We start from the raw sequence: 56,739 nt of genomic DNA, 5'->3' as shown, positions 1-56,739 counted from the left end.
TGTACCTGCAACCGCACCCGGAAAAACTCAGCCTGCGAAACGCCATCTAATGAAAAGTGCCATTGACAGCAGTGCCGGCGAAGACCTCGGCGCCGACTTCAAAAAAGCCCTCGACGAGGGCTGGCTGCCGATTCGCGAAGTCGCCCGGCAGACCGGGGTCAACGCCATCACGCTGCGCGCCTGGGAGCGTCGCTATGGCCTGATCGTGCCGCAACGCACACCCAAGGGGCATCGGCTGTTCAATGCCGAGCACGTGCAACGCATCCTGACGATTCTCACCTGGCTCAATCGCGGCGTGGCCGTCAGCCAGGTCAAGCATTTGCTCGACACGCCCCAGACGACCAGCGTCCCGGTGGAGAACGACTGGCAGGTGCTGCGCAATACCCTGTTGCAGGCAATCATGCAGTTGAACGAGCGCAGCCTGGATGACACCGTCAATCAGGCCATCGCGTTGTACCCGCCGCAAACCCTGTGCGAACACCTGCTGATGCCGTTGCTGGCCGACCTGGAACAGCGCTGGCAAGGGCAGTTCGGCGCGCAGATGGAGCGGGTGTTCGTTCATTCCTGGCTGCGCAGCAAGTTCGGCGCGCGGGTTTACCACAACAACCGCCAGTTGCGCAGCACACCGCTGCTGTTGATCAATCATTCGGACCGGCCCTTGGAACCGGGCCTGTGGTTGACCGCGTGGCTGATCAGCAGCGCCGATTGTGCGGTGGAGGTGTTCGACTGGCCGCTGCCGGCGGGCGAACTGGCGCTGGCCGTCGATCACCTGCAAGCCCGAGGCGTCCTGTTGTATTCCAGCATGGCGATCAACCTGTCGCAGTTGCCGAAACTGTTGAATGGCGTCAATTGCCCAAAAATGATCGCCGGGCCCACGGTGTGCATCCATCACACCGAGCTGTCCGCAAAAACCTCCGAGATCGCTGATTTGTCCCTGGCCGAAGACCCGTTATCGGCGCATCGGCAATGGGTTCAGCGTGGGCTTTTCTAAGATGAGCGCAGACACCACCATGCAACTGATCTGGCTGCGCAGTGACTTGCGCCTACATGACAACACCGCCCTCTCGGCCGCCGCCGCACGCGGTCCGTGTGTCGCGGTCTATCTGCTGAGCCCTGAGCAATGGCTGACCCATGACGACGCGCCTTGCAAGGTGGATTTCTGGCTGCGCAACCTCGGCGAGTTGAGCAAGGCCCTTGGCGAACTCAACATTCCATTGCTGATCCGCACGGCCGCTCGCTGGGATGAAGCGCCGCAGGTCGTGCTCGATCTGTGCCGCCAGTTGGGCATCCAGACGGTGCACGTCAACGAGGAATACGGCATCAACGAAAGTCGTCGCGACGCGGCAGTGGCCGACCTGCTGCAACGTCACGGCATCGGTTTGCAAAGCTATCTCGACCAATTGCTCTTCAAGCCTGGCACCGTGCTGACCAAAACCGGCACCTACTTTCAAGTGTTCAGTCAGTTCCGCAAGGTGTGTTACGAGCGCCTGCACCGTTCGCTGCCCAACCGTGTGACCGCGCCGATGGCGCAATCGAAGTTGAACATCGACAGCGATGACATTCCCGCCGCCGTGGAAGGTTTCGAGACACCCGGCGAGACCCTGCGCGCCCTGTGGCCCGCCGGTGAGCACGAAGCCCAGCGGCGCCTCGACACCTTCGTCGATGCACAGATCGACTACTACCAGAGCGAGCGTGACTTTCCGGCCAAGCCCGGCACCAGCCAGCTTTCGGCCTACCTCGCGGCGGGTGTCATTTCCCCGCGCCAATGCCTGCACGGCGCCTTGCAAAGTAACCAGGGCGAGTTCGAAAGCGGCAAGGTCGGTGCAGTCACCTGGATCAACGAACTGCTGTGGCGCGAGTTCTACAAACACATTCTGGTGGGTTATCCGCGTGTCTCGCGACACCGCGCCTTCCGCCCGGAAACCGAGGCACTGGCCTGGCGCAAGGCGCCGCAGGAGCTGCTGGCCTGGCAACAAGCGCGCACCGGACTGCCGATCATCGACGCGGCGATGCGCCAACTGCTGGAAACCGGTTGGATGCACAACCGCTTACGCATGGTCGTGGCGATGTTCCTGACCAAGAACCTGCTGATCGACTGGCGCGAAGGCGAACGTTTTTTCATGCGGCACCTGATCGATGGCGACCTCGCAGCGAACAATGGCGGCTGGCAATGGAGTGCCTCCACCGGCACCGATTCGGCGCCCTACTTCAGGATATTCAACCCGCTCAGCCAATCGGAAAAATTCGACCGCGAAGGCCTGTTCATCAAGCACTGGCTCCCGGAGCTGGCGGGCCTGGGTCGAAAGGACGTGCACAACCCGGCCAACCTCGGCGGCCTGTTCGGGGTGGCGGACTACCCTTCGCCGATCGTCGACCTCGGCGCCTCCCGCGCCCGTGCATTGGCCGCGTTCAAGAACCTGCCGTCACGGCAGCACGCCGGAGATGGGTATGAGTGATTTTCTGCGGCGTTTTGCCCGGCAGTTCGCCGACCTGAACAAGGACAACCTGCAGCGCCTGGACGAGCTGTACAGCGCCGATGTGCATTTCACCGACCCCCTGCATGACGTGCAGGGGCTTGGGGACTTGCGGCGCTATTTCAATGATCTCTACGCCAATGTCAGTGAACTGCGTTTCGACTTCCATGGCTTTGACCAGGTCGCCGAGGGCGAAGGCTACCTGCGCTGGGTCATGAGCTATCGCCATCCGCGCCTGGCCGGTGGCCGGCTGATTCGGGTCGACGGCTGCTCCCACCTGCGCTGGCGCGACAAGGTCTATCGGCACCGGGATTACTTCGATGCCGGCGCCCTGCTTTATGAGCATTTACCCGTACTGGGCAGGGCCATTGCCTGGCTGAAAAGGAGAATGGGATGAGTCGTACAGCTCCGAGACGCTATTGGTTGACCGGTGCCAGCAGCGGGATTGGCGCCGCGCTGGCCGAAGAGATCCTGAAAACCGGCGCTCACCTGGCCGCCAGCGCGCGCTCGGTCGCACCGCTGAAAATCCTCTCGCAACGCTATCCGGGACAAGTGCTGGTGGTGCCCGGCGACCTGACCAACAGCCAGACCGTCCGCGAAATCGGCGAGCAGATAGCCGACGCCTGGGGCACGCTGGATACCGTGATTCTCAACGCAGGGACCTGCGAATACGTCGACGCTCGCCAGTTCGACGCGTCGATCATCGAGCACGTGGTGCGTACCAACCTGCTGGCCAGCAGTTACTGCATCGAAGCGGCCTTGCCTCTGTTGCGCAAAGGTGTCGCGCCTCACCTGGTGGGGGTCGCCAGTTCAGTGACCTATCTGCCGCTGCCCCGTGCCGAAGCCTACGGCGCCTCGAAAGCCGGGCTGCGCTACCTGTTCGAGTCCCTGCGCCTGGACCTGGCGCCGGAAGGCATCGAGGTCACCGTGGTCAGCCCGGGTTTCGTCGACACCCCCCTGACGGCCAAAAACGACTTTCCCATGCCGCTCAGTTGGCCAGTGGGCAAAGCCGCGCGCCACATCTTCAACAAGCTGAAGGATCGTCCCCTGGAGATCGCGTTCCCCGCCCTGTTCATGGCAGCGCTCTGGCCCCTGTCGAAAATGCCCAACGGGGTGAAATTCGCCATCGGCAAACGCATGGTGCGCAGCAGCCCGCCGATCAAGGATCCGACATGAACATCGCCATCATCGGCAGCGGCATCTCGGGGCTGACCAGTGCTTACCTGCTCAATCGAAACCACGAGATCACCCTGTTCGAGGCCGATGCTCGCCTCGGCGGCCATACCCATACCGTGGAGGTAGCCGTCGATGGCCGGACCTACTGCGTGGACACCGGCTTCATTGTGTTCAACGACTGGACCTACCCGAACTTCATTCGATTGCTGGGCCAGATCGGCGTGGGCTTCAAGCCGACGCAGATGAGCTTCTCGGTCACCGACCCCGAGACGGGCCTGGAATACAACGGCAACACCCTCAACAGCCTGTTCGCGCAACGCCGCAACCTGTTCTCGCCCGGGTTCCTGGGCATGCTGCGAGACATTTTGCGCTTCAACAAGCAAGCCCCGCGCGACCTTGCCGAAGGCCGCATCGCCGCCCATACCAAGCTGGGCGATTACCTGGCCGCCAACGGCTACGGCGAGCGCTTCACCCTGCATTACATCGTGCCGATGGGCGCCGCGATCTGGTCCATGTCGATGGCCGACATGCTCGGTTTTCCGCTGCAATTCTTTGTCCGTTTCTTCAAGAATCACGGCTTGCTGTCGGTCAGCAATCGCCCTCAATGGTGCGTGATCGAGGGTGGATCAAGCGCCTACATCGATCCCTTGACCCGCTCGTTCAAAGACCGGATACGCCTCGATTGCCCGGTGACACGGGTCGAGCGCTCCGCCGATGGCGTGGTGATCCACAGTGCCGCCGGCAGCGAGCATTTCGACAAGGTGGTGTTCGCCTGCCACAGCGTTGAAGCGTTGAACCTGCTGGCCGCCCCGAGTGCCGCCGAGCAGTCGATCCTCGGTGCCCTGCCCTACGCCAACAACGAAGTGGTGCTGCACACCGACACGCGTTTGCTGCCTTCGAGGAAACTGGCCTGGGCGAGCTGGAATTACCGCCTCGGCGGCAGCGGTCATACCCGGGCCGCCGTGACCTACAACATGAACATTCTCCAGGGTATTCAGAGCGACACGACGTTCTGCGTCAGCCTCAACCAGAGCGCCGGCATCACCCCATCGAAGGTGCTGCACAGATTCACCTACGCCCATCCGCAATACAGCGTGACAGCGGTGGCCGCACAGCAACGCTGGGAAGAACTGAACGGCGCACTGCACACCTACTATTGCGGGGCCTATTGGGCCAACGGTTTTCATGAAGATGGCGTGGTCAGTGCCTTGCGCGTGGCCAGCTCATTGGGGCAGACCTTGTGAACAGCGCCCTCTACAGCGGCTGGATCCGCCATCGGCGATTCGCCCCCCGACAGCATCAATTCCGTTACCGGATCGGCCTGCTGTACCTCGATCTCGACGAGCAGGACGCCGTGCTCGGGCTGTCGCCACTGGCCGGCAACCAGCGCTTTTCACCTTTTTCATTCCGTGAAAGCGACTACCTCAAGGCCTTTACCGGCAACGGCATGCGCCTGATAGATGCGGTGCGCGAACAGGTCCGCCAGGCGATTGGCCATGCACCGCAAGGTTCGATCTGCCTGTTGACCCAACCGCGTAGCTGGGGTTTGTCGTTCAACCCGGTGAGTTTTTTCTACTGCCATGAAGTGGATGGCCAACTGGCGGCGATCCTCGCCGAGGTCACCAACACCCCCTGGCGCGAGCGCTATCACTACGTCTTGCCGGCCAGGGTTCCTGAACACCTGCACGATTTTCACCAGCACTTTGCCGTGGCGAAGTCCTTCCATGTGTCGCCCTTTCTGCCGCGTGATCTTGAGCACCACATGAGCTTCAGCCCCGTTGCGCGAAAACTCGGCGTGCACATGGCCGACTGGCAGGGTGAGCTGAAACTGTTCGACGCCACGCTCAGCCTCAAACGCGAAGCGCTGGACCGCGCCAACCTGCACCGTTATTTGAGGCGCTTCCCGTGGATGACCGCGAAAACCGGTCTGGCGATCTATTGGCAAGCGATGCGCCTGCTGTTCAAACGCGTACCGATCTTTTCCCATCAGGCTGCCGATGGCAGTTTCCAGACCGCCACCGTTGCGCCCAAGGATCATCGTCATGAAGTCCATTAGCATTTCGGCCAAAACCAACCTGCTCGCCCTCAACGGTTTGAGCGGTTCGCTGCTGCGCCGCTGCGTCCTGCGCCAACTGGCGCACCTCAAGCATGGGCAACTGGTGGTCGTCGAGGACGGTGAGCGCCTGGTGTTCGGCAGCACCGGCCATTCCTTGCTGGGTGAAATCCAGATCCTCGACCCTGCCGCGTGGGGGCTGGTGGCGAGCAACGGCTCGATCGGCGCCGGGGAGGCGTTCATCCATGGTTACTGGAGCTCACCGGACCTGACCGCCGTGGTCCGGGTATTCGTCAGCAACCTTGAGGTGCTGGACGCCCTGGAAGGTGGCCTGGCCACGCTGGGCCGGCCGCTGGTTCAAGGGTTGCACTGGCTCAACCGCAATACCCGCGAGGGCTCGCGAAAAAACATTGCCGCTCATTACGACCTGGGCAATGACCTGTTCGAACAGTTTCTCGACCCAACCATGATGTACTCGGCCGCGCAATTTCGCAGCCCCGAGGACAGCCTCGAACAGGCGCAGTTGAACAAGCTGGAACGGATCTGCCAGAAGCTCGACCTGAAGCCGAGCGACCACCTGCTGGAAATCGGCACCGGCTGGGGCAGCATGGCGCTGTACGCGGCCCAGCATTATGGCTGTAACGTCACCACCACCACACTCTCCAAAGAGCAGTACGCCTATACCGCCCGACGCATCGAGGCGCTGGGGCTGCAGGACCAGGTGACGCTGTTGCTCAAGGACTATCGCGACCTCACCGGGCAATACGACAAGCTGGTGTCGATCGAGATGATCGAAGCCGTGGGTCATCGGTTCCTGCCCGTTTACTTCAAGCAATGCGCGCACCTGCTCAAGAGCAACGGCCTGATGCTGTTGCAGGCCATCACCATTCGCGAACAGCGTTACGAACAGGCCAGGAACAACGTGGATTTCATTCAGCGCTACATTTTCCCCGGCGGAGCCCTGCCCTGCGTGCAGAAGATGCTGGAAATCGTCAGCCGCGACACCGACATGAACCTGCTGCACATGGAGGATTTTGGCCTGCACTACGCGCGAACCCTGCGCCTGTGGCATGAGAATTTTCGCCGTGCCCAGGGGCGTCTGAGCGAGTTGGGCTACGACGACGGCTTCCTGCGGCTGTGGGAGTTTTACCTGTGCTACTGCGAAGGTGGTTTTCTGGAGCGCACCATCGGGACCGCCCAGTTGCTGCTGGCCAAACCCGCGGCGATGCCTGCGCCGTTGCTCGGCCGCTTCGATGCCTGAGCGTCTGGCCAACGCCCTGCTGTTCCAGCTCGGCTGGTTTGCCTGCGTGATCGGAGGCAACAGTTTGTGGTTACTGGTGGCGCTGGCGATCGTGGTGGTTCATCTGCTGTGGATCAGTCGATGGGCGGATGAAGGCCGCCTGATCCTCAGCGTGGTCCTGCTGGGTACCGCCGTCGACAGTGCATTACGCTGGCTGGGAGTGTTCGAATTCAACGATGTCGCGCCGCTGATCCCCCTGTGGCTGATGCTGTTGTGGGCACTTCTGGCCACCACCTTGCGTCATTGCCTGCAGTGGACCGCCCGCCCGTGGTGGCTGGGGAGCTTGCTGGGCGCCGTGGCGGGCCCGTTGTCGTATTACGCCGGAGGGCAACTGGCCGGCGTGCAATTTCCCTATGGACCATGGCCGACCCTGATCGGCCTGGGCCTGCTCTGGTCGCTGCTGCTTCCCACCCTGCATCTCATGGCCCTCCGGCTGGCACCCCGCCCGGCATCCCGCTAAGCGTCCGTCAGACCTTTCACACAGCGATGATCGACTGACTTACACTGCGCCCCATGAAAACCATCCCCCACACGCAAATCGTCGAGCCGGCGATCACCTGCTCGACGTGCGCAGCCTGCTGCTGCCAGCTCGAAGTCATGCTGATCACCGACACGGGCGTGCCCGAACGTTTTATCGACACCGATGATTGGGGCGGGGAAGTCATGCGGCGCCTGGACGACGGCTGGTGCGCCGCGCTGGACCGCAACAGCATGATGTGCACGATCTACGAGCAACGCCCGCTGATCTGCCGGGAGTTCGAAATGGGTGCACCGGAGTGCATCGATGAGCGCCAGGGGATTACCACGGCGTATCGCTGAAAGCCGAAATTGAACGTGTGGGAGCGAGCCGGCTCGCGATGACGGAGCATCAGTCAACATCTCCATGACTGAAATGACGTCATCGCGAGCAGGCTCGCTCCTACCGTTTTTAGAGGGGCATCGTGTAGTGCAGCGCGTAACTTTCGACGCCGTCGTTGTTGCTGCTCAGACCGGCGTTGGAATAGTGAGTCGCGCGAATGCCCACTTCATGTCCGCCCGCGAAGCGCAGACCGAATCCCAGACGATCTTCGAACTGGAAAGACTGGCCGATGTTGTTGTCTTCGAGTTTGGTGTCGGAGAAAAACGCGACGCCGATCCCCGCCTCGATATACGGCTTGACGTTCTGGCCGGCGAACTCATAAACGAACACCGGGGAGAACGACAGGCTGTTGTTGCTGGAGGTCTTGTCGCCTTCCCAATAGGTGTAGGCGCCACTCCAGTAACCGGTCAGGCGACCGACATCACTTTGCAGCCAGCTCTGGTCCCAGTCGAATTGCATGCCCAGTCGATAGGTCATGGTCGAGTCGCTCGTCTGGCCGACCGAAAACTCCACGCCTGCCGCCTGTGCAGTAAAGCTTTGCCCCATCAGTGCGGCCGCAATCGCGGCCAAGCAGAATAGTCTCTTCACTAGAAACATCCCTATTCGATCATTACGTTAAGTTTTATTTGAAGCCCAACCGTCAAGCTATAGAAGTCGGCGCTTATTCAGAAGTTCAGCCCGGATAAACGTTATTTCACATTTTTTTTACAAACTGAAGCTTCGCACAATCCCGGTCGAATTCCACAGCACGGGCAACACATTCTTAAAATGAAGCGGATCGGCGCTTGTCCAGAATTGCGCCGCCCCGGCCGGGCCATTGGCAAGCAGATCGCGCTCGGACAACAGACGTTGCAGTTGGCGTGCCACCGCAGCGCCGGTGTCGATCAGGCTGATGTCCTCGGGGATCATCTGCCGCAGCAACGGCTTGAGAAAGGGGTAATGGGTGCAGCCGAGAATGATCGTGTCGCAACCGGCAGCCAGCAGCGGCCTGACATAGCTGGCCAGCAGCTCGCGCAGGGCGAGACTGTGCAGGTCACCGTTTTCAATCAGTTCGACCAGTCCCGGACACGGCTGGGTAATCACTTGCACATCCGTGGCGAAACGGTCGAGCAGCGCGGCGAACCTGGCGCTTTGCAAGGTGCCGGTGGTGGCGAGCACGCCGACCACGCCGCTGCGGGTGGCGGCAGCGGCCGGCTTGACTGCAGGCTCCATGCCAACGATGGGCCATTGGGGATAATCGCGACGCAGGTCGGCAACGCCGGCGACCGTCGCCGTGTTACAGGCCAGCACCAGGGCCTTGGCGCCCTGCTCCTGGAAGAATCCAGCCATCACGCTGCAACGTTGACGGATGAACGCCGGGGTCTTCTCGCCGTAGGGAACATTGCCGCAGTCGGCGACGTACAGCAGCGTTTCATTGGGCAGCAGTCGCTGGATCTCGGCCAGCACCGACAGCCCTCCGACGCCGGAGTCGAAAACGCCGATCGGCGCTTCACGCATGTTTCGGCCCACAGACGCGACAGGCCGGATCACGCTTGACCCGCAGCTCACGGAAGCGCGAGCCCAGCGCGTCGATCAACAACAACCTTCCTACCAGCGGCTCGCCGAAGCCGGCCAGCAGCTTCATCGCTTCCAGTGCCTGCAGGCTGCCCACCAGGCCCACCAGCGGCCCGATTACCCCGGCTTCGCTGCACGTCAGCTCGGCTTCGCTGCCGTGACCGTATAAACAGTGGTAGCACGGGCTGTCCGGCCGCCGTGGATCGAACACCGACAATTGCCCTTCAAGGCGGATCGCCGCACCGCTGACCAAGGGTTTTTCGGCAGCCACGCACGCGGCATTGACCGCCTCGCGGGTGGAAAAGTTGTCGGAGCAGTCGAGCACCAGATCCACCGCCGCCACGACGGCGGCCAGCGAGTCCTCGTCGAGCGCGGCGCGATGGGCGACCAATTGAATCTCGGGGTTGATCGCGCTCAGTCGACGAAGCGCCGAGTCGACCTTGGTCTGGCCAACGCTGTCGGTGTCGTGAATGACCTGCCGTTGCAGGTTGGTCAGGTCGACGGTGTCGAAGTCCGCCAGATGCAGCTCACCGATGCCGGCAGCGGCCAGGTACAGCGCCACGGGCGAACCGAGGCCGCCAAGGCCCACGATCAACACGCGGCTCTGCTTCAGGCGCAACTGGCCGTCGACATCGACGTGCTGCAGCAGAATCTGCCGACTGTAGCGCAACAATTCCTGATCGTTCAGCACGGCAGGCGTCCCAGGCTGATTCGTTGATGACCGCCCAGATCGGTGCGGCTGTGGACCTCTTCAAAACCGCGGGTGTGCAACAGGTCGCGCACCGCCTCGGCTTGATCATAACCGTGTTCGAGCATCAACCAGCCACCCGCCTCGAGGTGCTCCGGCGCCTGGGCGACGATCAGGCGCAGATCGTCGAGCCCGTCCGGACCCGCGACCAGGGCACTGGCCGGTTCGAAGCGCACATCGCCTTGCGCCAGGTGCGGATCGGCCGAGGCGATATAAGGCGGGTTACTGATGATCAACTGAAAGCGCTGACCGGCCAGTGCGCTGAACCAATGACTGCTCAGCACCGTGGCGTTGTTCAACTGCAGCCGCTGGCGATTGCGCTCGGCCAGGGCCACGGCGTCGATCACCCGATCCACCGCCGTGACCTTCCAAGCCGGGCGTTCACTGGCCAGGGCCAGGGCAATGGCGCCACTGCCGGTGCCAAGGTCGAGCACCCTGGCGGGTGTCGCCGGCAAGAGTTCCAGCGCAGCCTCCACCAGCAGTTCGGTGTCCGGGCGCGGGATCAGCGTGTGCGGCGCGACTTCCAGGTCGAGTTTCCAGAAACCCTGCTGACCGAGAATATAGGCCACCGGCTCACCGCCACGGCGGCGTTGCAAATATTCGGCGAACTTCAGCGCCGCTTCGCTGGGAACGATGCGTTCCGGCCAGGTGTGCAGGAAGCTGCGCGACTTGCCCAACGCTGCGGCCAGCAGCAATTCGGCATCCAGGCGCGCCGTCGGCGAGTCGGGCAGATCGGCGGCGCGCAACAGGCTGGCGATGATCGTCATTCGATGGCCGCCAGTTGATCGGCCTGGTATTCGGCCAGCAACGGTTCGATCACTGCATCGACACCGCCGGCGAGGACTTCGTCGAGGGAGTACAGCGTCAGGTTGATCCGGTGATCGGTCACCCGGCCCTGGGCATAGTTGTAGGTGCGGATGCGCTCGGAGCGATCCCCGGACCCCACCAGCAACTTACGCTCGCTGGCGATGGCATTCGCCGCGGCGCTGGTCTGCTGGTCATTGAGCTTGGCCGACAGCCAGGACATCGCCCGGGCACGGTTCTTGTGCTGGGAACGCTCTTCCTGGCACTCGACGACGATGCCGGAGGGCAAGTGCGTGATGCGAATCGCCGAGTCGGTCTTGTTGACGTGCTGACCACCGGCTCCGGAAGAGCGATAGGTGTCGATACGCAAATCCGCCGGGTTGATCTCGATCGCTTCCTGCTCGTCCGGCTCGGGCAGCACCGCCACGGTGCATGCCGAAGTATGGATGCGGCCCTGGGATTCAGTGGCCGGGACCCGTTGCACGCGGTGCGCGCCGGATTCGAACTTCAACTTGCCGTAGACATTCTCGCCTTCGACCCGGGCGATGACTTCCTTGTAACCGCCATGCTCGCCCTCGCTTTCCGAGAGGATTTCCACCCGCCAGCCACGCCGCTCGGCGTAGCGCGAATACATGCGGAACAGGTCGCCGGAGAAAATCGCCGCCTCGTCGCCGCCGGTGCCGGCGCGGATTTCGAGATACACGTTGCGTCCGTCATTCGGGTCCTTGGGCAACAACAGGCGCTGCAGGCGGGCCTCGATTTCGATCAATTGCTCCTTGGCTTCGCGGACTTCTTCCACGGCCATCTCGCGCATGTCGGCGTCGCTGTCCTTGAGCAGGGCCTGGGCCCCCTCCAGGTCGCCCTGGACCTTGAGCAACTGTTTATAGGTCTCGACGATCGGTTCGACTTCCGCGTATTCCTTGGAATAGGCACGGAATTTGGTCTGGTCGGAAATGATTTCGCCATCGCCCAGCAAGGCGGTCAATTCCTCGAAACGGTCCTGGAGCACGTCCAGCTTATTGAGCAGTGACGCTTTCATTGCGGTTTTTTATCCGAAAAGCTATTCGATGAGCCCTCACCGAGGGCAAAGAGTTCCTGGGCCATGGCCAGTGCATCGAGGCGACCTTCGGCAGAGAGCTTTTTCAATTGAACGCTGGGTGCGTGCAAGAGTTTATTGGTCAGGCCGCGCGCCAGTTGCACCAGCACGTCTTCGGCGCTGCTGCCGTTGGCCAGCATGCGCTGGGCCTTTTGCAGTTCTTCGTCGCGCAGACGTTCGCTTTGCTGGCGATAGGCCTTGAGCACGTCCACCGCCGCCAGCTCGCGCAGGCGTACCATGAAATCCTCGGCGCCGACCGAGACCATTTCCTCTGCGGCCTGCGCCGCGCCCTGGCGGCTCTTGAGGTTTTCGGCGACCACTTCGTGGAGATCGTCGACACTATAGAGATAAACGTCGTCCAGCTCGCCGACTTCAGGTTCGATATCCCGAGGTACGGCGATGTCGACCATGAAAATAGGTTTGTGCTTGCGCAGCTTCAAGGCACTTTCCACGGCGCCCTTGCCGAGGATCGGCAACTGGCTGGCGGTGGAACTGATGACGATGTCGCTGCGCACCAGCTCGGCGGGGATATCCGACAGCAGCACCGCATGGGCGCCGAACTGCTCGGCGAGGATGCTCGCGCGCTCGAGCGTGCGGTTGGCAACGACGATGCGCTTGACCCCCAGGTCATGCAAATGGCGGGCGACCAGGGTGATGGTCTCGCCGGCGCCGATCAGCAAGGCCTGGCTGCGCTGCAAGTCGCTGAAAATCTGTTTCGCCAGGCTGACCGCGGCAAAGGCCACGGACACCGGGTTTTCACCAATCGCAGTGTCGGTGCGCACCTGCTTGGCGGCGTTGAATGTCGCCTGGAACAGGCGCCCGAGCAGCGGCCCAACGGTACCGGCCTCACGCGCGACCGCGTACGCCGATTTCATCTGGCCGAGAATCTGCGGTTCGCCCAGCACCAGCGAATCGAGCCCGGAGGCCACTCGCATCATGTGACGAACTGCCGCATCATCTTCATGCACATAACTGCTGGCACGCAGCTCGTCGAGGCTCAGATGATGATAATCGGCCAGCCAGCGCAGCACGACGTCAGCCGAAAGCTGATCCTGTTCTATATAGAGCTCACTGCGATTGCAGGTGGAGAGGATCGCAGCTTCGCGGCTGTCGGTGAGTCGGCAGAGCTGCTGCAAGGCCTCAACCAGTTGCTCAGGGGTAAAGGCCACGCGCTCGCGGACGTCTACTGAAGCAGTCTTGTGGTTAATACCGAGTGCAAGGAAGGCCATTCAAAGTCGCTGATGGTGACGTGAAGCCGGCAATTGTCCTACTTCGACACACCGAGAACAACTACTCCATTTCTATTGACCCGGTAGGCCACGCCCCGCTTTGCGAGCGGTTCTCGTTTACACCACGCCTCCACCCGCCAGGTCCCGTGCAAATGGGAAATTGGTCGGGCGGTTATGTTTGCTCGAAGGCTTGTGTCATGATGATCCGACCGCAGGTTAGTCGTCCTCTTCCTATATGAATAGATCTTCCGCGTTGCTCCTCGCTTTTGTCTTCCTCAGCGGCTGCCAGGCCATGGCACCCGTTTCGTCGGACGGTACGCCGCCGGTCGAAGACAGCACTCCGGCCCCTGAAAAGCCCAAGGTCTACAGCTCCTTCAGCGAAGAAACCATCTTCAGCCTGTTGAGCGCCGAACTGGCTGGCCAGCGCAATCGTTTCGACATTGCCCTGGACAACTACGTGACCCAGGCCATCAACACCCAGGATCCGGGCATCTCCGAGCGGGCATTCCGCATCGCCGAGTACCTGGGCGCCGACCAGCCCGCCCTGGACACCGCACTGATCTGGGCGAAAAACGCACCCGATGATCTCGAGGCGCAGCGGGCTGCCGCCGTGCAACTGGCGCGCGCCGGACGCTACGACGACTCCATGGTCTATATGGAGAAGGTCCTGCAAGGCAAAGGTGACACGCATTTCGACTTCCTCGCCCTGTCCGCAGCCGATACCGATCAGGAAACCCGCAACGGCCTGATGAAAAGTTTTGATCGCCTGCTGCAACGCCATCCGAACAACAGCCAGCTGATTTTCGGCAAGGCCCTGCTGATGCAACAGGACGGCGACAGCAAGGGCGCCCTGGCCCTGCTGGAAGACAACCCGCCGGACGAAGGCGAAATCGCGCCGATCCTGCTGCGCGCGCGCTTGCTGCAAACCCTGGGGCGCGGCGATGAAGCCTTGCCGCTCCTGCAAAAAAGCATCAAGAAATACCCGGACGACAAACGCCTGCGCCTGACCTACGCACGCACACTGGTCGAACAGGACCGCATGGACGACGCCAAGGCCGAGTTTTCGAGCCTGGTTCAGCAATACCCGGAAGATGACGAACTGCGTTACTCCCTGGCGCTGGTGTGCCTGGAAGCCAAGGCCTGGGAAGAGGCCAAGGGCTATCTGGAAGACTTGATCGCCCGGGACAGCCATGTCGACTCGGCACACCTGAACCTCGGGCGCATCGCCGAGGAGCGCAACGATCCACAGGGCGCGCTGATCGAATACGCCCAGGTCGGGCCTGGCAACGATTTCCTGCCGGCGCAATTGCGCCAGGCCGACATCCTGATGAACAACGGCAGGACCGCCGAAGCACAAAGCCGCCTGGCCGCAGAACGCGACGAGCAGCCCGACTACGCCATCCAGCTGTACCTGATCGAAGCCGAAACCCTGTCCGCCAACAAACAGGAGGACAAGGCCTGGAATGTCCTGCACAAGGCCCTTCAGCAATACCCGGACGATCCGAACCTGCTGTATACCCGCGCCATGCAGGCGGAAAAACGCGATGACCTGGCACAGATGGAAAAAGACCTGCGCCTGATCATCAAACGCGATCCGGACAATGCCATGGCACTGAACGCGCTCGGCTACACCTTGTCCGACCGGACGACGCGCTATGTCGAAGCCAAGGCCCTGATCGAGCAGGCCCACCAGATCAACCCGGAAGACCCGGCAGTACTCGACAGCCTTGGCTGGGTGAATTACCGCATGGGCAACCTCGACGAGGCCGAATCCCTGTTGCGCAAGGCGCTGGAGCGCTTCCCCGACCAGGAAGTCGCCGCTCACCTGGGTGAAGTCCTGTGGGCCAACGGCAAGCAGCGCGAAGCCCGACAGATCTGGAGCAAGTTCCTCGCCGAACAACCCGACAGCCCCATCCTGCGCGACACCATCAAGCGCCTGACCGGATCAGAGACTCTTTAAGATTATGTTTTTGCGCCACTTCATCGTTTTCAGCTTCATCGCCCTGCTCGCCGGTTGCGCGGGCTTCGGCGCCCGCGAGTCGGTACAGGGCCAGGGCAACCAGGCCCAATGGCGTGAACACAAAGCGCAAATGACCGGCATCGATGGCTGGCAGATCAATGGCAAGATCGGCATTCGCGCCCCGAAGGATTCGGGCAGCGGGACGCTGTTCTGGCTGCAGCGCCAGGATTACTACGACATTCGCCTATCCGGCCCCCTGGGTCGCGGCGCGGCCCGTTTGACCGGCTCTCCGGGCAAGGTTTCGCTGGAGGTCGCCAATCAGGGGCGCTATGAAGCGCCGACGCCGGAAGTGCTGCTGGAAGAACAACTGGGCTGGAACCTGCCGGTGTCGCACCTGAACTGGTGGGTACGCGGGCTACCGGCGCCTGACAGCAAGAGTCGCCTGACCCTGGATGCCGACAGCCGCCTGGCCAACCTCGACCAGGATGGCTGGCAGGTCGAATACCTGAGCTATGCCGAACAGAACGGTTTCTGGCTGCCGGAGCGGATCAAACTGCATGGCGCCGACCTTGATGTCACCCTGGTGATCAAGGAATGGCAACCTCGCAAGCTGGGGCAATGACATGACGACCCCACACTTGACCCTGCCCTCCCCGGCCAAGCTCAACCTGATGCTGCACATCCTCGGGCGTCGTGAAGACGGTTACCACGAGTTGCAGACGATTTTTCAGTTCCTCGACTACGGCGATGAAATCACCTTCGCCGTACGCGACGACGGCGTGATTCGACTGCACACCGAATTCGAGGGCGTTCCCCACGACAGCAACCTGATCGTTCGTGCGGCCAGACAACTTCAGGAGCAATCCGGTTGCTCACTCGGGATCGACATCTGGATCGAAAAAATCCTGCCCATGGGCGGTGGTATCGGCGGTGGCAGTTCCAATGCCGCGACGACGCTGCTCGGCCTCAACCACCTCTGGCAACTGGGTTGGGATGAAGACCGACTGGCCGCACTGGGCCTGACGCTGGGTGCCGACGTCCCGGTTTTCGTGCGTGGCCACGCGGCTTTCGCCGAGGGTGTGGGCGAGAAACTCACCCCGGTGGAACCCGAAGAACCGTGGTATCTCGTACTTGTTCCGCAAGTATCTGTAAGTACAGCAGAAATTTTTTCAGATCCACTGTTGACACGTAACTCTCCTCCCATTAAAGTGCGCCCCGTTCCCAAGGGAAACAGTCGAAACGACTGCTTACCGGTGGTAGCGAGGCGTTACCCAGATGTTCGTAACGCTCTGAATTTGCTAGGTAAATTTACCGAAGCAAAACTCACCGGAACTGGAAGTTGTGTGTTTGGGGGCTTCCCAAGCAAAGCTGAAGCTGATAAAGTCTCGGCCCTTCTTACAGAGACCCTTACAGGGTTTGTAGCAAAAGGAAGCAACGTTTCGATGTTGCATCGCAAGCTGCAAAGTCTGCTCTAAAGGAACCGAGTACTGGGTACTCGTTGCAACAGATACAGGGGCGTCGCCAAGCGGTAAGGCAGCAGGTTTTGATCCTGCCATGCGTTGGTTCGAATCCAGCCGCCCCTGCCATTTTCCTATACTCATCCAGGTATACCCTCAGCCTTCAGGTACTGCGCGTGTCCAAGATGATGGTCTTTACGGGGAACGCTAACCCCGATCTGGCTCGGCGTGTCGTACGTCAGCTGCATATCCCTCTCGGTGACATTTCTGTCGGTAAGTTCTCCGACGGCGAAATTACTGCCGAGATCAATGAAAACGTCCGCGGTAAAGATGTCTTCATTATTCAGCCGACTTGCGCTCCGACCAACGATAACCTGATGGAACTGGTAGTGATGGCTGATGCCTTCCGCCGCTCCTCGGCGACTCGTATCACTGCTGTTATTCCTTACTTTGGTTATGCCCGTCAGGATCGCCGTCCGCGTTCCGCACGTGTGGCTATCAGCGCGAAAGTCGTGGCTGACATGCTGACCGTCGTCGGCATCGACCGTGTTCTCACGGTTGACCTGCACGCTGACCAGATCCAGGGTTTCTTCGATATTCCGGTAGATAACATCTACGGCTCCCCGGTTCTGGTGGATGACATTGAAGATCAGCGCTTCGAAAACCTGATGATCGTGTCCCCGGACATTGGCGGCGTTGTGCGTGCACGTGCCGTTGCCAAATCCCTGGGCGTGGACCTCGGGATCATCGACAAACGCCGTGAGAAAGCCAATCACTCCGAAGTGATGCATATCATTGGTGACGTCGAAGGGCGTACCTGCATCCTGGTCGATGACATGGTCGATACCGCCGGCACCCTGTGCCACGCGGCCAAGGCCCTGAAAGAGCATGGCGCGGCCAAGGTTTTCGCCTATTGCACGCACCCTGTGCTGTCGGGTCGGGCGATCGAGAACATTGAAAATTCCGTGCTGGACGAACTGGTGGTGACCAACACCATCCCGTTGTCCGCTGCAGCACAAGCCTGTGCGCGTATCCGTCAACTGGATATCGCACCGGTCGTTGCCGAGGCGGTCCGCCGCATCAGCAATGAAGAATCGATCAGCGCGATGTTCCGCTAAGGGCCCTGCCCTTCTCGAACGTCCCGTTGACGAAAAGCGCCCCGCCCCGGCATTCCTGCCGGGGCGGGGCTTTTTTGCCCATACCGTGTCTGGCGCTGGTCGCAAACGCCAACCGGGAATGGCTATTTTGGAGATACAAAATGACTGACTTTACTCTGAACGCTCAAGCGCGTACTGACCTGGGGAAAGGTGCGAGCCGCCGCCTGCGTCACGCTCTGAACATCCCTGCCGTTGTATACGGTGGCAACAAGCCTGCTGAGTCCGTGACCATCCTGGCCAAGGAAATCGCCAAGCTGTTCGAAAACGAAGCGGCCTACAGCCACGTGATCGAACTGAACGTCGACGGCACCAAGCAAAACGTCATCGTCAAAGCCATGCAGCGTCACCCAGCCAAGCAATTCATCATGCACGCTGACTTCGTGCGTGTTGTTGCTGGCCAGAAACTGACTGCCAAAGTACCGGTTCACTTCGTCAACGAAGAAGCCCCGGTCAAGAAAGGCGGCGAAATCTCTCACGTTGTGAACGAGATCGAAGTTTCCTGCGAAGCCAAGGACCTGCCTGAGTTCATCGAAGTCGACCTGGCCAACGCCGAAGTCGGTTCGATCGTTCACCTGTCCGACCTCAAAGCCCCTAAAGGCGTTGAGTTCGTTGCTCTGGCACACGGCGATGACAAGGCTGTTGCCAACGTCCACGCTCCACGTGTTGCTCCAGAAGCTACCGAAGAAGGCGCTGCAGAGTAATTTCACTCTGTTCGCCGGAGTGACGGAAACATCGCGGACTGGAACGTAGCGAGAAAGCGGGCGGGAACGCGGAGTTTACATTCATGGTAAATGAGCATTTTTCGTCCACTTTCAACGCTTGCACCGTTTGCAGCGATGTCATCCACCACTTCAAGGAAGGGCCCCTATCGTGACTGCCATCAAACTGATCGTTGGCCTGGGAAATCCAGGCGCTGAATACGAACAGACCCGGCACAACGCAGGGGCCCTTTTTGTTGAACGCATCGCGAACGCACAAGGTGTGAATCTTGTGGCCGATCGCAAGTATTTCGGCCTGACCGGGCGTTATTCGCATCAGGGTCAGGATGTTCGTCTGCTGATTCCCACCACCTACATGAACCGCAGCGGCCAGGCCGTCGCGGCACTCGCCGGTTTCTTCCGCATCAAACCCGAAGAAATCCTGGTGGCGCACGACGAACTCGACCTGCCTCCGGGCGTCGCCAAACTCAAGCAGGGCGGCGGCCATGGCGGTCACAACGGCTTGCGCGACATCATTGCGCAGCTCGGTAATCAGAATACCTTCTACCGCTTGCGGCTTGGCATCGGCCATCCGGGCGTAGCCAGTATGGTTTCAAATTTCGTCCTGGGTCGCGCGCCTCGCGCCGAACAGGAAAAACTCGATGCCAGCATCGACTTTGCCCTCGGCGTGCTGCCGGATATCCTCGCCGGTGAATGGAACCGCGCGATGAAAAACCTGCACAGCCAGAAGGCCTGACTCTTTTCCGAGGGGAAACACCATGGGATTCAATTGCGGCATCGTCGGCCTGCCTAACGTCGGCAAGTCCACCCTCTTCAACGCCCTGACCAAATCCGGGATCGCGGCCGAGAACTTCCCCTTCTGCACCATCGAGCCGAACAGCGGGATCGTGCCGATGCCGGATTCGCGTCTGGACGCCCTGGCTGCCATCGTCAATCCCAAGCGCATCCTGCCGACCACCATGGAATTCGTCGACATCGCAGGCCTGGTGGCCGGCGCCTCGAAAGGTGAGGGCCTGGGCAACAAGTTCCTGGCCAACATCCGTGAAACCGACGCCATCGCCCACGTGGTCCGCTGCTTCGAAGACGAGAACGTGATTCACGTCTCCAACAGCGTCGACCCGAAACGCGACATCGAAATCATCGACCTGGAACTGATCTTCGCCGACCTCGACAGTTGCGAGAAGCAACTGCAGAAAGTCGCGCGCAACGCCAAGGGCGGTGACAAGGATGCAGTCGCTCAAAAGGCCCTGCTCGAGCAATTGATCGCACACTTCACCGAAGGCAAGCCTGCACGCAGCCTGATGAAGAACATGAGCGCCGAGGAAAAGGCGATCATCAAGGGTTTCCACCTGCTGACCACCAAGCCGGTGATGTACATCGCCAACGTCGCTGAAGACGGCTTCGAAAACAACCCGCACCTGGACGTAGTCAAGGCCATCGCCGAAGAAGAAGGCGCGATGGTGGTACCGGTGTGCAACAAGATCGAAGCGGAAATCGCGGAGCTGGATGATGGCGAAGAAAAAGACATGTTCCTCGAGGCCCTGGGCCTGGAAGAACCTGGCCTGAACCGCGTGATCCGCGCCGGCTACGAAATGCTGCACCTGCAGACCTACTTCACCGCCGGTGTCGAGGAGGTCCGCGCCTGGACCGTGCGTGTCGGTGCCACCGCACCACAAGCCGCTGGCGTGATCCACACCGACTTCGAAAAAGGCTTCATCCGTGCCGAAGTCATCGCCTACAACGACTTCATCCAGTTCAAGGGTGAAGCCGGTGCCAAGGAAGCCGGCAAATGGCGCCTGGAAGGCAAGGACTACATCGTCAAGGACGGCGACGTGATGCACTTCCGCTTCAACGTCTAAACGCTTTACCCATGAAAAAGCCGCGCTCGATACGCGGCTTTTTCATGCCTGAAATTTGACCACTGTGGGAGCTCGCTCGCTCCCACAGAGTTTTTCACAGGCAGGGAGCCGATCAGGCCTTTTGGGTTCTTGGCAGGAAAATCGCCAGCACCCCGAACAACGGCAGGAACGAGCACAGGAAGTACACGTACTCGATGCCGTGGATGTCCGCCAGATGCCCCAGCAATGCCGCGCCAATCCCGCCGAAGCCGAACATCAGGCCGAAGAACACCCCGGCAATCATCCCGACGTTGCCCGGCACCAGCTCCTGGGCATAGACCACGATGGCCGAGAACGCCGAGGCCAGGATGAAGCCGATCACCACGCTCAGGACGCTGGTCCAGAACAGGTCGACGTGCGGCAGGATCAAGGTGAACGGTGCCACGCCCAGGATCGAAAACCAGATCACTGCCTTGCGACCGATCTTGTCGCCAATCGGCCCGCCAAAGAAGGTTCCGGCCGCCACCGCGCCCAGGAACAGGAACAGATGCAACTGTGAACTGGCCACCGAGAGGTCGAACTTCTCGATCAGGTAAAAGGTGAAATAGCTGGTGAAACTGGCCATGTAGAAATACTTGGAGAACACCAGCAGGCCGAGTACCACCAACGCACTGATGACCCTGCCCTTCGACAGGCCGTGGGTCGCTGCATGGCCCTGCTTGAGCTTGAACAGGTTCAAGTGGTTGGCGTACCAGCGGCTGATCCGGTAGAGCACGAACAGCGCAAACACCGCGAACAGCCCGAACCACGCCACATGCCCCTGGCCGAACGGAATGATGATCGCCGCCGCCAGCAGCGGACCGAACGCCGACCCGGCATTACCGCCCACCTGGAAGGTCGATTGCGCCAGGCCGAACCGCCCGCCCGAGGCCAGCCGCGCGATGCGCGAGGCTTCCGGGTGAAAGGTCGATGAGCCGATGCCGATCAACGCCGCCGCCAACAGGATCAACGGGAAGTTGGCGACTACCGACATCATCAGGATACCGATCAGGGTGCACACCGTACCGGCCGGCAGCAGCCAGGGCTTGGGATGACGATCGGTGTGGTAACCGACCCATGGCTGCAACAGCGAGGCGGTCAGTTGGAACGTCAGGGTGATCAGGCCGACCTGGGTGAAAGTCAGGCCGTAGTTTTCCTTGAGCATCGGGTAAATCGACGGCAGCACGGCCTGGATCAGGTCATTGATCAAATGCGCCAGCGCCACGGCGCCGATGATGTGCATGACCAGGGGGCTGCTTTGCGGGGTCGCGGACGCCGGCGTCGTGCCGGTCTGGGCGTTACTGATAGCCATGGGATATTCCGTACAACAGATGGGTGCACACAGGCAGGTGCATCAATGTGCCATTTTTCAGTGCAGCAGCGCCATCCCCTTAGCCAGCTAACGAAGTAAATAGACTTTCTTTGCTTGCGACGGTCATCGACGACAATGCGGGACGTCCGACACACCGCAGCACTCGTTCGACCTTCGCGAGCAAGCTCGCTCCTACCGGGCCGAACCCGGTAATAGCGCATCGCCATGGTCTGAATCTTGCCTTGTTTTTCACTTCAACGCGGCGTCCTTACAAAGGGCACCGAGAATGGGAAGTTTCGCTACAGAGTCGGCCTACAGAGCTGGCAAGGGTGAACTACCGAGGCCTTTAAAAGGGGCACGAGTCGCGGTCGCAACGGCTTCGACGCACGCCAATGGTGCGTGGTGCCCACAGGAGTCGTGGGGCATGCAGGCTTTTTTATCTCCGGGGATCGGGTTGCTGGGCCGTTTCGGCTTCGCCCGCAAATTTCAGTTGTTGTTCCTGCTGTTCATTCTGCCGCTCGCGGGCAGCCTGCTGATGATCGGCCAGGATTATCGCGCCAAATTGAGCCTGATTGCCGGCGAACGTGCCGGCGTGCGGCAACTGCTTGCACTCGATACGCTGGATAACCTGCTGTCCGCCCAGCGTGACCGCGCCGCCCGCTGGCGCGCCACCGAGACCAATCGCCAGCCGACACCGGCCACCCTCGCGGCGATGTCGGCGTTCGATGCGGTACAGCCAGCCGTCGCCCAGGCCACCACGGACCTGGGCAATACCCTGCAAACCGAAGGTGCCGAGGGCGAGACCCTGGCCCGTTATCAAGCCCTGCAAACCGCGCTCAACGGCCTCGACTCGAAAAGCCTGAGCAGCGTCGGCTGGTGGCCGGACGGTTACGACCGGTTCACCAATGCCTTGAGCGCCCTGCAAGCCCTGCGCGAACAGATCGCCATGGACAATCGGCTGACCCTCGCGCCCTGGCTGGAAACCTACCTGCTGACGCAAATTTCCACCCAGCACGCGCCGGACCTGATCGAGCGCGTGGGCCGCCTGGCCAGCGTCGGCCAGGCGTCGGTGGTGTCCGGGCAGTTCACCCTGCAAAGCCGTCTGCAATTGCGCGACCTGCGCAGCCGTATCGGCGACGCCCGCGAACAGCTTGTTAAAACTGCTGGTCTGCTGGAAGCGCGCCTGCCCAGCGAACTGCAAGCCTGGGCCGGGCAATACCATGACAGCCTGAAAAACCTCGATGTCGAACTCAAAGTGCTCGATGACGGCGTGTTTGGCGGCAGCATCCAGCTCAAGCCCGAGGAGTTCGAGCGCGGCCTGGACGCCCTGCTCGGCGACCTGGCAGCTTTACGCCAGCATTCGCTGGTGTCCCTCGATCAGCGCCTGGACTACTACCACGGCTCGGCAATCCGCCAGTTCATCGTGGTGGCGATCATCTTTGGCTGCCTGCTGCTGGCCGCGCTGTACCTGTTCGTCTGCCTGCAAGCCTCGATCCGCCGCAGCGCCAGCGGCATCACGCTGCTGGCCGAAGCCTTGCGCGATGGCAACCTGAGCCTGCAAGTGCCGGTAGAAGGCCGCGACGAGCTGGCGGCGATCAGCACCGCGCTCAACGTCGCCGTGGTGCAACTGCGCAACAGTCTGCTGGGGGTCGATCATGAGACCCTGCAACTGAGCAACGCGGTACGCACACTCAACCACCATTCCAGCGGCGCCCTGAGCGAAGTCGAAGCGCAGCAGCTGCAGATCAGCCAGATCGCCGCCGCCGCGACGCAATTGGCGGCAACGTCCCAGGGCGTCGCCCAGAGTTGCGAACAGGCCTCCGGCAGCGCACAGCACACCCAGCGCATTGCCGCCGACAGCAGTCGCGACAGCCAGCGCACCACCGCGAGCATTCAGCAGCTCAATCAGCGTCTGAACGACACGGCCGCGGCCCTCGGGCGCGTCAGCGAACAGGGCCAGCAGATTCAGCTGGTGGTCGATACCATTCGCGGGGTTGCCGAGCAGACCAACCTGCTCGCGCTCAACGCCGCCATTGAAGCGGCGCGAGCCGGTGAACAGGGCCGTGGTTTTGCGGTGGTCGCCGATGAAGTGCGCAGCCTGTCGCAACGCACCCAGTCCTCCACCGCGCAGATCGCCGGCACCGTCGACAGCCTGCGTAACACGGTGGATGAAGCCGTGAGCCTGATGGAAGCCGCCTGCGGCCAGGCGCAATCCGATGCACAAGCGGTCACCGGCCTCGGCGAGCGCCTGGGGGAAATTGCCAGCGCCGTGCAGAGCGTCACCGACACCCTGGCGCAGATCGCCACGGCAGTCGACGAACAAGCCAGCACCGCCGACGAAGTCAGCGGCAACATCCAGCAGGTCGACCAGGCAGCGGTGCGCTTGCTCGAAGGCGCACGGGCGGTAAACCTGGCGGCGGACACCTTGAGCCATGGCAGCCAGGTGCTCAGCGAGAACACCGGACGGTTTCGCCTCAACTGAGGCAAGGCGGTTTCAGGCGCGGATCACCGCTTGCGGGAAATCCTGCTCCAGCTCCGTCCTGAGCCACTGAATGAACCACGACACATCCGCCGAGAGTTCGGCGGATGGCGTCAACACGCGGTAGCTTTCCAGCTTGACTTGCGCGTCCAGCACCCGCACCAGTGCACCACTGCGCAGTTCTTCGCGCACCAGCACTTCGTTGGCCAAGGCAATGCCCTGCCCGCTCTCGGCCACGGACAAGGCGTGATCATTATTGACATACAACATGTCCGAGCTGAGGTGCGCATCCAGATCGTTGGCGGCAAACCACAGGTTCCACCACTCGCCGTCATCGACATGGATCAGGTTGTGCTTCACAAGATCGGCAGGCCCCTCGATCGGCCCGATGCTCGCCAGGTAGTCCGGGGTGCAGATAGGGAACACCCGTGGGCAGATCAGGCTGACGCGCGAATGGGCGTACTGCCCGTCCAGGCCGTAGACGATCCCCAGGTCGGCGCTCTTGCCATCGACATCGGTAAAGGTGGAGTTGGGCTCGATGGCGAACTTGAGGCCTGGGCGCAGATGACGCATGCCCTCGATTCGCGGCATCAACCAGCGCTTGGCGAACCCTGGCACCACCATGATGCGCAGCCAGCGCTCGGCTTCCCTGGGGCGAACCTCCTTGCCGGCCTCGATCATCAGTTGCAGGGCCGCCGCGATCTTGCGGTGATACTTCTCGCCTGCCGACGTCAGGGTCACACCCCGGGAAGTACGCTCGAACAGTTGGACGCCCAGCCAGTCCTCCAGCAACTTCACATGCCGGCCAATCGCTGGCTGGGTCACGTGAAGCGCTTTGGATGCCTCGACATAGCTGCCCAGGCGGGCCGCTGCATCAAAGGCACGCACCGCGTTCAAGGGCGGCAAACGATGATCAGCCATGTTCCGGGCGCCCCTGATATTAAATTATTTAACAGCTCGTATAATAAAATTGAAGTTTCGCCCCCGCAACCCCTCACTGATAATCCAGGCACAGCAAAACAAAAACAGCTGGCTCACAACGCTTTTACACATCTCGATCCTGCCCAAAAAAATAATATCCATAGCCAATGGCATTGCTGGTTCAAGCAAGTCTTGAGGCGATGGGGGAATCGGAGGTAACGCATGAATGCTGTGCATTCGCTGCAAACACTGGCGGTGTCGATCCGCTCGGTGCGCAAAGTCTACGGTGATCCACAGACCGGTCCGGTGGCGCTGAAAAGCATCGACCTGGACATTCGCGACAACGAATTCTTCACCCTCCTTGGCCCTTCCGGCTGCGGCAAAACCACGCTCCTGCGGATGATCGCCGGCTTCGAATTCCCGACCCAGGGCGAAATTCTGCTCTATGGCGAAAACATCGCCGACCGCCCGCCGTTCGAGCGTCCGGTCAATACGGTGTTTCAGCACTACGCATTGTTCCCGCACATGACCATCGCCGAGAACCTGGCCTTCGGGCTCGAATCGCATCCGATGGGCAAGGTCATGAACAAGGCCGGGATTGCCGAGCGCGTACGCGAGATGCTGGCGCTGGTGCAGATGGAGCGCTTCGCGAATCGCAAGCCGGCACAACTGTCCGGCGGCCAGCAACAACGCGTCGCGCTGGGGCGAGCCCTGGCGCCGCATCCCAAGGTGCTCCTGCTCGACGAGCCGCTCTCGGCCCTCGACCTCAAGCTGCGCCAGGCCATGCGTGAAGAACTCAAGGCTATTCAGGCCAAGACCGGCATCACTTTCATCTTCGTCACCCATGACCAGGAAGAAGCGTTGACCATGTCCGACCGCATCGCCGTGCTGTCCGAAGGTGAAGTGCAGCAGGTCGGGCGTCCGGAGGACATCTACGAACGCCCGCGTAATCGCTTTGTCGCCGACTTCATCGGTGAAACCAACTTCATCGACGGCACCGTCACGCGGGTCGAAAACGGCCAGGCCTGGTTCGCCGGCCCCGCCGGGCATCCGCTGCCGGCGCAACCGTGCAGCGAGGTCCAGGTCGGCGCCAACGTCGCGCTGTCCGTGCGCCCCGAGCGCCTGCACCTGGTGGCCGCCGCCAGCGATGGCGCATTGCCCTGCCGGATCGAGGCGCAGATCTATCTCGGCACCGACCTGCAATACCAGGTCAGCCTGAGCGATGGCTCTCGGCTCACTGTGCGTACTCCCAACAGCGTCGATCGCAGCCTGCGCTTTGCCGTGGGCACCCAGGCCGGTCTGTTGTTCGACAACGGCAGCGCCAGCGTCCTGCACGATTGAGCCCGAGGATTTGCCATGCATGCTTTACCGATCGCCATCACCCTGAAGCGCCGTCGGGCCTTCCAGAGTTTTCTCGGGGTCAGCCCCGCGCTGATCGCCATCGGCCTGTTTCTGATCGTGCCGATCCTGATCGTCATCGGTTACTCGCTGATGGAGGCCAACCCCTACGGCGGGGTCAACAAAGTCTTCAGCAGCGACGCCTACACCTCGTTGTTGTTCGAACGACAACTGGATGACAGCCTGGCCTTCGCCGATTCCTACCTGCTGATTGCCTTGCGCTCCATCGGAATCGCCGGGCTGACGACCGTCATCACCTTGCTGGTGGGTTTCCCAGTGGCGGTGTGGCTGGCGATGCAGCCGCCCCACCGGCGTGGCCTGCTGATCTTCCTGATCACGGTGCCGTTCTGGGCCAACCTGCTGATCCGCACCTACGCCTGGATTCTGTTGTTGCGCAACACCGGGGTGATCAACAACAGCCTGATGGGGCTCGGGGTCATCGACCAGCCGTTGCAACTGCTGTACACCGACGGCGCCGTGTTGCTGGGGCTGGTCTACACCTACGCGCCCTTTGTGGTGCTGCCGATTTACGCGACGCTGGAGAAGATGGACATCCGCCTGCTGGAGGCCGCTCAGGACCTGTACGCCGGGCGGATACGCACCTTGCGAAAAGTGGTGCTGCCGATTGCCAAGCCGGGCATTTTCGCCGGCACCATCCTCACGTTCGTGCCATGCCTGGGCGCGATGATCGCGCCGGAACTGCTGGGCGGCGGCACCCGCATGATGCTCGGCAACCTGATTTTCCGGCAGTTCAGCGATGCCCGTAACTGGCCTTTCGGTGCGGCGCTGTCGCTGGTGCTGATGGCGGCCGTGATGCTGGTGCTGACGGTGTATGCCTTGCGCGCCGAGCGCCAGCGCATCGCCAAGGGAGGTGCATGATGCGGCGTCTATTCAATACACACCGCTTTGGGGTGCAGGATTTTCCAGGCTTCGGTGGTTTCAGCTTCCTGTTCTACCTGTACCTCTACGCGCCCATCGTGGTGCTGGTGGTGTTCTCGTTCAACGCCAACCAGTCCGCGACCGTATGGACCGGCTTCAGCCTGGACTGGTACCGGGCGGCGTTCGCCAACCAGGCCTTGCGCCAGGCGGCGGGCAACAGTCTGTTGATCGCGGTGTGCGCGAGCACGATCGCCACGGCGATTGCCACGCTCGCCGCCCTCGGCACCTCGCGGGGCGCGAAATTCAAAGGTCTGCAATTGTCGATGGGCGCCATCATGTTGCCTCTGGTCTTGCCGGAAATCGTGGTCGGTGTCGCCACCCTGGCGTTGTTTTCCACCGTCGGCCTGTCCCTGGGCTACGGCAACCTGATCATCGCCCACACGGTGTTCTGCATCCCCTTCGCCTACCTGCCGATTCGCGCACGGCTCAACGACATGGACCTGTCCCTGGAGCAGGCATCAGCCGACCTCTACGCCGGCCCGTGGCGAACCTTTCGCAAGGTCACCCTGCCGTTGCTGATGCCGGGGATTTTCTCCGGGCTGATGCTGGCGTTCATCGTGTCCCTGGATAACTTCGTGATCTCGATGATGGTTTCCCAGGCGGGCACCACCACCTTGCCGATCTTCATTTTCGGCCTGTTGCGCATGGGCGTGACACCCGACGTCAACGCCGTGTCGACGCTGATCCTGGGCGTCTCGGTGCTGTTCGTCAGCCTCTCCTATCTGTTGGGCAAAAAGCACAACTGAACCTTTCAAGTACTGTGGGGAAATAGCATGAGCAAGTTGATTGCAAGCATCGGAACCTCGTTGTTACTCACTTTGGCCGCGCAGGTCCAGGCCGCTGAAAAGCTCAACGTGGTCAGTTGGAGCGGCTACTTTTCGCCGGAGATTCTCGCCAAGTTCCAGAAGCAGACCGGCATCGAAGTCACCGTGGACTCCTATGACTCCAACGAAACACTGCTGGCCAAGCTCAAACAAGGCGGCGCCGGTTATGACGTGGCGATCCCGTCGCATCAGTTCATTCCGATCCTGATCAAGGAAAACCTGCTGGAACGCTTCGACCCGGTCAAGGAGCCCTACTACGCCGGCGTTGCCGACAACCTGAAAAAGCCGACCTGGGACCCGGAAGGCGGGTATTCGGTGCCCTTCATCTGGGGCACCACCAGCGTGGTGCTCAACACCGAACGCTACAAGGGCCCGGCCGACAGCTACAAGGTGCTGTACGAGCCGCCGGCCGAGTTGCAGGGGCGGATCAACATGTTCGATTCGGTCAGCGACGTGATCGACATGGCCAGCCTGTACCTGAACATTCCGCTGTGCAGCGAAGACCCCAAGCAGATGCAGCAGGTGCTGACCCTGCTCAAGGCGCAGAAACCCTTCGTCAAGACCTACAGCTCCAAGGCCGGCTCGATTCGCGAGAACCTGGCATCGGGTGAAATCGACATGTCGACGTTCTGGGGTGGCTCGTCGATGCGCGCCCGGGAAATGAAACCGAGCCTGAAGTACCTGTACCCGAAAGAAGGCGTGTTGGCCTGGGTCGACAACATGGTGATCCCCACCGGCAGCAAGAACCCGGCGAACGCCAAGGCGTTCATCAACTTCCTGAGCCAGCCTGAAAACGCGGCCATGACCCAGAACTTCCTCAAGCACCAGAGCCCGATCAAGGGCGTGGAGCCGTTCCTCGACGCCAGTCTCAAGGACGCCCCGGAGCTGCACATTCCCGAAGGCACCCCGGTGGTGTTCAGCAAGACCTGCGGCGAAGGCGCGATCCGCCTGGCCGATCGCCTCTGGACCAACCTGATGCGTTGATCTCTACCGCCCCGTCCCACGACGGGGTGTTTTTCCAGCCGTCCGAAAGGCAGCGTTGCAATGACTTCTAACAACATCAGCGAACTGGTCCTGCTGCAGGCCCACGAACTCGCCGAACGCATCCGCTTGCGCCAGGTGTCCTGCCGGGAAGTGATGCAGGCTTACCTGACCCATATCGATCGTTTTAACCCGGCGATCAATGCACTGATCAGCCTGCAGGCGCCAGAGGATCTGCTGACCCAGGCCGACCGGCGCGACGCCGAACTGACACGGGGCGACTACCGTGGCTGGATGCACGGGCTGCCCCATGCGGTAAAGGACCTGTCGCTGACCCGCGGCATCCGCACGACACTGGGTTCACCGTTGTACAAGGACTTCGTCCCCGACCGTGATGGCATCATGGTCGAGCGACTCAAGGCCGCCGGTGCGATCATCATCGGCAAAAGCAACACGCCGGAATTCGGCCTCGGCTCGCAAAGCTACAACCCCTTGTTCGGGGCCACCGGTTGCGCCTATGACCCGAGCAAGACGGCAGGCGGCAGCAGCGGCGGCGCGGCGGCTGCGCTGGCCCTGCACCTGGTGCCGGTGGCGGATGGCAGCGACATGATGGGCTCGCTGCGCAACCCGGCGGCGTTCAACAACATCTTCGGGTTCAGACCCTCCCAGGGCCGCGTGCCCTTCGATGACAGCGCCGACCTGTTCATCGATCAGCTCGGCTACGAGGGTCCAATGGCCCGCAGCGTGCGCGATGCGGCCCTGTTGCTGTCGGTACAGGCCGGCGGCGATGCTCGCGCGCCGCTGTCCATCGCCGAATCCGGCAGCGCCTTCGCCACGCCACTGGAACGCGACTTCAAGGGCACGCGCCTGGGCTGGCTGGGCGACTTCAACGGCTACCTGCCGATGGAAAAAGGTCTATTGGCGCTCTGCGAAAAGACCTTCGGCGATTTCGAAAGCTTCGGGTGTCACGTCGAAGCGGTACAGCCGAATTTCGCCCCCGAGCAGATGTGGAGCAGTTGGCGGACCTTGCGCCACTGGATGGTCGCCGGCTCTCTGGGCGCGACCTATGCCGATCCACAGAAACGCGCGCAGTTGAAGCCCGAAGCCTGCTGGGAAATCGAACACGGCTTGAAACTGTCCGCCAGTGACGTGTTCAACGCCTCCGTGCAACGCAGCAACTGGTACCGGGCGATTTCGCGCTTGTTCGAGCAGTTCGACTACCTGCTACTGCCCAGCGCCCAGGTGTTCCCGTTCGACAAGAGCGTGCCATGGCCGACCTCGATTGACGGGTTGACCATGGACACCTACCACCGCTGGATGGAAGTCGTGATCCCAGGCACGTTGTCCGGTTGTCCGGTGGCGAACGTGCAGGCCGGTTTCAACGCCAGCGGTTTGCCGATGGGCCTGCAGATCATCGGCCGGCACCAGGCCGATTTCGCCGTCCTGCAACTGGCCCACGCCTACGAACAGGCCAGTCGCTGGTTCCAGCGCTGTCCTTCGCCGTTATTGAACGGAGGATTTTGATAAACGGTTGATAGCGTAGATAAATTTTTTGAGAAAGCGCTTGACGCCTATTCGTTTCCCGCGAATAATGCGCGCCACTTGGCTACATAGCTCAGTTGGTTAGAGCATAGCATTCATAATGCTGGGGTCCGGGGTTCAAGTCCCTGTGTAGCCACCAAGTACTAAAAACGGCTTACCGAAAGGTAAGCCGTTTTTTTATGCCCAAAGAAAACTGCCTGCGCCAACCGCCAAGGCGCAGGCGTGCGAATCAATGGACGAAGGACAAAACCGCCCCTGGTTTGCGTCCATTCCTGTCGGCCGATAAAGTCCCCTGACCTTACCCAAGGACGGAGTGCCTTAACGTGATCTCAGCCCTTCATCTGAATCGCTATCGCCTGTCAGCCCTTTCACTGATCGCGGCTGCACTTGTCGCGTGCAACGCCCCGCCGACCTCGACCTTGCCGGTCGCACCGGAAGCCGCCTCGGGCTTTCGCACCGACCTGCAAACACGCCACTCCACAAGGCACATGGCCGCCGCCGCGAACCCGCTGGCCGCCGAAGCCGGACGTGCGATGCTGCGCCAGGGCGGTTCGGCGATCGATGCGGCCATTGCCATGCAAGCAGTGCTGACCCTGGTCGAGCCGCAATCGTCGGGCATCGGCGGTGGTGCCTTCATCGTGTTCTGGGACGGCAAGGCGGTACGCACCTTTGACGGCCGCGAGACCGCGCCGGCCGGCGCCACCGAAAAGCTTTTTCTGCAGGCGGACGGGCAACCGATGCCGTTCACCCAGGCGCAGATCGGCGGTCGTTCCGTGGGCACGCCGGGCGTGTTGCGCGCGCTGGAACTGGCCCATCGGCAACACGGTCGGCTGCCCTGGGCGCAGCTGTTCGAACCGGCGATCAGACTTGCCGAACACGGCTTTCCCATTTCGCCACGTCTGCATCAATTGATTGCCTCGGACTCATCAATGCCACGCTCGCCGGACATGATGGCGTACTTTCGCAACGCCGATGGCAGCCCGAAAGCCGTCGGCACGCCGCTGAAAAACCCGGCACTGGCCGCGGTGTTAAGGCGCATCGCCAAGGAAGGTGCCGATGCGTTCTACAAAGGCCCCATTGCCGAGGAAATCGTCGCCAAGGTTCAAGGCCATGCCAACCCCGGCAGCCTGTCGCTGAACGATCTCAAGGGCTACGCCGCCAGGGAACGCGCGCCGCTGTGCACCGACTACAAGCGCTGGCAGGTCTGTGGCATGCCGCCACCCTCCTCGGGTGGGATCGCCGTGGCGCAGATTCTCGGCACCTTGCAGGCGCTGGAAACCCGCGACCCGCGCCTCGCACTGGCACCACTGAAACCGCTCGCGAGCACGAAGCCCGCAGGCATCGAACCGGCACCGCAAGCCGTGCACCTGATCTCGGAAGCCGAGCGCCTCGCCTATGCCGACCGTGCCCTGTACGTCGCCGACAGCGACTTCGTGCCGGTCCCGGTCAAAGGCCTGGTGGACCCCACCTACCTCGCCAGCCGCGCCGCCCTGATTGGCGATCGCAGCATGGGCACCGCCAGACCCGGCACCCCGCCGGGGATCCAGGTCGCCTACGCGCCGGACCGCTCGCCCTTGCGCATTTCCACTTCGCAAGTGGTCGCGGTCGATGACCAGGGTGGCGCGGTGTCGATGACCACCACGGTCGAATCCGCCTTCGGTTCACACCTGATGGTCCAGGGCTTCCTGCTCAACAATCAGATGACCGACTTCTCGTTCATCCCCGAAGAAAACGGGCACAAAGTCGCCAACCGCGTGGAACCCGGCAAACGTCCACGCTCCTCGATGGCGCCCACCCTGATCTTCGACCGCCATAGCGGCGAATTCCTCGCCACTCTTGGCTCTCCCGGCGGCTCACAGATCATCGAGTACGTCGCCAAATCAACCATCGGCCTGCTCGACTGGCAGCTGGACGCGCAAACTGCCATCAACCTGCCCAACTTCGGCAGCCGCAACGGCCCGACCGAACTGGAACAGGGGCAATTCAGTCCAGGGTTGATCCAGGCCCTGAAGGACAAGGGGCACAGCGTCAGCGAAATCGACATGACCAGCGGGACACAGGCGATTGTTCGGGTCAAGGATGCCCAGGGCAACGCGTCGCTGGCGGGTGGCGCGGACCCGCGGCGGGAGGGGCAAGCGTTGGGGGATTGAGTCCTGCGCAGCCTTGAAAGGGCCATTGGCCGGACAAACCGCGTCTACGAGGTGTTCAACGGCAATCGTACGCTGACGCAGACCTGATCCTCACCTAGCGAGAAATCTTCAACGCCTGCCGCGCCTTGTGCCGTTCCAGCGCCAGCTCGATCAGGCGGCTGACCAGTTCGCTGTAGGTCATGCCCGTGGCCTGCCAGAGCTTGGGGTACATGCTGATGCGGGTGAAGCCGGGGAGCGAGTTGATTTCGTTGATCAGTACCTCGCCGCTATCGGTCAGGAACACATCGACCCGCGCCAAGCCTGAGCAGCCCAGTACCTGAAACGCCTCGACGGCCATGGAGCGAATGCGTTCGCTGGCTTCGCGACTGATGTCCGCCGGGACCACCACCTGCGCGGCCTGCGCGTCGATGTACTTGCTGTCGTAGGAATAGAAGCCGCTGCGCACCACGATTTCGCCACAGCCACTGGCGATGGCGTCTTCGTTGCCGAGTACCGCACACTCGATCTCACGGCCGCTGACGGCGGACTCGACCAGCACCTTTTCGTCAAAACCCAGGGCCAGTTCAACCGCCGCCAGGTACTCGGCTTCGTCGGTGACCTTGCTCACACCCACCGAAGACCCCTGATTCGCCGGCTTGACGAACAACGGCAGGCCGAGCTTGCCCCGGACCTCGGCAAACCCTTGGCGTCTGGCCGTGGCGCGGGTCAGGGTCACGAACGGGGTCACCGCCAGCCCGGCATCGCGCAACAGGCGTTTGCTGACGTCCTTGTCCATGCACACCGCCGATCCGAGCACGTCGGAGCCGACAAACGGCAGATCGGCCATGCGCAGTAACCCCTGCAGACAGCCATCTTCACCCAGGGTGCCGTGAACGATCGGGAAGATCACATCGACATGGCCGAGCAGTTCCTGACCGGTCGTTTCCACCAGTTGCTGGCTGGCCTTGCCCGGCACCACGGCGAGTTCACGGTTGGACTGATTGAGGGCGATCAGGGCCGGATTTTCCTGGTTGAGCAGGAAGTTCGACGGATCGTTGAGGTGCCAGTGGCCCTGTTTGTCGATACCGATCAGCACCGGTTCGAAGCGCGACCGATCCAGCGCATCGACAATGTTTTTCGCCGATTGCAACGACACTTCGTGCTCAGCCGAACGACCGCCAAAAATAATGCCTACCCGCAGTTTGCCCATGACCCGGCCTCATCGTGAATGTGCCGTTTCATACCACGGCCACTTGCACGAATTAAAGCACCGGACGATGCCCGGGACCTGAAACTTCCCGTGGTCGCCATCAGTCAGTGCTAATGCACCGTCCATTTGAGTATCGGTGGCAGGAAGAGGCCCCATGCACGCTGACCTGAGTCGCCGAAATGCCCTATCGCTGGACGGGCTCAATTTCTTCCTCGCCGACGTGCGCGACGGCCTGGGGCCCTACCTGGCAATCTATTTGCTGGCCGTGCATCACTGGGAGCCGGCGAGCATCGGTCTGGTCATGACCATTGCCGGGGTTGCCGCGCTGCTGGCACAGACGCCGGCCGGTGCGCTGATCGACAGAACGCGACGCAAGCGCGGAGTGATTGTTGTCGCGGCACTCTTGGTCACGGTCAGTTGCCTGTTGCTGCCGTTCATCTCCGGGTTCTCGCTGGTGGCCCTTACCCAAGCGCTCAGCGCCGTCGCCGCCTCGGTGTTCGCCCCCGCGATTGCGGCGATTTCATTGGGCATCACCGGGCCTCGCGCCTTCACCCGACGCACCGGTCGCAACGAAACGTTCAATCATGCCGGTAATGCCGTTGCAGCCTTGCTGGCGGGCGGAGCGGCTTACCTTCTGGGTCCGGTGGCGGTGTTTTACCTGATGGCTGTCATGGCGCTGGCCAGCGTGATAGCCATCAGCTTTATCTCACCACAGGCGATCGATCACGAGGTGGCGCGCGGATTTGATCCCGAGGCTCCTGCGCACGGGGAAAGTCCTTCGGGGTTGAGCGTGTTGTTGCACAACCGCCCCCTGCTGGTGTTCGCCATCTGCTGTGGACTGTTCCATCTGGCGAATGCGGCAATGCTGCCGCTGGTGAGCCAGAAACTCGCACTGGTGAATCTGCAGATGGCGACGCCGCTGACATCCGCGTGCATCGTGGCCGCTCAGTTGGTCATGGTGCCGGTGGCACTGCTGGTGGGATGGAAAGCCGATGCCTGGGGCCGCAAACCGCTGTTGCTCGCAGGCTTTCTGATTCTGCCGCTGCGCGGGGTGCTCTATGTGCTGTCGGACGATCCCTATTGGCTGGTCGCGGTGCAACTGCTCGATGGGATTGGCGCCGGAATCTTCGGCGCGCTGTTTCCTGTGGTGGTCAAGGACCTGACCCATGGCACAGGGCGTTTCAATATCAGCCTGGGCGCCCTGTCGACGGTGTTCGGCCTCGGGGCTGCACTGAGTAACGGCCTGGCCGGCTTGGTGGTTCAGCAGGCCGGTTACAGCGCGGCGTTCCTGACCCTGGCAGCGGTGGCCGCAGCGGCGTTTGCATTACTGCTGCTCGCCATGCCGGAAACCTTGAGTCGCAGCCCTGCGCGGCCCCATCAGCAGGCCACTGAAGTGAATGCGGCGATCTGAACACCACTCAACGATTGGCCACCAGGTGCGCTCCGAACAACAGGTAGCAACTGCCGGCGAAGCGATCCAGCCATTTGCGCGAACGCTCGTAGCCCCGCGCCATCCGGCGACTGGAAAACAGCAGTGCCACGCTGCAATACCAACTGAAAGACAAGGTCGCCATGGTCAGGACCGCCAGCGCCAGCAAGCTCGGCGGCACCACGGCGGGCATGGCCGTGGCGAAGATGGTGGCGACAAACAGCGCCGCTTTCGGGTTGGTCATGTTGCCGAGAAAACCCTGGCCGTACACCGACCACAGCGTACGCCCCGCTCCGTCCATCAGGCGGGGATCGCCGGCAACGATGGGCGGTTTGCGCTTGAACTGTTTCAGCCCCAGGTAGATCAGGTAACAGCCACCGGCAATCTTGAAACTCAGGTACAGCATCGGTGCCGCGCTGAACAGCGACTTGATGCCCAGGCCACCCGCTAATCCCCACATCACCGTGCCGGTGGCCACGCCCAGGGCGGCGACGACGCCGTGACGCTTGGAATGACTGGCCGCCAGTTGCGCGACGTTGAAAAAGTTGGGTCCCGGCGTCACCACGGCGACCGTCCAGAGCAGCGCTAGCGACAACAGGGGGGCGGCGTAGCCCAGGTAAGTAAGCTCCATGCGGCGGGACTCCTTTCGTGGCTTCAGAAGATGCGTCACACAGTGCAACATTTACCTTTGATTTTCTACGGGTGCAGTCCTTGCTTCGGTCGCAAGACAGTGGGTCGCTCAGTGGGTTAACGTAGGGCGTATCACCCCGACGACCCCGCTTCCCATGGCCAGCCCCTCCCCGCGCAATGACTGGTTCCACCGCGCTCCCGATGTCGCCGGGATGCAGCGCTTCGAGGCTTTTTTCGCCGGCCACGGCTACGACATGCACTGCCACGACACCTACGCCATCGGTCACACCCTGAGCGGCGTGCAGCGTTTTCAGTATCACGGAAGCTGGCGCCACAGCTTGCCCGGCGGGACGATTGTGCTGCATCCGGACGAAGCCCACGATGGCGAAGCCGGGACCGACAACGGATTCCAGTACCGGATGATGTACATCGAACCGGCCCTGATCCAGCAGATGCTCGGCGGCCAGCCGCTGCCCTTCATCAGGAACGGGATGTCGAACGACCCTCGCTTGTTCGCTGCCAGTGCCGTGCTGCTGCGCAGCCTCGAATGCCCGCTGGAGCCCCTGGAGGCGCAGGATGCGCTGTTCGATCTGGCGCAGGCCCTGAACAGCGTTGGCGGTGCCCCTGCCGCGCGCCATCACTTCGACTACGTGGCCGCCGAGCGCGCCCGGGAATACATGCACAGCGCACTGGATCGCACGGTGACGCTGGAAGAGCTGGCGCATCATAGCGGACGGGATCGCTGGAGCCTGTCGCGGGATTTCCGCCTGTTGTTCGGCACCAGCCCCTATCGCTACCTGACCATGCGCCGCCTGGACCTGGTCCGCTCGTTGCTGATACAGGGCCAGCCACTGGTCAACGCAGCATTGATCGCCGGCTTCACCGACCAGAGCCACATGACCCGCCAGTTCAGCAAGGCCTTCGGGTTATCGCCGGCGCGCTGGATGAAAATGCACCGTCGCTGAGCCACGCACAATCGTTCAAGAAACACGCCGACCGGCTGGCTACCGTGGTTGCACGAACAATCACGAGAGCCGTTTCATGAACACTTACCAAAGCCTCAACTTCGCTGAGAAAATTTCCCGGATCGGCCCGCACTGGAGCCCGCGAGTCATCGCCGAGATGAACGACTACCAATTCAAGGTCGTGAAGCTGCTGGGGGATTTCATCTGGCATGACCACGCCGACACCGACGAGGCCTTCATCGTGCTTGAAGGCCAGCTGCGCATCGATTTTCGCGATGGCCACGTCCTGGTGAACGCTGGCGAAATGCATGTGGTGCCCCGGGGAATCGAGCACAAACCCTCGGCCGAGCAGGAGGTCAAACTCCTGCTGATCGAACCCAGGGGCGTCTTGAACACAGGCGGTGAAGGCGGTGAGCGCACCGCGCAGAACGACGTCTGGATCTGAGGACGCCGGCGTTACGGCGCCAGCGTCCTGCCGTCCACCGGATCGCCGATGGTCAGGAAATGCCCGCCTGCCACATGGTGCAAGGTGCGCAGGGCGTCGTGCCCCTCGAAATGCCAGCGGCCGTCGCTGAACACGCGATCGTCCGCATGGGCGGCGATCACTTCGGCCAGGAACAGATCGTAGCGCTGGTGATTGCCGGGCTCCGGCAGCAGTCGGCACTCCAGCCAGGCCACACAGCCTTCGAGCAGCGGTGCGTCGACCGACGCGCCGTCGAACGTCTGCAGGTCGTAGGCCTGGAACTTGTCCCGGCCCTGCTCCCGGGTCAGCTCCAGACCCGACGTCGAGCCGACGGTCTGCACGATATCGGCCTGGGCCGCGCACGGCACGTTCAGCGCGAACGTGCCTGACGCTTCCAGCAATTGTCGGGTCCAGGTGGATTTGTCGAGCACCACGGCAATCTTCGGCGGTTCGAAATCCAGTGGCATGGCCCAGGCTGCCGCCATGATGTTGCGCTGCCCTCCATGGGCCGCACTGACCAGCACGGTCGGCCCATGATTGAGCAGGCGATAGGCCTTGGACAAGGGAACCGGGCGGCGATGGGAAGCGCTCATGGGCATCTGCTCCTGGGAAAAGCGCCGATTGTAGCGATTTCCACCCGGTCGGCAGGCATCAACTCGATAGCTGATTGGCGAACTGGCCGACGGCGTTCACCACTTTCTGCGCGCCGTCCTGAATCTCGACGATCACCGTGCCGGCTTCCGCCGCCAGCGCCAGGCCCTGTTCGGCCTGGAGCTTGCCCTCGGTCATGAGCGACACGGCATTGCGCGCCATGTCCTGGTTCTGACGCACCACCAGGACGATCTCATCCGTGGCCTGGCTGGTCCGCGAGGCCAGCTGCCGGACCTCGTCCGCCACCACCGCGAAACCGCGCCCCTGCTCACCGGCACGGGCGGCTTCGATGGCGGCGTTCAATGCCAGCAGGTTGGTCTGTTCGGCGATGCCGCTGATGGTCTTGACGATGGTGCCGATCACCAGCGATTGCTCGTTCAGCGCCTCGATACCGTCGCCGGCGGTTTGCATGTGCCTGGCCAGGTCGCGCATCACGTTGACCGCTTGCGTCACCACGGTCGTGCCACGCTGCGCACTCTGATCGGTATGTTGCGAGGTGCCGTAGGCAATGTTGGCCGCTTCGGCGACCGCCAGCTCCTGATTGACCTGATCGGTGATCACCGTGGCGAACTTCACCACTTTATAGAGCTTGTTGTTGGCATCGATCACCGGGTTGTAGGACGCCTCCAGCCACACCGCACGCCCATGGTTGTCGACGCGCTTGAAGCGACCGGCCACGAACTCGCCGGCGTTCAGACGACGCCAGAAATCCTGGTACTCGGGGCTGTTGTATTCCTGCGCCTCACAGAAGGTGCGGTGATGCTTGCCCTTGATCTGCGCCAGACTGTAACCCATGGCATTGAGGAACCGGTCATTGGCCGTCAGCACGTTGCCCTGCAGATCGAACTCGATCACAGCCGTCGAACGCACCAGTGCGCCGATCAGGTTCTCGTGTTCGCGTGAGGCCTCGATCGTGCGGGTGAGGTCGCTGGAAAAAATCGAGAAACTTCTGATCTTGCCATCCGACGACCGCACAGGTTGCAGGATCGAGCGCAACCAGGCTTCCTGGCCATTGCCCCGTAACAGGCGCACCGTCCCGACAAAATGCTCGCCACGGGTCAGCGCTTGTTTGAAGCGCAGGTGGAACTCGTTGGACTTGACGTGGGCCGGCACGAAGTCCTCGAGCGGGCGACCGACCAGATCGTGCTCCGTATAGAGCATCTCACTGATGAAATTCGGGTTGACCGATTGAATCCGTGCATCGGCGTCAAGCGTGAAAACAAGCATCTCGCTTTCCAGGCTTTCCTTCACTTGCTTCAGGCAGGAAAGTTCTTCGCGAAGATCCGACAGTTCTTGCTTCAAGCGTTTGTTGAACATGGGAAAGCACCGATGGCAGGAATGGAAAGCGGCTTACAGCTTAGCCATCGGCATTCACAGTATTTTCTGAAGCGTATTTCAGGATTGTCCGACAGAAAGAGTGTTACAACGGCAAGCGTCAACCTGGCGTCAGATGACGCCAGTCGCCGGACAACTCGCGTTACTTGGCGCCCGTGCCCCGAAATACATTGCACTGCTGACGCCCACCGCGCCCATCACCGTGCAGAAAATCACGCAGATCCACGGGCTCCAGGGCATCAGGCCGATCAACAACAGCGGCGTGACACTCGCCCACGCGGCGTAGGCAATGTTGTAGGTGAAGGAGATCCCCGAGACACGCACCCGCGCCGGAAACAGGTTGACCATCACCGACGGCACCGCACCGACCACCCCGCAGCCAAGGCCGGCGATCGCATACGCCAGCCCGGTCCAGCTGCCGCCGATGATCAGGCAGGTGTAAAGCAGGCCAATGCCCAGCGGCAACAGCAGGCTGTACAGCATCACCGTGCGCCAGGCACCGATGCGGTCGACGAGCAAACCGGCCAGCACGCAACCGATGTTCAGAAACACAATGCCCAGGGCACTGAGCGCGAAGGTGTGGCTGGCGGTCATGCCGAAGGTTTTCTGCATCATGGTCGGAGTGATGACCACGAACACCACCACTGCGGAGGTCAGGACACAGGTGAGGATCATGGCCGGCAGAATCGCCAGGCGATGCTCACGCAATACCGTGCGCAACGGCAATTCGACCGCGGCCTCGCGCTTGGCCTGCATCGCCATGAACACCGGGGTTTCACTGAGCCAGCGACGCAGCCACACACCAATCACGCCAAACACGCCCCCCAGCAGGAAGGGGTAGCGCCAGGCGTAATCGAGGATTTGTTCCGGGGTAAACGCCTGTGCCAGGAACGAAGCGGTCAATGCGCCGATCAGGTAACCGAACGTCAGCCCCGCCTGCAAAAAGCCCAGGGCATAGCCACGATGCCCGGCCGGTGCATGCTCGGCAACGAACACCCAGGCACTGGGCACCTCGCCGCCCACTGCGGCCCCCTGCAGAATACGCAGGGCCAACAGCAGCAGCGGCGCGAAATAGCCGATCTGGGCATAGGTCGGCATGATGCCGATCAGCAGACAGGGCAGCGCCATCATCAGGATGCTCAGGCTGAACACCTTTTTGCGCCCCAACCGGTCGGCGAAATGCGCCATCAGGATCCCGCCCAGGGGCCTGGCCAGGTAACCGGTGACAAAAATCCCGAAACTCTGCAGCAGACGCAGCCATTCGGGCATTTCCGGCGGGAAAAACAACTGGCTGAGGGTCAGGGCGAAGAAGACGAAGATGATGAAATCGTAGATTTCCAGCGCACCGCCGAGGGCTGCAAGGCCAAGGGTCTTGTAGTCCGAGCGGCTGAACGGTGCCGGGCGCGATTCGTTGTGGGCAGTCATCAAAAAGAACTCAGGCATGGGCATAAAACCAAGGTGCCCATGGTCTACGCAAATGCGCCAGCGGACAACCCGTTAGACCATCGTCCCGCCACGCCGAAACACCGTCACAAAATGTGACCGATTGATTTAATGTGGACACCTGTCCAGAGGGGTCCTGACACCCTGAAGACCAAGACAAACATAAAAATCGAGGTACTCCCGTGGCCGCTGATATCGAAGATACCCGCTCCGCCCGCTTTGCCCTGCGCTGCTCCAGTTTTGCCGAACGCTGGTTCCCCGACTCCTGGGTCTTTGCCGCACTGGCGGTGATTATCGTTGCCGTCGCCACCCTGTTCATGGGCGCCAGACCCACCGACACCGCGATGGCCTTCGGTGACGGGTTCTGGAGCCTGATCCCGTTCACCATGCAGATGGCGTTCGTGGTGATTGGCGGTTATGTGGTGGCCAGCTCGCCACCGGCCGTGAAACTGATTGATCGATTGGCCCGAATCCCCAGGAACGGCCGCTCTGCCGTGGCCTGGGTCGCCCTGATCTCCATGGTCGCATCCCTGCTGAACTGGGGCCTGTCGCTGGTATTCGGCGGCTTGCTGGTGCGTGCCCTCGCCCGCCGTACCGACCTGAAAATGGATTACCGCGCCGCCGGTGCCGCCGCGTACCTGGGCCTTGGTGCCGTGTGGGCCCTGGGCCTGTCGTCGTCCGCCGCGCAATTGCAGGCCAACCCTGGCAGCCTGCCGCCGTCGATCCTGTCGATCACCGGGGTCATCCCGTTCACGCAAACGATCTTCCTCTGGCAGTCCGGTGTGATGTTGCTGGCGCTGATCGTGATCTCGCTGATCATTGCCTACGCGACCGCGCCAGGACCGAAATCGGCCCGTGATGCCCAGGCCTGTGGCGTTGACCCGAGCTTCAACCTGCCGCCACTGCAACCGCGCACCCGTCCCGGCGAATGGCTGGAACACAGCCCGCTGCTGACCATCGTGTTGGTGCTGCTGGCCGCCGGCTGGCTGTTCCACGAGTTCTCGACCAAACCGGCAATCACCGCGATTTCCGGGCTGAACACCTACAACTTCCTGTTCATCATGCTGGGCGCGCTGCTGCACTGGCGCCCGCGCAGCTTCCTCGATGCGGTGGCGCGCGCGGTGCCGACCACCACCGGTGTGCTGATCCAGTTCCCGTTGTATGGCTCGATCGCCGCGCTGATGACCACCGTCAAAGGCACCGACGCGCAGACCCTGGCGCACCACATCTCGACCTTCTTCGTGCAAATCGCCTCTCACGACACCTACGCGCTGCTGATGGGTGTGTACTCGGCGATCCTCGGGTTCTTCATTCCGTCGGGCGGCGGTAAATGGATCATCGAGGCACCCTATGTGATGCAAGTGGCCACTGACCTCAACTACCACCTGGGCTGGGCCGTGCAGATCTACAACGCGGCGGAGGCGCTGCCGAACCTGATCAACCCGTTCTACATGCTGCCGTTGCTGGGTGTGCTGGGTCTGAAGGCGCGGGACCTGATCGGCTTCTCCTTCGTGCAACTGCTGGTGCACACCCCACTGGTGCTGTTTTTGCTCTGGGCGCTGGGCACGACACTGACGTATACGCCGCCCGTGATGCCATAAAGGGTGTTGATTGCACCCATCATTGTACGGGTGCAACTCGTCCTACAGACCCGTTCGATTGCGCCTGACATCAACCTCGGGCGGGTCCTATCTCTTGCCCGTGACGCGTTGAGTAGACTCCGACAACTCAACCCTTCAACGCCTCAACAGCACGGACCAGGATGATTTCGCACATGTCTTTAATATCAAAAACGCTGGAAGAGCTGCTCAACGAAACCTATGCGGACGGCAGGGTGTCGTTCACCGAATACAAACAACTGCGCGATGAAGCAGACCGGCGAATGGACGCTGTCGTTCGTGAGTTTGGCCAGCACAACAACCTGACCGCCCTTCAAAAAGCCATGGACGTGGTGATGCAACTGGCGCAGACAGCCATCATCGATGCCAAGAAAGCCAAGCTGACCGACACGGGAGAAGCGATCGTCAAGGATGCCGTCTTCGCCCAGGTCGAGTACTTGCGCGCCGGCACCCACCTGGCCTTGAAGCTGCTGTAACCTTTTTACCCTCGTCCGGCTCGCCGCCACCTGGCGGCGAGCCGGGACCACGAGAACACCCTGCAAAAGGCAGCCTGCGCCCGCACTTCTGTATCAGGCAATTGATCCACTATGCTGTGCATCTCCTACCAACGGGATCGAGCTGAAAAGGATCTGAGCATGTTGAAACTCGCTGGACTCACTCTTGCCGCGCTCACGCTGAGCACCGCCGCTCACGCCGCCACCGACCTGAAGCTGGGCAGCACCGAACGCGTCACCCGGCTGTTCGCCTATCCCAATAACTGTAACGTGATCTGCTTTCGCAACTGGACGCTGGAACAGACCGTCGAGCACTACCTGACACAAAGTGTGCAGCGCGATGGCTATGGCGACGCGAAGGTGCTGGTCAAGAGCGATAACGGTCAGCTTCACGCCGAAATAACCGGCGTGCCCAGCGGCTATGCAAAGCCCCTGGCAGCGCTGCTCGATGCCGGCGACCTGGCCTACACCGGTGCCAGCAAACTGAATGCCGATGGCAAGTGGGCCTATAACTGGTACTTGTTCCTGCCGCTGGGCATGGCCCTGGAAAACCGTAGAAGCGTCGAGTTGCTGCACTTCCCCCCGGACTATTCGTTGACCCAGGCGCAGGACTACCTGAAGTCGGCCACCACCGATCGCTGGGCTTCACTGTTGACGATCAACGGCGTCGCGGCCGAACAGACGCCGGCCTACCAGACCATCATCGACATCGCGCCGATTGCCGCTCCCTCCAATGCCGGCAAGGATCTGGAAGGGGTCTATGACTATTTCAAGGACTACCAGACCACCATGGTCAAGCAACTCAGCCAGAACGCCAACGGCACGGCGTTGCCCATGGTCGCCTTCGGTTCGCCCGTACGCACCTGGATCAAGCAGCAATACGGGCCGACCGTCAACGTACTGGGCCTGGTCAGCATCAACCCGACGGGGGCGCTGAAGGTGCCGGTGCTGGGCGCCAACCACCCGAGCTATATCTGGTATGCCGCCGACCCGGCCAGCTATACCGGCAAGGATGCCCAGGCTCAGGCCGACGCAGCGGGCCTGAAAACCATGGGTCAGGACCTGAGTGCGGCGTGCTGGCAGGCCGCCATGGCGCGCGATCTCGACAGCAATCCAGACCTTGAATTGAAAAGCTGCACGCAAACCTGGCAAGTGGCCCAGGCAGAAAAAACCTGCCAGCTGTTCTACACCTCGATTCGCAACCTGACACCCGCGCAAGCCTCGGCCAAATGCGCATCGGCACCGGTCAAGGTTCAACTCAAACAACTCAAGGCTCCGGCGCCAGCCACTGCGATCCCGGTGGAAGCGCACCTGTAAGCAACGCGTGCGCAGTCCCGTGTAAGCCCAGGCTGACATGGGAATGCGCCAATTTCTCCTGTCAGTTATGACAGTAGACCCGCTGGCTTATTTGCGAGACGCTTTCGCCACACCCATGTGCCGCAGGGTTGACAGGATGTCAGCTGAAGGAGGTCGCAGCACTTAGCCAACAGGGACCGTTATGACAGCCCAATCGCAGCAGCCGGTGACCGGACCGCCACCCGACGGCATCTATCCCATCAGGAAATTGCCCGTCCACCGGGGTTTCCCGTCCAAGAATGACTTCGAAATCGTCTACAACGCCAGGGGCTTCCCGATCGCTGTCACCGCTCTTCGCGATTTCCTGCGCCTGAGCCGGATCTGCCGGGTTTCCGGGCAACTGCTCCCCTACCGTTGCTCGCACACGCGCCAGCTTGCGCCGGGAATCCACATCTACGACCCTTTCTTCTGCAGTCTGCTCAACCACAGCTGCGACCCCAGCGTATTCCTCGACATGGGTGAGTTATGGTTATGGGCGCTGAAAGACATCAGCAAAGGCGACCGGTTGACGATGGATCTCGCCACGACGGAAGACAAGCTGCAGCGGCAGTTCGCCTGCCGCTGCGGTTGTCCGTGTTGCCGAGGCTGGATTACCGGCTACGACGAAATGCCGAATGCCAACGGCCAGCTGTTTTTTCGCAACTGGCGACACCCGCGCCTGGGTTGAAGGGGCTTACTGGGGTTCGAGCGGTCGCAGGCGGTACTGCGGCGGCAACTGCTCGAAGCCACTGATGGTGGCATTGAGACTCTTCCATCGACCGTCCTTGATGCCGTAGATGCAGCCGTGAATCGACAGCTTCTGCCCACGGTGCCAGGCGTTCTGCACGATGCTGGTATGCCCGACGTTGGCCACCTGCTGGATCACGTTGAGTTCGCACAGACGGTCGACCCGCTCTTCCTCGGTCGCCAAGGTGGCCAGTTCTTCGCGCTTTTCGTAATAAAGATCGCGAATGGAGCGCAACCAGCCATCGATCAGGCCGAACTGACGATCCTGCATGGAGGCCCGTACGCCACCGCAGCCATAGTGGCCGGTGACGAGGATGTGCTTGACCTTGAGCACGTCAACGGCGTACTGGATCACCGACAGGCAGTTGAGGTCGGTGTGCAGCACCACGTTGGCCACGTTGCGGTGGACGAACAGGTCGCCGGGCAGCATGCCTACGATCTCGTTCGCCGGCACCCGGGCATCGGAACAGCCGATCCACAGGTACTCAGGTGTCTGCTGACGAGCCAGTTTGGCGAAAAAATCAGGATCTTCCTTGGTGATCGCGTCAGCCCAGCGCGCGTTGTTTTCAATCAGATCTTGTAATTCGTTCATGCATGAAGCCTCGATAATGATGCGCTGGTTTGACAGACAACCGCCTGTCGGGGTCACGCATCCGATGCAGATTGCCGCTGATGCATTTTACCGGTGTTCCAAGTCGGTGGAATTCTGGGCAGCCCAGTGGGTCCACCGAAGTAAGGACCACAGTATGAGGAATTGCCATGACTGATTCACGACGTCCGTACGATGCGGTGCAACCGGAGCCCATCGACGACAACGAAGACCGCATGGGCTCGATGCATGAGCTGGATTTCGACGAGGAAGAACCCAGCGCCAGAATCGGTGATGAACTGCCGGAATCGGAACGCCGACAAAAACTGCCGGAGGAACGCGCGCGTGAAGCGGGCATGACCGGCGCATCGACGCCTGACCATGAATCCACCGACGACGACCTGAGCCCGGAGACCTTGATCCGTGAAGATGGCGCGCGGGATGCGCATGAGGCGGGTGAGGACCGCCGCGCCGACTGGGATTTGAGCATCGTCGATGAGGATGACATCGGCGGGGGTAACGGGCTGGATGAAGAGGAACTGGCGCGGCGCGACCCTCTGGATGGGAATCGATAGTCCCCCATCGCGAGCAGGCTCGCCCCCACAGGTTCTGTCTGCCACAGAACTTCATTGTGGCAGCGAGCCTGCTCGCAAGGCGTTGTGAAGCCTATGGCACCAGGGTGCAGGCCATGACCACGGCATCCTCACGCCCACCCACCGCCGGGTAGTAATCCCGGCGTCGGCCAATCTCGTTGAAGCCAAAGCGCTCGTAGAGCCGAAACGCCGAGCGGTTGCTGTCGCGCACTTCCAGGAAACACTCCCGCGCCTCGGCTTCGCCGGCAATCGACATCAGGTGTTCGAGCAGCGTCAAACCGAGGCCCCGGCCCTGGTTTTCCGGCTTGACGGTAATGTTCAGCAGGTGCGCTTCATCCAGGATGATCTGCACCACGCCGTGCCCGACCTGCTGCGAGCCCTCGAACATCAGCCAGATCTGGTATTTGCCCAGTCCGTCGAGAAAAATGCCGCGAGTCCAGGGGTGGCTGTACGCCGCATATTCGATTTTCAGCACAGCGTCGAGGTCAGCCTCGGTCATCGGGCGAAACGTTACAGCGTCATTCATTCGATTCTTTCCAGCGCGCCATCAGCCGACGCATGGCTTGCCAGACATCAGCCTTACGCTGTGGCTCTTCCATTAACAACTCCAGGCCCGGCAGGGCCCAGACCGATCCCAGGCCGTCGACCTGGAGTTCGCGGTTGAACGATTCGGCGTTGGCCTCACCGGCGAAACGCACCGCCGGCAGACCGATCAGCCAGACGCAGACACAGGGTGCATCTTCCAGCCGGGCCGCGAGAAAGCCCTGCACGAAGTCGCGCGCCGCTTCCGGCCCCTGATCCATCGTGCCACGGGCCAGCAGCGGCCAGCGCACCGGTTCACCGACAATCTGCGGGCTGTCCGGCAAACCGGCGGCGCGCAGCATGTCCTTGAGCAGCAGGTAGGCCGGATCGCGACTCTGGAAGGACTCCCCTGTGGGTAACTCCACCAGCAGCAGGCAACGGCCGGCGCGCAGCAGTTGCAGGGCGAATCGTGGCGGCGGTACGACCGGGGCCTTGACCGCGACCGGGGCCTCCTCTTCCTCGACCTTCGCGTTGGTGCGAGTGCTGGCCAGCGTTGGCCGGGGCACCTCGATTTTCACCCGTTCGGCCGGTTTGACCACGGGTGCAACGGGCGTTTCGGCCACAGGCGCCGGCGCAACCAGAGCCTCGGCCAGCGGCGCAGGCATCTCCAGCAGCTCGGGCCGCGATGGGGCGGCGAAGGGCAATTCAGTGCGCGGCAGCCAGTTGACCACCTGCATGGCGGTCAGATAAGCACGGCGACGAGACTCGATAAGCAAAGGTCGGCCACTTGTGGATAACTAAAGTGCGCCGATTCTACCGCCCTTCGCTCAAGATCGCCCGCGCTGTTGATCGACAGGCTGCACCCGACAGCCTCTGCACCGATGAAAAATGGCGACAGCCCGTCCCGAGAGTGAATCGACATGGCTGCGATGCAGTACAATCGCGGCTTTTAATCGCCAACCAGCCGGCCATTCCGATGATCGAACCCAAGCGCGTCTTGCGCGCCCTCGCTGAACACTGGGCACTTCTGGAGCCACTGTGCGAGCACTTCGACCAAGGCACACTGAGCCTCAACGAACTGCGCACGCAACTGGCCACCCAGCAGATCGACAGCACGCCGCAGGACATCACCCACCTGCTGGACGTGTGGATCCGCCTCGACATCCTGGTTCCCGTGGCGAAAAGCCCGAACCGTTTCGAACTCAACGCACAGATCCATGATTTCCTCGCCTACCTGCGTCGCGAGCACCGCCTGGGCCTGTGCCTGGAAATCGAAGCCTACCTGCGTCACCTCGAACGCCTGGCCGGTTACATCCAGGACGCCTTCGACGTGCGCGACGGCCACGACCTGGCGCGCCAGCTGCGCCTGCTCGACATGCGCGTACGCGATGTGCTGAAGAAACTCGCCAACGACGAACAGGCCCTGGTGGCCGTCGCCGAACGGGCGAAAACCAGCGACCGGCAGATCCCGTTGCGCCAGCGTTACGCCGAGGTGCTGGCGACCTGGGACGAATACGTCGAACCGATGATTCAACTGGTGAACGCCGACGGCGCCTTCGAACAAGGCGTGCGCAAGGTCGAAACCGTGCTGTTGAAAATGCTCACCGAGCAACAACGCCTCGGACACCTGGTCGATGACGACATGCTGCTGCGGACTCACGCACGCATCCTCGAAATGCAGACCAGCGCCCAGTTGACCCTGCGTCACGCCCGCGAGCTGTTGCTGCCACTGCGTGAGGAAGCCCGTCGCCACAACGCCGTGACCCGAGGCGCCGCCCTGGCCCTGGCAGCCATCCGGCGCAAGGGTATCGACGCGGTGCCGCAAGCGGCGATGCCGATGTTCACCCGGCCGCAAAGCACCTTCCTCGGCAGCGCCAGCCAGGTCGAAGCCTACGTTTATGCCCTGGCCCGTTTCGAACCGAAACCGGCACGCTTCCCCAAGGCCCACAAATCCCACACGGGCGGCAGCGCGCCGCGCGCACCACGCACCGTCCGGGAAATGCTCGAGCGTTGCGAAGACGCCCTGCCGATGCCGGACCTGATGACCTGGCTGCTGGAACAGGAACCGGACGGCGCGACCGACGAGTTGCTGTACTGGTTCTCGCGCCTGTCGCGGGAGAAACGCTTCAAACGCGAGCGTCTGGAACGCCGCGACTACCACACTCACGAGCACCAGGTCAGCCTGCGCTCCTTCGCCCTGCTCTCGGCCAGCGACACCGCCGCCGAGGATTCTGCGAGCACTCCCCATGCATCTTGATCTATCCGAACTGTCCCAGCTGGCGCCGATCTTTCGCGAGCTGTTCAAGGGTTACCACGTCAGTCGCCGCGATCCGGAACTGTACGCCCAGTTGTCAAACTTCCAGGACCAGTACCGCACCCTGTTCAAGGCACTGGGCTTCGAGCTGGTCTGCGACACCCGGGGTTTCTACTACTTCGTGCCGGACCTCGCCGCGGCGGCGGTGAACAAGACCGCGCAACGCCTGGCGCTGTTCACCTTCATCCTCGTCGAGCACTTGGCCGACCAGGGCCGTGACCCGATTGCCGTGCTCGACGGCGGCAGCCTGGGTCGTGACGAACTGCCATCGCTGCTGGAAAAGTACCGCGACCTGTTCATCCAGGCCGAAGTACAGACCCAGGAAGAACTCGAAGAAAAAATCATGCGTCGCATGACTCAACTCGGTTTCGCCAGCGAAGAAAACGGTGTCTACCGTTTCCTGCCGCCGATGCACCGCTTCCTCGACGTCTGCCTGTCGGTCCAGCAGGACCGTGACCTGGCGGCCAGCCTGCACAGCGTGCTGCCGTTGCCGGCGCCGGTGCTGATCGATGAAGACAGCGATGAAAAACTGCTGCAAACCGATGATCCGCTGGATTTGAGCGAATTTGACGCAGAGAACGTCGAGGAAAGCGAAGAAGACGCCCTCGCCCGCGCCATTGCCGAAGAACAGGAGACCGACGCATGAGCAAGGAACGCTACGGCATTCGCCGCTTTGCCCTTTTGAACACGGCCGGTTACAGCCTGGGGCTTTTTCCGCTGGAAGAACCGCTGTCCGTCTACGGCGCCAACAACCTCGGTAAGTCCGCCTCGATCAACGCCTTGCAGTTCCCGATCCTGGCGCGCATGTCGGACATGAGTTTCGGCAAGTACAGCCTGGAACAATCCCGGCGCTTCTACTTCGCCTCGGACACCAGCTACATCCTCGTCGAAGTGTCGCTGCCCCACGGCCCGCACGTGATCGGCGTGGTCGGTCGCGGCCCGGGCGGTGGGTTCGGTCACCAGTTCTTTGCCTATGCCGGCAAGCTGGACCTGGCGCATTACCAGAAAAACGACACCTGCCTGCGCCAGAAAGAACTGTTCACCAACCTTGAGCGCGAAGGTCTTAAAGCCTACGAGCTCAAGCCGGATGAACTGCGGCGCTTGCTAGTCGGTGGCCACACGTCGATTCCCCTGGACCTGACCCTGATCCCGCTGCGCTCCACCAGTGAACAGAGCCTGAAGACCTTCCGCGCGCTGTTCATCAACCTGCTGCACATGCGCGAAATCACCGCGGCCAAGCTCAAGCAGTTGTTTCTCGATGCCTTCGAACACAGCCTGCGTTCCGGCAGCGTCGATTACATCGCCGCGTGCGAGGAAGCCTTCCGCGATGTCCGGCGCATGGAGCAGGACTACAACTCGCTGGTCACCGCCGGCCCGTTGGTTGAAGCCCTGTCGGCAGGCGTAGCCCAGCGCAACATCCTGCGCGGCAAACTGCACCGGATTTCTCCGATCCTCGACTCGTTGCTGGGCACCTGGTCGGACTACGCCAGTGCGCGCAAGGAAGAGCTGACCATTCAGGCCGAGCACTACCGCAACGAACAGGACGCCCTGCAAAACGATCAGCGCAGCGGCACCCAGGAACTGATGCGCCTGGAGCGGGAAATCAGCGGTATCCAGCGCTGGCTGGGCGAGCTCTCGGTACTGAAGAATCGCTTCGCCCTGGTCGACGACGTCAAGGTGCTGGAGCAACAACTGCTCGCGGCCAAGGACGCGCACGACGAACTGGCCGGTGCGCTGGCACAATCGCGGCAGTTCTCTGCCGAAGATCTGGACGAGCGCCTGCGGGATCTGGAAAAACGCCTGAAGTCGGTCAAGCAGCAACTCGATCATGCCGACAACAACAGCTATGCACGCCTGCGCGAAGAGTTCTCGCAGCAGGACGTCGAGCGCCTGATGCGCCTGTTCAACAGCGCGCTGTTCAGCCTGCCGCTGGGCGAGCATGGGATCGCGCTGGACGAAGACGGGCAGTGGGTCAAATCCATGGAGCTGATCCTCGACGGCTTCAAGGGCGAGCGCTTTGAAGTACCGGGTCTGTCCATCGACCTCTCGCACATCGAGCCCCCAGCGCTGCAAGCCCTGGCGGACCGTGCGGCGTTGCGCGATCAGAAAGAGCGTCTGGAAAAAGAACTCAAGCAACTGAAAACCCAGCAAGCCGTGGCCGCCGACCGCGCGGCGAGCAAGACCCAGACCGAAGCGCTGTATCAGCAAGTGCTGGATGCTCAGAAAGCCCTGGAAGATTTCCGTCGCTCGCAAACCCTGAGTGCCGAAGAAGGCGACAAGCTGGAGCAACTGGCGCAGATGGAAGCCGCGCAGGACGAGCTGAAGCGCTCCAGCGATGCGTTTACCGAACGCGTCCAGCAACTGTCGGCCAAGCTGCAACTGGTCGGCCGCCAGATCGGCGACATGGAAGCCAAGCAACGCACCCTCGACGATGCCCTGCGTCGCCGTCAGCTGCTGCCGGCGGACATGCCGTTCGGCACACCGTTCATGGACCCGATCGACGACTCCATGGACAACCTGCTGCCGCTGCTCAATGACTATCAGGATAGTTGGCAAGGCCTGCAACGCAGCGACGGTCAAATCGAGGCGCTGTACGCCCAGGTGCGCCTCAAGGGCGTGGCCAAGTTCGATAGCGAAGACGATATGGAACGTCGCCTGCAACTGCTGATCAACGCTTATGCGCATCGCACCGACGAAGCCCTGACCCTGGGCAAGGCGCGTCGTGCCGCCGTCACCGACATCGCCCGGACCCTGCGCAACATTCGCAGCGACTACGACAGCCTCGAGCATCAACTGGCGCTGTTCAACCGCGAGATCAACAAGCGCCAGGTGTCCAACCTGCAGAGCTTCCGCATCGTGCTCGCGCCGAACAAGGAAGCGCTCAAGCATATCGACCAGATCATCCACAGCGCCGGCCAGTACGAAGAGGGCGAGACCCTCTCCGTGTTCGACCTGAGCCAAAGTGCCGAGCAGGACAACCGGAACGAGGAGGCCAAGGAATATCTGGCGCGTCTGGTGGCGGCGAACCACAACCAGCTCGGGCTCAAGGACCTGTTCGAACTGGCGTTCGAAATCACCAAGGTCAACGGTCAGCCGGTCATTCACACCGACATCGACGGCGCGGCGTCCAACGGCACCACGATGACCATCAAGGCGCTGACCAACATGTACCTGTTGCTGCACTTGATGGACCGCGACCAGGCAGGTCGCGTGCGCTTGCCGTACTACCTGGACGAAGCGGCGGACATCGATGAGAAGAACCAGGCAGCGCTGCTGGAAACCAGTCTGCAACTGGGCTTCGTGCCGATTCTGGCCAGTGTGAAACCGCAGGTCTGCGCCAGTGTGGCGATCGATCTGGAAGGCGGCAGCGGGCCGAGCGGCATCTACATCGACGAGGCAGACTGGAAGTACATCCGTCGCCATGACGAGGTGAAGGCTGTGGTTCGCATGGAGTCAGATGAACCGGAGCTGGATGCGGTCTGATCGGCGTTGAATCCAAGGCGATAAAAAGGCCGCGATCCAATGGATCGCGGCCTTTTTTGTGGCTGCCTTGCAGGCCTCATCGCGAGCCGGCTAGCTCCCACAGGGTTGGGCGTTGCCGGCAGAACCTGCTCGCGAAGGTCTCGACTAATTACTTGCCGAGCGAAATCTTCGGCGCCCAGGTCAGCCATTCATCCTCGAACTTGTCGAACAACGGGAACGTTTGCTGCGGACGCGCCGGACTGCCCATCCGGTCACCGTCCGGCGTGGCGAACGCGATGCCACCCTGAAGCAGCGTCTCCAGCGACTCGGTGCGCACCGTCGCGCCCTTGAACAAGCCGTAGTCGAAACCGAAACCACTGGTGTTCCAGAAGCGCGTGCCACTGCGCACCAGCGGCGCGTATTTGGGCTCGATCAGGATATGCACCAGCACGCGATCTGCGGTCTGGCCCAACTCATAGCCCGTCACCTTACCCACGGTCACCTCGCGATACGTCACCGGCACCCCGGTTTTCAACGAACCACGGCGAGCCGCGCTCAATACCAGGCTCAGCCCGTCCTCCGACTTGGCCAGCTCCGGTGGCGTGGCCAGGGCGACGAAGTTCTTCTGCGGGCCGAGGTTCTTCGCCGCGGGCTGCACTTCGATGTACTGGCCGGTCACCAGGGTTTCCAGGTTCGACGTCTTGATCAGGCCCAGCTCCGGCTTGACCACCCAGAACTGGCTGCCAGCCCGGGCAATGCGTTCCGGCACTTCGGTAATGCGGGCGGTGAGCAGCACCGATTGCAGGTCATCGCTGAGATCGACATCTTCGACCTTGCCGACATCCAGGCCCTTGAACCGGATCGGCGTGCCACTGCGCAAACCATCGGCGCGATCCACTTTGATCGTGACCACTTCGCCCTTCTGATTGGCTTCGTCATGGTTGGCGAACAGGCGGAAGCGTGGAATGCGTTTCTGCAGGGGCGCTTTCGCCAGAGGCGTTTCGAAGGCGATTCCGCCTGCCATCAGGCTTTGCAGCGACTCACTCTTGACCTGGATGCCCCCAGTCAACCCGCCCGTGAGTGTGACGCCACTGGCGTTCCAGAAACGGGTCGAGGCGTTGACCAGGCCTTCATATTCCTTCTCGATGTGCACGCCAATCACCAACTGCTTCTTGGTGCGCGAGAATTGGTAGCTTTGTACCGAACCGACCTTGACCTGTTTGTAGAGAATCGGGCTGCCCACTTCCAGCGACCCCAGGGTGTCGGTAAACAACACCAGGTGCAGGCCCGGCGAGCGTAAATCAAGCGGCGGCGCCTTGGCCCGGGCCACGAATTCACGCTGTGGCGAAGCGCCTTTGTCACCGGGGCGCACGGCGATGTAGTTACCCTTGACCAGGGCTTCCAGGCCAGTGATACCCGCCAGGGAGATCGATGGCTTGACCACCCAGAACTGCGTGCCCTCGACCAGATAATCCTCAGCCAGTGGATCGAGGGTCAGCTCAGCAGAAGCACCGGACAGATCAGGATCGATCTTCAACGCTTTCAGGTTGCCGACCTGAATGCCCTTGTACATCACCGGCGTGCGGCCGGCCTGCAACCCTTCGAAGTCGCTGAGCTTGACCTTGACCCGAATCCCGGCGGCGGCCGCATCGAAGTCTTCGTAGAGACGAAATGGCAGGCTCGGATCGGTGGGAGGGCTGTCCTTGCGGTTTTCCGGCGTGGCAAAGGCTATACCGCCGGCGACGATGCTGGCCAGGGACTCGCTGCGCACCTTCACACCGGACAGGTTGGCGTCGATGCTGATGCCGCTGGCGTTCCAGAAACGCGTGTGTTTACGCACCAGCTTGGCGTAGGTCGGCTCGATGAACACTTTGAGTTCAACGGTGCTTTGATCGTCGGACAGCACGTAGCTTTTGATCTGGCCGACCCTGATCTGCTTGTAGAACACCGGACTGCCCCGGTTCAGCGAACCGAGGCGGTCAGCCTTGATGGTCAGGTGCAGGCCCGGTTGCGCATCTGACAGCGGCGGCTCCTCGGCCAAAGCCTTGAACTTGCGCGCAGGCTCACCTTCCCCCGGGCTGATCGCCACATAGTTGCCCGAAACCAGGGTTTCCAGGCCGGAAATACCGGCCAGGGTCACACTCGGCTTGACCAGCCAGAAACGGGTGCTGGTGCGCAGGTATTGCTCGACGTCCTTGTTCATTTCAACGGTGGCGATCACCGCTTTGGAGGCGCCTTCGTCGTCGAGTTTGAGGGTTTTAACTTTGCCCACCGGCATGCCTTTGTAGACCACTTCCGTCTTGTTGGCCTGGATGCCTTCCCCACTTTCGAAACGCACCTGAATCTCGATACCGGTTTCATTGTAGGCACGCCAGCCGAGCCAGCCACCGATGATCAAGGCGATCAGAGGCAACACCCAGATCGCGGACCAGTTCGAAGCCGGTCGGGTTTTCGCTGTAGGCAAATCAGTCATGGTCGTCGTCCGACTCCGTGTTATCCCAAATCAGTCGGGGATCGAAAGTTACTGCGGCAAGCATCGTCAGAATCACCACACTGGCAAAAGCGATGGCGCCAAGATTGGCTTCGACACTGGCAAGCCGTCCGAAATTCACAACAGCCACCAGGATGGCAATCACAAAGATATCGAGCATCGACCAGCGGCCGATGAACTCGATGAAGCGGTACATCCAGATGCGCTGCCGGGCGGAAAGTGGTTGATGGCGCTGTACCGAGAACAACAGCAACGCGATGCCCACCAGTTTGAAGGTCGGCACCAGGATGCTGGCGATGAAAACCACGGCGGCAATCGGAATCATGCCGTGTTGAACCAGCTGGATCACACCGGACATGATGGTGCTCGGATCGCCCTGCCCCAGAGATCGCACTGTCATGATCGGCAAGACATTCGCCGGAACGTAGAGAATCGCGGCAGTGATCAGCAAAGCCCAGGTGCGTACGATGCTGTTCGGTCGGCGAGCATGGACCTGCGCACCACAACGAGTGCAGGCTTGCTCCTTTGTGTCAGCTTCCTGCCGGTTCAACTCATGACATTCGGCACAAATCAAAATGCCCGCATCAATCGCCCGCATGGGCATCCTCTCCTGATAAGGCCTGCCAGACCTGATGAGGTGACATCACCACTTCCAACCAGACCTGGACCAACAGCAATCCGATAAAGCACGCCAAACCAAGACCGACAGTGAGTGCTGCCATATCTGCCAGCTTGACGATCGCCACCAGTACGCCCATGAGGTAGACCTCGAGCATCCCCCAATCGCGCAAATGGTGATAAATACGGTAGAGCAACAATCCGTAACTACGTCCGACATCAAAACGAATACTCAACAGCACGGCCAATTGGCACAGCAACTTGAGTAACGGGATGCCCATGCTGCACAGAAAGACGATCACCGATACACCTTGCATCCCGGTATCGAACAAGCCCACAACGCCCGTCCAGACAGTGTCTTGCGACGCCTGCCCGAGAAGATTGAGCTGCATGATGGGTAAAAAGTTCGCCGGGACATACAACAACAGCGCGGCGAGGACCAAGGCGAGGCTGCGCTGCACGACATTGTGTCGATGTGCGTAGAGCTCATAACCACAGCGCGGACAAAGGGCCTTCTCGCCGTGGGCGAGCGTGGGCTTGCGCATCAGCAAGTCGCACTCATGACACGCCACCAAGTCGTCCAGCGGTAATTCTGACAGCCCCGGGGCGCGAACTGGATCTGCCATAAAGGCTCTGACTCCGAAAAAGATCGACCTATTCTAGTGTCACGGGGCGAAAATAACTGTGCAAATTTGTGAGAGGACGAATCCGGAAAAAACAAAACCCCTACCTGCATACGCAGATAGGGGTTTCGGAATTTAATCTTGACGATGACCTACTCTCACATGGGGAAACCCCACACTACCATCGGCGATGCATCGTTTCACTGCTGAGTTCGGGA

At 61.5% G+C, this 56,739-nt stretch carries 53 protein-coding genes, 2 tRNA genes and 2 pseudogenes (1 of these 57 only partly in view); 37 read left to right on the top strand and 20 right to left on the bottom strand.

Going from position 1 to position 56,739, the window contains the following annotated elements:
* The 10 genes in view from IB249_RS12270 to IB249_RS12225 are tightly spaced (at most 53 nt apart) and all read left to right on the top strand, a layout consistent with a single transcriptional unit that may run on beyond the window.
* Window positions 1-50, top strand: partial view of a YbgA family protein gene (locus tag IB249_RS12270; RefSeq protein ID WP_192304997.1) — the 3' end only. 910 nt of this gene lie to the left of the window's left edge; 50 of the gene's 960 nt are visible here — the last part of the coding sequence; the start codon falls outside the window, past its left edge; it ends in the stop codon at window positions 48-50.
* Window positions 50-991 (top strand): MerR family transcriptional regulator, encoded by a 942-nt coding sequence (locus IB249_RS12265; protein ID WP_192304995.1) that lies wholly within the window; start codon window positions 50-52, stop codon window positions 989-991. Before IB249_RS12270 ends, IB249_RS12265 begins: the two co-directional genes overlap by 1 nt.
* Before the next feature lie 19 nt (window positions 992-1,010).
* On the top strand, window positions 1,011-2,456 hold the full coding sequence (phrB, locus tag IB249_RS12260; protein WP_192306375.1) for a deoxyribodipyrimidine photo-lyase: 1,446 nt from the start codon (window positions 1,011-1,013) through the stop codon (window positions 2,454-2,456).
* The gene (locus tag IB249_RS12255) at window positions 2,449-2,871 is read left to right on the top strand and encodes a nuclear transport factor 2 family protein (RefSeq protein ID WP_192304993.1); all 423 of its coding nucleotides are present in this window, start codon (window positions 2,449-2,451) and stop codon (window positions 2,869-2,871) included. Before phrB ends, IB249_RS12255 begins: the two co-directional genes overlap by 8 nt.
* On the top strand, window positions 2,868-3,650 hold the full coding sequence (locus tag IB249_RS12250; protein WP_192304991.1) for an SDR family NAD(P)-dependent oxidoreductase: 783 nt from the start codon (window positions 2,868-2,870) through the stop codon (window positions 3,648-3,650). The genes IB249_RS12255 and IB249_RS12250 overlap by 4 nt, the downstream gene beginning before the upstream one ends.
* Window positions 3,647-4,894, top strand: coding sequence for an NAD(P)/FAD-dependent oxidoreductase (locus IB249_RS12245; protein ID WP_192304989.1), 1,248 nt, complete (start codon window positions 3,647-3,649; stop codon window positions 4,892-4,894). The genes IB249_RS12250 and IB249_RS12245 overlap by 4 nt, the downstream gene beginning before the upstream one ends.
* Entirely contained in the window at window positions 4,891-5,706 is an 816-nt protein-coding gene (locus tag IB249_RS12240; protein ID WP_192304987.1) for a DUF1365 domain-containing protein, read from the top strand. The genes IB249_RS12245 and IB249_RS12240 overlap by 4 nt, the downstream gene beginning before the upstream one ends.
* Window positions 5,693-6,964 (top strand): SAM-dependent methyltransferase, encoded by a 1,272-nt coding sequence (locus tag IB249_RS12235; RefSeq protein ID WP_192304985.1) that lies wholly within the window; start codon window positions 5,693-5,695, stop codon window positions 6,962-6,964. Before IB249_RS12240 ends, IB249_RS12235 begins: the two co-directional genes overlap by 14 nt.
* The gene (locus IB249_RS12230) at window positions 6,957-7,463 is read left to right on the top strand and encodes a DUF2878 domain-containing protein (RefSeq protein WP_192304983.1); all 507 of its coding nucleotides are present in this window, start codon (window positions 6,957-6,959) and stop codon (window positions 7,461-7,463) included. The genes IB249_RS12235 and IB249_RS12230 overlap by 8 nt, the downstream gene beginning before the upstream one ends.
* 53 nt (window positions 7,464-7,516) lie before the next feature.
* Window positions 7,517-7,822, top strand: a complete 306-nt coding sequence (locus tag IB249_RS12225; protein WP_192304981.1) for a YkgJ family cysteine cluster protein — start codon at window positions 7,517-7,519, stop codon at window positions 7,820-7,822.
* 109 nt (window positions 7,823-7,931) lie between these two features.
* On the opposite strand, the gene IB249_RS12220 is transcribed toward IB249_RS12225, so the two are convergent.
* From IB249_RS12220 to hemA, 6 genes are all read right to left on the bottom strand, one after another.
* On the bottom strand, window positions 7,932-8,450 hold the full coding sequence (locus IB249_RS12220; protein WP_192304978.1) for an acyloxyacyl hydrolase: 519 nt from the start codon (window positions 8,448-8,450) through the stop codon (window positions 7,932-7,934).
* Between the two features lie 117 nt (window positions 8,451-8,567).
* Window positions 8,568-9,359: a glutamate racemase gene (gene murI / locus IB249_RS12215; RefSeq protein WP_192304976.1), complete on the bottom strand. Its 792-nt coding sequence runs from the start codon at window positions 9,357-9,359 to the stop codon at window positions 8,568-8,570.
* Window positions 9,352-10,107: a molybdopterin-synthase adenylyltransferase MoeB gene (locus tag IB249_RS12210; protein ID WP_192304974.1), complete on the bottom strand. Its 756-nt coding sequence runs from the start codon at window positions 10,105-10,107 to the stop codon at window positions 9,352-9,354. Before IB249_RS12210 ends, murI begins: the two co-directional genes overlap by 8 nt.
* On the bottom strand, window positions 10,101-10,931 hold the full coding sequence (gene prmC, locus IB249_RS12205; protein WP_192304972.1) for a peptide chain release factor N(5)-glutamine methyltransferase: 831 nt from the start codon (window positions 10,929-10,931) through the stop codon (window positions 10,101-10,103). The genes IB249_RS12210 and prmC overlap by 7 nt, the downstream gene beginning before the upstream one ends.
* The gene (prfA, locus tag IB249_RS12200) at window positions 10,928-12,007 is read right to left on the bottom strand and encodes a peptide chain release factor 1 (protein WP_192304970.1); all 1,080 of its coding nucleotides are present in this window, start codon (window positions 12,005-12,007) and stop codon (window positions 10,928-10,930) included. Before prfA ends, prmC begins: the two co-directional genes overlap by 4 nt.
* Entirely contained in the window at window positions 12,004-13,293 is a 1,290-nt protein-coding gene (hemA, locus tag IB249_RS12195) for a glutamyl-tRNA reductase (protein WP_192304968.1), read from the bottom strand. Before hemA ends, prfA begins: the two co-directional genes overlap by 4 nt.
* Window positions 13,294-13,528: 235 nt before the next feature.
* Here hemA and IB249_RS12190 point away from each other — a divergent pair, with 235 nt between their 5' ends.
* The 8 genes from IB249_RS12190 to ychF all read left to right on the top strand — a co-directional run bounded on the left by IB249_RS12190 (window position 13,529) and on the right by ychF (window position 20,445).
* Window positions 13,529-15,253, top strand: a complete 1,725-nt coding sequence (locus tag IB249_RS12190; RefSeq protein WP_192304966.1) for a tetratricopeptide repeat protein — start codon at window positions 13,529-13,531, stop codon at window positions 15,251-15,253.
* Window positions 15,254-15,257: 4 nt separating this feature from the next.
* Window positions 15,258-15,875 carry a lipoprotein insertase outer membrane protein LolB gene (gene lolB, locus IB249_RS12185; RefSeq protein ID WP_192304964.1) on the top strand — a complete coding sequence of 206 codons (618 nt, stop codon included), beginning with the start codon at window positions 15,258-15,260 and terminating at the stop codon, window positions 15,873-15,875.
* 1 nt (window position 15,876) lies between these two features.
* A complete protein-coding gene (gene ispE, locus IB249_RS12180) occupies window positions 15,877-16,728 on the top strand; it encodes a 4-(cytidine 5'-diphospho)-2-C-methyl-D-erythritol kinase (RefSeq protein ID WP_192304962.1) in 852 nt (283 codons plus the stop codon).
* A gap of 36 nt (window positions 16,729-16,764) precedes the next feature.
* A tRNA-Gln gene (locus IB249_RS12175) sits at window positions 16,765-16,839 on the top strand.
* Between the two features lie 47 nt (window positions 16,840-16,886).
* Window positions 16,887-17,828, top strand: a complete 942-nt coding sequence (locus IB249_RS12170; protein ID WP_003171603.1) for a ribose-phosphate pyrophosphokinase — start codon at window positions 16,887-16,889, stop codon at window positions 17,826-17,828.
* A gap of 140 nt (window positions 17,829-17,968) precedes the next feature.
* Window positions 17,969-18,568 carry a 50S ribosomal protein L25/general stress protein Ctc gene (locus IB249_RS12165; protein WP_192304960.1) on the top strand — a complete coding sequence of 200 codons (600 nt, stop codon included), beginning with the start codon at window positions 17,969-17,971 and terminating at the stop codon, window positions 18,566-18,568.
* 169 nt (window positions 18,569-18,737) lie between these two features.
* Window positions 18,738-19,322, top strand: a complete 585-nt coding sequence (pth, locus tag IB249_RS12160; RefSeq protein WP_008037207.1) for an aminoacyl-tRNA hydrolase — start codon at window positions 18,738-18,740, stop codon at window positions 19,320-19,322.
* A gap of 22 nt (window positions 19,323-19,344) precedes the next feature.
* Window positions 19,345-20,445, top strand: coding sequence for a redox-regulated ATPase YchF (ychF, locus tag IB249_RS12155; RefSeq protein WP_192304958.1), 1,101 nt, complete (start codon window positions 19,345-19,347; stop codon window positions 20,443-20,445).
* 112 nt (window positions 20,446-20,557) lie between these two features.
* Here ychF and IB249_RS12150 read toward each other — a convergent pair whose 3' ends face one another.
* Window positions 20,558-21,775 carry an MFS transporter gene (locus tag IB249_RS12150; protein ID WP_192304956.1) on the bottom strand — a complete coding sequence of 406 codons (1,218 nt, stop codon included), beginning with the start codon at window positions 21,773-21,775 and terminating at the stop codon, window positions 20,558-20,560.
* Between the two features lie 286 nt (window positions 21,776-22,061).
* Here IB249_RS12150 and IB249_RS12145 point away from each other — a divergent pair, with 286 nt between their 5' ends.
* Window positions 22,062-24,257 carry a methyl-accepting chemotaxis protein gene (locus IB249_RS12145; RefSeq protein WP_412548001.1) on the top strand — a complete coding sequence of 732 codons (2,196 nt, stop codon included), beginning with the start codon at window positions 22,062-22,064 and terminating at the stop codon, window positions 24,255-24,257.
* A gap of 12 nt (window positions 24,258-24,269) precedes the next feature.
* On the opposite strand, the gene IB249_RS12140 is transcribed toward IB249_RS12145, so the two are convergent.
* A complete protein-coding gene (locus IB249_RS12140; RefSeq protein WP_192304952.1) occupies window positions 24,270-25,175 on the bottom strand; it encodes a LysR substrate-binding domain-containing protein in 906 nt (301 codons plus the stop codon).
* A gap of 222 nt (window positions 25,176-25,397) precedes the next feature.
* Between IB249_RS12140 and IB249_RS12135 the strand changes: the two genes are divergently transcribed.
* The 7 genes from IB249_RS12135 (at window position 25,398) to ggt (ending at window position 33,009) form a co-directional block, all read left to right on the top strand.
* On the top strand, window positions 25,398-26,516 hold the full coding sequence (locus IB249_RS12135) for an ABC transporter ATP-binding protein (protein WP_192304950.1): 1,119 nt from the start codon (window positions 25,398-25,400) through the stop codon (window positions 26,514-26,516).
* 15 nt (window positions 26,517-26,531) lie between these two features.
* A complete protein-coding gene (locus IB249_RS12130) occupies window positions 26,532-27,452 on the top strand; it encodes an ABC transporter permease (protein WP_192304948.1) in 921 nt (306 codons plus the stop codon).
* Window positions 27,449-28,258, top strand: coding sequence for an ABC transporter permease (locus IB249_RS12125; RefSeq protein WP_192304946.1), 810 nt, complete (start codon window positions 27,449-27,451; stop codon window positions 28,256-28,258). The genes IB249_RS12130 and IB249_RS12125 overlap by 4 nt, the downstream gene beginning before the upstream one ends.
* Window positions 28,259-28,285: 27 nt before the next feature.
* Entirely contained in the window at window positions 28,286-29,320 is a 1,035-nt protein-coding gene (locus tag IB249_RS12120; protein WP_192304944.1) for an extracellular solute-binding protein, read from the top strand.
* A 60-nt stretch (window positions 29,321-29,380) separates the two neighbouring features.
* Entirely contained in the window at window positions 29,381-30,841 is a 1,461-nt protein-coding gene (locus tag IB249_RS12115) for an amidase (protein ID WP_192304942.1), read from the top strand.
* 80 nt (window positions 30,842-30,921) lie between these two features.
* Window positions 30,922-30,998 (top strand) — tRNA-Met (locus IB249_RS12110).
* Between the two features lie 184 nt (window positions 30,999-31,182).
* Complete coding sequence (gene ggt, locus IB249_RS12105) at window positions 31,183-33,009, top strand: gamma-glutamyltransferase (protein WP_192304940.1); 1,827 nt, start codon at window positions 31,183-31,185, stop codon at window positions 33,007-33,009.
* 94 nt (window positions 33,010-33,103) lie between these two features.
* On the opposite strand, the gene ddlA is transcribed toward ggt, so the two are convergent.
* Window positions 33,104-34,198: a D-alanine--D-alanine ligase gene (gene ddlA / locus IB249_RS12100; protein ID WP_192304938.1), complete on the bottom strand. Its 1,095-nt coding sequence runs from the start codon at window positions 34,196-34,198 to the stop codon at window positions 33,104-33,106.
* A gap of 154 nt (window positions 34,199-34,352) precedes the next feature.
* Here ddlA and IB249_RS12095 point away from each other — a divergent pair, with 154 nt between their 5' ends.
* Entirely contained in the window at window positions 34,353-35,609 is a 1,257-nt protein-coding gene (locus tag IB249_RS12095; RefSeq protein ID WP_192304936.1) for an MFS transporter, read from the top strand.
* A gap of 7 nt (window positions 35,610-35,616) precedes the next feature.
* Here the strand turns inward: IB249_RS12095 and IB249_RS12090 are convergent, their stop codons facing one another.
* The gene (locus IB249_RS12090; protein WP_192304934.1) at window positions 35,617-36,258 is read right to left on the bottom strand and encodes a LysE family transporter; all 642 of its coding nucleotides are present in this window, start codon (window positions 36,256-36,258) and stop codon (window positions 35,617-35,619) included.
* A gap of 154 nt (window positions 36,259-36,412) precedes the next feature.
* Here IB249_RS12090 and IB249_RS12085 point away from each other — a divergent pair, with 154 nt between their 5' ends.
* Window positions 36,413-37,222 (top strand): AraC family transcriptional regulator, encoded by an 810-nt coding sequence (locus tag IB249_RS12085; protein WP_192304932.1) that lies wholly within the window; start codon window positions 36,413-36,415, stop codon window positions 37,220-37,222.
* 76 nt (window positions 37,223-37,298) lie between these two features.
* Entirely contained in the window at window positions 37,299-37,667 is a 369-nt protein-coding gene (locus IB249_RS12080) for a cupin domain-containing protein (RefSeq protein WP_192304930.1), read from the top strand.
* An 11-nt stretch (window positions 37,668-37,678) separates the two neighbouring features.
* On the opposite strand, the gene IB249_RS12075 is transcribed toward IB249_RS12080, so the two are convergent.
* The 4 genes and pseudogenes from IB249_RS12075 to IB249_RS12065 form a co-directional block, all read right to left on the bottom strand.
* A complete protein-coding gene (locus tag IB249_RS12075; protein WP_192304928.1) occupies window positions 37,679-38,278 on the bottom strand; it encodes a flavin reductase family protein in 600 nt (199 codons plus the stop codon).
* 58 nt (window positions 38,279-38,336) lie between these two features.
* Window positions 38,337-38,771 (bottom strand): annotated as a pseudogene (locus IB249_RS30140) (methyl-accepting chemotaxis protein); the annotation flags it as partial.
* Between the two features lie 111 nt (window positions 38,772-38,882).
* Window positions 38,883-39,563: pseudogene (locus IB249_RS30135) on the bottom strand (PAS domain-containing protein); the annotation flags it as partial.
* 219 nt (window positions 39,564-39,782) lie between these two features.
* On the bottom strand, window positions 39,783-41,096 hold the full coding sequence (locus IB249_RS12065) for an MFS transporter (RefSeq protein ID WP_192306373.1): 1,314 nt from the start codon (window positions 41,094-41,096) through the stop codon (window positions 39,783-39,785).
* Between the two features lie 200 nt (window positions 41,097-41,296).
* Here IB249_RS12065 and IB249_RS12060 point away from each other — a divergent pair, with 200 nt between their 5' ends.
* The 4 genes from IB249_RS12060 to IB249_RS12045 all read left to right on the top strand — a co-directional run bounded on the left by IB249_RS12060 (window position 41,297) and on the right by IB249_RS12045 (window position 45,250).
* The gene (locus IB249_RS12060; protein WP_192304923.1) at window positions 41,297-42,715 is read left to right on the top strand and encodes a short-chain fatty acid transporter; all 1,419 of its coding nucleotides are present in this window, start codon (window positions 41,297-41,299) and stop codon (window positions 42,713-42,715) included.
* A gap of 173 nt (window positions 42,716-42,888) precedes the next feature.
* Window positions 42,889-43,209 carry a hypothetical protein gene (locus IB249_RS12055; protein ID WP_192304921.1) on the top strand — a complete coding sequence of 107 codons (321 nt, stop codon included), beginning with the start codon at window positions 42,889-42,891 and terminating at the stop codon, window positions 43,207-43,209.
* Between the two features lie 159 nt (window positions 43,210-43,368).
* Window positions 43,369-44,544 carry a hypothetical protein gene (locus IB249_RS12050; protein WP_192304919.1) on the top strand — a complete coding sequence of 392 codons (1,176 nt, stop codon included), beginning with the start codon at window positions 43,369-43,371 and terminating at the stop codon, window positions 44,542-44,544.
* Between the two features lie 181 nt (window positions 44,545-44,725).
* Window positions 44,726-45,250: a lysine methyltransferase gene (locus IB249_RS12045; RefSeq protein WP_192304917.1), complete on the top strand. Its 525-nt coding sequence runs from the start codon at window positions 44,726-44,728 to the stop codon at window positions 45,248-45,250.
* Between the two features lie 6 nt (window positions 45,251-45,256).
* On the opposite strand, the gene can is transcribed toward IB249_RS12045, so the two are convergent.
* Window positions 45,257-45,901 (bottom strand): carbonate dehydratase, encoded by a 645-nt coding sequence (gene can, locus IB249_RS12040; RefSeq protein WP_192304915.1) that lies wholly within the window; start codon window positions 45,899-45,901, stop codon window positions 45,257-45,259.
* A gap of 167 nt (window positions 45,902-46,068) precedes the next feature.
* Between can and IB249_RS12035 the strand changes: the two genes are divergently transcribed.
* On the top strand, window positions 46,069-46,473 hold the full coding sequence (locus IB249_RS12035; RefSeq protein ID WP_192304913.1) for a serine kinase/phosphatase: 405 nt from the start codon (window positions 46,069-46,071) through the stop codon (window positions 46,471-46,473).
* A 91-nt stretch (window positions 46,474-46,564) separates the two neighbouring features.
* On the opposite strand, the gene rimI is transcribed toward IB249_RS12035, so the two are convergent.
* On the bottom strand, window positions 46,565-47,017 hold the full coding sequence (gene rimI / locus IB249_RS12030; RefSeq protein WP_192304911.1) for a ribosomal protein S18-alanine N-acetyltransferase: 453 nt from the start codon (window positions 47,015-47,017) through the stop codon (window positions 46,565-46,567).
* A complete protein-coding gene (locus IB249_RS12025) occupies window positions 47,010-47,750 on the bottom strand; it encodes an energy transducer TonB (protein ID WP_192306371.1) in 741 nt (246 codons plus the stop codon). The genes rimI and IB249_RS12025 overlap by 8 nt, the downstream gene beginning before the upstream one ends.
* A 239-nt stretch (window positions 47,751-47,989) precedes the next feature.
* Between IB249_RS12025 and mksB the strand changes: the two genes are divergently transcribed.
* From mksB to mksF, 3 genes are read left to right on the top strand one after another with little or no spacing between them, the layout of a single operon-like run.
* Window positions 47,990-49,270 carry an Mks condensin complex protein MksB gene (gene mksB / locus IB249_RS12020; protein WP_192304909.1) on the top strand — a complete coding sequence of 427 codons (1,281 nt, stop codon included), beginning with the start codon at window positions 47,990-47,992 and terminating at the stop codon, window positions 49,268-49,270.
* A complete protein-coding gene (gene mksE / locus IB249_RS12015; protein ID WP_192304907.1) occupies window positions 49,260-49,973 on the top strand; it encodes an Mks condensin complex protein MksE in 714 nt (237 codons plus the stop codon). Before mksB ends, mksE begins: the two co-directional genes overlap by 11 nt.
* Entirely contained in the window at window positions 49,970-52,810 is a 2,841-nt protein-coding gene (mksF, locus tag IB249_RS12010) for an Mks condensin complex protein MksF (RefSeq protein WP_192304905.1), read from the top strand. The genes mksE and mksF overlap by 4 nt, the downstream gene beginning before the upstream one ends.
* Before the next feature lie 148 nt (window positions 52,811-52,958).
* Here the strand turns inward: mksF and IB249_RS12005 are convergent, their stop codons facing one another.
* Genes IB249_RS12005 through IB249_RS11995 form a run of 3 tightly spaced genes read right to left on the bottom strand, consistent with a single transcriptional unit; the run spans window position 52,959 to window position 56,524 of the window.
* A complete protein-coding gene (locus tag IB249_RS12005; protein ID WP_192304903.1) occupies window positions 52,959-55,262 on the bottom strand; it encodes a PqiB family protein in 2,304 nt (767 codons plus the stop codon).
* Window positions 55,255-55,878: a paraquat-inducible protein A gene (locus tag IB249_RS12000; RefSeq protein WP_192304901.1), complete on the bottom strand. Its 624-nt coding sequence runs from the start codon at window positions 55,876-55,878 to the stop codon at window positions 55,255-55,257. The genes IB249_RS12005 and IB249_RS12000 overlap by 8 nt, the downstream gene beginning before the upstream one ends.
* The gene (locus IB249_RS11995; RefSeq protein ID WP_192304899.1) at window positions 55,865-56,524 is read right to left on the bottom strand and encodes a paraquat-inducible protein A; all 660 of its coding nucleotides are present in this window, start codon (window positions 56,522-56,524) and stop codon (window positions 55,865-55,867) included. The genes IB249_RS12000 and IB249_RS11995 overlap by 14 nt, the downstream gene beginning before the upstream one ends.
* Window positions 56,525-56,739 lie beyond the last annotated feature (215 nt).

The sequence above is a fragment of the Pseudomonas sp. PDM04 genome (assembly GCF_014851765.1).
GTDB lineage: Bacteria > Pseudomonadota > Gammaproteobacteria > Pseudomonadales > Pseudomonadaceae > Aquipseudomonas.
The sequence above is the reverse complement of the archived record's forward strand: the minus strand, read 5'-3'. Positions and strand labels throughout refer to the sequence as shown.

What these genes read in the sequence shown, in the direction of transcription:
- IB249_RS12150 (WP_192304956.1), bottom strand. Translation starts at nt 21,775, where the DNA reads ATGGCTATCAGTAACGCCCAGACCGGCACGACGCCGGCGTCCGCGACC.
- prmC (WP_192304972.1), bottom strand. Translation starts at nt 10,931, where the DNA reads ATGACGATCATCGCCAGCCTGTTGCGCGCCGCCGATCTGCCCGACTCG.
- prfA (WP_192304970.1), bottom strand. Translation starts at nt 12,007, where the DNA reads ATGAAAGCGTCACTGCTCAATAAGCTGGACGTGCTCCAGGACCGTTTC.
- rimI (WP_192304911.1), bottom strand. Translation starts at nt 47,017, where the DNA reads ATGAATGACGCTGTAACGTTTCGCCCGATGACCGAGGCTGACCTCGAC.
- IB249_RS12115 (WP_192304942.1), top strand. Translation starts at nt 29,381, where the DNA reads ATGACTTCTAACAACATCAGCGAACTGGTCCTGCTGCAGGCCCACGAA.
- IB249_RS12250 (WP_192304991.1), top strand. Translation starts at nt 2,868, where the DNA reads ATGAGTCGTACAGCTCCGAGACGCTATTGGTTGACCGGTGCCAGCAGC.
- IB249_RS12090 (WP_192304934.1), bottom strand. Translation starts at nt 36,258, where the DNA reads ATGGAGCTTACTTACCTGGGCTACGCCGCCCCCCTGTTGTCGCTAGCG.
- IB249_RS12255 (WP_192304993.1), top strand. Translation starts at nt 2,449, where the DNA reads ATGAGTGATTTTCTGCGGCGTTTTGCCCGGCAGTTCGCCGACCTGAAC.
- lolB (WP_192304964.1), top strand. Translation starts at nt 15,258, where the DNA reads ATGTTTTTGCGCCACTTCATCGTTTTCAGCTTCATCGCCCTGCTCGCC.
- can (WP_192304915.1), bottom strand. Translation starts at nt 45,901, where the DNA reads ATGAACGAATTACAAGATCTGATTGAAAACAACGCGCGCTGGGCTGAC.
- IB249_RS12245 (WP_192304989.1), top strand. Translation starts at nt 3,647, where the DNA reads ATGAACATCGCCATCATCGGCAGCGGCATCTCGGGGCTGACCAGTGCT.
- IB249_RS12005 (WP_192304903.1), bottom strand. Translation starts at nt 55,262, where the DNA reads ATGACTGATTTGCCTACAGCGAAAACCCGACCGGCTTCGAACTGGTCC.
- IB249_RS12035 (WP_192304913.1), top strand. Translation starts at nt 46,069, where the DNA reads ATGACTGATTCACGACGTCCGTACGATGCGGTGCAACCGGAGCCCATC.
- murI (WP_192304976.1), bottom strand. Translation starts at nt 9,359, where the DNA reads ATGCGTGAAGCGCCGATCGGCGTTTTCGACTCCGGCGTCGGAGGGCTG.
- IB249_RS12230 (WP_192304983.1), top strand. Translation starts at nt 6,957, where the DNA reads ATGCCTGAGCGTCTGGCCAACGCCCTGCTGTTCCAGCTCGGCTGGTTT.
- IB249_RS12165 (WP_192304960.1), top strand. Translation starts at nt 17,969, where the DNA reads ATGACTGACTTTACTCTGAACGCTCAAGCGCGTACTGACCTGGGGAAA.
- IB249_RS12235 (WP_192304985.1), top strand. Translation starts at nt 5,693, where the DNA reads ATGAAGTCCATTAGCATTTCGGCCAAAACCAACCTGCTCGCCCTCAAC.
- IB249_RS12080 (WP_192304930.1), top strand. Translation starts at nt 37,299, where the DNA reads ATGAACACTTACCAAAGCCTCAACTTCGCTGAGAAAATTTCCCGGATC.
- ychF (WP_192304958.1), top strand. Translation starts at nt 19,345, where the DNA reads ATGGGATTCAATTGCGGCATCGTCGGCCTGCCTAACGTCGGCAAGTCC.
- mksE (WP_192304907.1), top strand. Translation starts at nt 49,260, where the DNA reads ATGCATCTTGATCTATCCGAACTGTCCCAGCTGGCGCCGATCTTTCGC.
- IB249_RS12075 (WP_192304928.1), bottom strand. Translation starts at nt 38,278, where the DNA reads ATGAGCGCTTCCCATCGCCGCCCGGTTCCCTTGTCCAAGGCCTATCGC.
- mksB (WP_192304909.1), top strand. Translation starts at nt 47,990, where the DNA reads ATGATCGAACCCAAGCGCGTCTTGCGCGCCCTCGCTGAACACTGGGCA.
- IB249_RS12190 (WP_192304966.1), top strand. Translation starts at nt 13,529, where the DNA reads ATGAATAGATCTTCCGCGTTGCTCCTCGCTTTTGTCTTCCTCAGCGGC.
- IB249_RS12055 (WP_192304921.1), top strand. Translation starts at nt 42,889, where the DNA reads ATGTCTTTAATATCAAAAACGCTGGAAGAGCTGCTCAACGAAACCTAT.
- IB249_RS12130 (WP_192304948.1), top strand. Translation starts at nt 26,532, where the DNA reads ATGCATGCTTTACCGATCGCCATCACCCTGAAGCGCCGTCGGGCCTTC.
- phrB (WP_192306375.1), top strand. Translation starts at nt 1,011, where the DNA reads ATGCAACTGATCTGGCTGCGCAGTGACTTGCGCCTACATGACAACACC.
- IB249_RS12000 (WP_192304901.1), bottom strand. Translation starts at nt 55,878, where the DNA reads ATGCGGGCGATTGATGCGGGCATTTTGATTTGTGCCGAATGTCATGAG.
- IB249_RS12135 (WP_192304950.1), top strand. Translation starts at nt 25,398, where the DNA reads ATGAATGCTGTGCATTCGCTGCAAACACTGGCGGTGTCGATCCGCTCG.
- IB249_RS12025 (WP_192306371.1), bottom strand. Translation starts at nt 47,750, where the DNA reads ATGCAGGTGGTCAACTGGCTGCCGCGCACTGAATTGCCCTTCGCCGCC.
- IB249_RS12095 (WP_192304936.1), top strand. Translation starts at nt 34,353, where the DNA reads ATGCACGCTGACCTGAGTCGCCGAAATGCCCTATCGCTGGACGGGCTC.
- mksF (WP_192304905.1), top strand. Translation starts at nt 49,970, where the DNA reads ATGAGCAAGGAACGCTACGGCATTCGCCGCTTTGCCCTTTTGAACACG.
- IB249_RS12065 (WP_192306373.1), bottom strand. Translation starts at nt 41,096, where the DNA reads ATGACTGCCCACAACGAATCGCGCCCGGCACCGTTCAGCCGCTCGGAC.
- IB249_RS12225 (WP_192304981.1), top strand. Translation starts at nt 7,517, where the DNA reads ATGAAAACCATCCCCCACACGCAAATCGTCGAGCCGGCGATCACCTGC.
- IB249_RS11995 (WP_192304899.1), bottom strand. Translation starts at nt 56,524, where the DNA reads ATGGCAGATCCAGTTCGCGCCCCGGGGCTGTCAGAATTACCGCTGGAC.
- IB249_RS12140 (WP_192304952.1), bottom strand. Translation starts at nt 25,175, where the DNA reads ATGGCTGATCATCGTTTGCCGCCCTTGAACGCGGTGCGTGCCTTTGAT.
- IB249_RS12125 (WP_192304946.1), top strand. Translation starts at nt 27,449, where the DNA reads ATGATGCGGCGTCTATTCAATACACACCGCTTTGGGGTGCAGGATTTT.
- IB249_RS12145 (WP_412548001.1), top strand. Translation starts at nt 22,062, where the DNA reads ATGGGAAGTTTCGCTACAGAGTCGGCCTACAGAGCTGGCAAGGGTGAA.
- ispE (WP_192304962.1), top strand. Translation starts at nt 15,877, where the DNA reads ATGACGACCCCACACTTGACCCTGCCCTCCCCGGCCAAGCTCAACCTG.
- IB249_RS12120 (WP_192304944.1), top strand. Translation starts at nt 28,286, where the DNA reads ATGAGCAAGTTGATTGCAAGCATCGGAACCTCGTTGTTACTCACTTTG.
- IB249_RS12050 (WP_192304919.1), top strand. Translation starts at nt 43,369, where the DNA reads ATGTTGAAACTCGCTGGACTCACTCTTGCCGCGCTCACGCTGAGCACC.
- IB249_RS12045 (WP_192304917.1), top strand. Translation starts at nt 44,726, where the DNA reads ATGACAGCCCAATCGCAGCAGCCGGTGACCGGACCGCCACCCGACGGC.
- hemA (WP_192304968.1), bottom strand. Translation starts at nt 13,293, where the DNA reads ATGGCCTTCCTTGCACTCGGTATTAACCACAAGACTGCTTCAGTAGAC.
- IB249_RS12265 (WP_192304995.1), top strand. Translation starts at nt 50, where the DNA reads ATGAAAAGTGCCATTGACAGCAGTGCCGGCGAAGACCTCGGCGCCGAC.
- IB249_RS12085 (WP_192304932.1), top strand. Translation starts at nt 36,413, where the DNA reads ATGGCCAGCCCCTCCCCGCGCAATGACTGGTTCCACCGCGCTCCCGAT.
- ddlA (WP_192304938.1), bottom strand. Translation starts at nt 34,198, where the DNA reads ATGGGCAAACTGCGGGTAGGCATTATTTTTGGCGGTCGTTCGGCTGAG.